Here is a 57,671-nt window from a genome sequence, read left to right as displayed (position 1 = left end):
GAGCGGCTTGGGAACAAGGGAAAAAAGTATGTATTCCCAAATGTTACCCAGTGAAAAAAGAAATGATTTTCTATGATTTTTCATCTTTTAAAGAATTAGAAAGTGTGTATTTTAACTTATATGAACCAATTCCAAACACAGACTTGAAACAAGACAAAAACGATATTGACCTCATTATTGTCCCTGGCATTTTATTTGACCTTGAAGGATACAGAATTGGACATGGTGGTGGGTATTATGATCGTTATTTAAAAGGATACCACGGTGATACGCTTTCTCTTGCTAGCACTTTTCAAGTAATAAAGGAGATACCGAGAGAACATTTTGATATTGCCGTTCAAGTTATTGTCACAGAAGAAGGATTTCTGTAACAAATCATTATATTTATTTCTTTTCGGTGCACACTAAAAGAAACTGGAGTGAAGGAAGGATGAAAATGATGAGATCTTTCTTAGTCATAAGTAGTTTAGTTGTAGGTGCCGGTGTCATTTTTCAAAAAAGGTATAAGTTGTTAAATATGCTATTGGCTGTAACTGTTATAAGAAGAACAGTTGTTGCTGTTTCAATGAATTTACCATATGTTCGAAATAAGATATTACCAAGCATTCTAGGACGTTCAGCATCATAAGCTGAACGTTTTTTTGATTAGTCTCAATAGCTGAGCCAAATGGTGATGTATTGGTAAAGGAACATGTTAAAATGACTAAAAGGGGAGGAGATGCAATGTTTATAAAAGAAGTGTATTTATTCTATCGTATCTCTTATCAATTGGTCCATGATCACAAGTGGGAGATTGTTGTTATGAATAATAACAATGAAATCTGGCTTGAAAAAAAAGTAAAAGGTAAAACACATGTAATTAGAATGATTCAACGTAGTTTTGATTGGAAAAATCATATGCAAAATGACATAAATGCTACCTTAAACAAAACGAACAAAATAAAACGCTTCTTGATGGGAAGAAACATCGAGTTACATAATGTATATATTGCTACTTATCCACCAGTAGATGATTGGGAGTTTTTAAAAAAGCCAAGAGCATTATCAGAGAACAAACTAAAAAAGTTGAGTGTATATTATTTAGACCAAACAGACTGGCAGAAAGAAATTTCACGTCTCTACTCTGCGGTAGGTATGGACTATAGTGGTATTGACTATCCTACCTCAGAAATAGAACTAGAACAAATTACACAATACCTAAAGTCGATGTTAATTGGAAAATATCAAGATCAAATCAAGGAGACCAAAAATCTTTTTCAAAATGGAAAACCGAAAATAACTTATGTTTTATTGGGGATCAATTTATTTTTATTTATGTTGTTGGAAATGAGTGGAGGGAGTACAAATATAGAAGCCCTGATTAATTTAGGGGCAAAATACAACCCAGCTATTATAGAAGGTGAATGGTGGAGAATTATATCTTCCATGTTTCTACATATTGGTGTGTTGCATTTATTTATGAACATGCTTGCCTTATTTTATGTAGGGGCGTTAGTGGAACAAATATACGGAAATGTACGTTTCACTATTATTTACTTTCTTGCCGGCATAATAGGTGGTTTATCAAGTTTTGCATTTAATTCTCAAGTAGCTGCAGGTGCGTCGGGTGCTTTGTTTGGTTTGTTTGGAGCCTTATTATTTTTCGGTTTAAATTATCGTAGAGTATTTTTTCAGACGATGGGGTGGAATGTGATATTTGTAATCTTGTTAAATATCATGTTTGGTCTTTCCATTCCCGCTATTGATAATGGGGCACACTTAGGAGGTCTATTAGGAGGGTTTGTAGCATCTTCCATTGTCTTTTTTCCGAGTAGACAAAAAAAGATAATCCAACTGTTTGCTATTATCGTATATGCAAGTCTAGCTATTGGTCTTGTGGTATTGGGGTTATCAAATGCAACTGTTTAAATAAATGCATCTTTACTTATATAAGCTCTAAGATATAAATTGCAAAACTGAAATATGGGATGCTTACGAAGGAAAGTTTCTATTAACACCTGACATGGCTGAAGTGCATTGTATCCTTTCTCTCTTGTGGTAAAGCTAAACAACAAGTAGAAAAAGGGATGAAACTTCAGCCTGACAAGCAGGAATGAAATGATTATTCAAAGGATGGGTAGGATTGAATTAGTTTCTGCATCTTATCGTTTTGATCTTGATATAATACAAGAAGGTGTTCCCCTTTTTTGTCAAATAATATCAATGGAATAAAACTATGTACTGGTTGCTTGTTATCTGTAATACTAAGAATATAATTTTTGTACAGACCTTCCCAAAGTTGTCCAATCACCTGTTGTGTTTGCTCTTGTGACAATGTCGGAATATTTTCATTCTCATATCTATACAGATCTGTTAAAGGTACAAATACATATTGATCTTTATTTATCTCAAAGTAATGGATTAACTGTTTCCAGTGGTAGCGCAATTGTTGACTTGTAGCATGATCTAATGTTTTTTTCCATTCTTTTTGTGAATTATTGGTTGGTTGTTCAAATGACTCTAATGCACTATGAGGCGAATCAATGACATATAGTTCATCATAAGACATAGCATGGATACTTTTTATTTTATCATCTGGATAATGGATTTCCCCGTGATGAAAGGTTATTGTTTCATAATGACTACTATCTTCTCCGTGAATGGGCGAGTTTAACACGATGTCTTTTTCATTCTCCTTCCACTTACTTAATATGCCTTTTAACTTTCCATCTGTGTACATTAGTGATACATCTTGTCTCAAATATATCTCATCTTCTAAAGTGGAATATGCTTTCCAATTAATGTCGTATTCATCTTGATCTGTTTCAGACTTCAACCGTAGTTCCGTTCCATAGGAAGAAAATGTGGTCGAGGCGTCTATAGGAAAAAACTTAATTACACTTATTTCATCTTTTTCAAAGATTAAAATTGCAACAAAAAGAGAGCAAATGATAATGGCAGATAATCCAAATAATTTCTTTTTCATGAGCATGACACTCCCTTCCCAAATAACAATTAGGCCTGTACCACGTATAATATATTAATATGTGGGCCAAGGAGTAATTATGAAAGTGTCAGTTGAAAAAGATTACTGTATGGCAAATAAGAGATCTCATGACCGCTTGTGTTGTATTCACTCCTTATCTTTGCGTTACATATTAATTCTATTTAATTCTTTAAGAAATTTGTCACGAAACTGTCGTGATGGTGTGATTTGTTTTGTGGTATTTTCAAGATGATTGTTCGATTAGATCAAAATACGAATATACCATTTGAATGTATGGCAGCAGAAAAACAGTACATCCTAATTAAATAGAAAGTAATATTGATTTTAGGGTGAGATGATGGAAGACAAAAAACAACCGATGTATAAGCAATATTCTGAAAATGTTTCCTATATGAGGGAAAGACTGGGTGTAGATAAGAGCTTTGATGTAATCCAATTGGACTTAGAGTATGCTAATCGGAAAATGGCTATGTTTATGATTGATGGCTTTGTCAAAGATGATATTTTACACTTGTTAATGAAATTTCTAGCAAAGCTACAACCGGAGCATCTGGAACCAGAACCATTAGAAAAGCTATTAAAAACATATATACCGTATGTGGAATTAGAAACCGTAGATGATTTAGATGTAGCAACTGACACAGTCTTAGCGGGACCAACAGCACTTGTTATTGAAGGCATTGACAAGATTATAATGATTGATGCTAGAACATACCCTGTTCGTGGTCCTCAAGAGCCAGATTTAGAGAGAGTTGTACGTGGTTCTAGAGACGGGTATGTGGAAACGATCGTTTTTAATACTGCACTAACTCGACGTAGAATTCGTGATCGGTCATTACGAATGGAATACACAAGTATTGGTAGAAGATCAAAAACAGATATTTGTATTTGTTATTTAGAGGATATAGCAGACCCGGGTAAAGTAAAGATCTTGAAGGAACACTTACAAAAAATTGATACAGATGGATTACCGATGGCTGAGAAAACAGTTGAGGAATTCCTTGGTGGAAGGCACTGGAATCCTTATCCAACAATCCGTTACACAGAAAGACCGGATACAGCCGCAGCACATTTATATGAAGGTCATATCATTTTAATTATTGATGGCTCGCCGAGTGTGATGATCCTTCCAGCTACATATTGGCACCACCTACAACATGCGGAAGAGTACAGACAAAAGCCTTTAGTTGGAGCATATCTAAGGTTTGTTCGTTTCTTAGCAGTAATAGCTTCCGTATTTGTCCTTCCTTTATATTACTTGTTTTCGGTAAATCCTAATTTATTACCCGCGGAATTAGATTTTATTGGACCAAGCGAGTTTGGTGTAATCCCACTTCTACTACAATTTTTAATAGCTGAGGTTGGGATTGATATGTTGAGGATGGCTGCCATTCATACACCTACAGCTTTAGCAACCGCTTTAGGTTTAGTAGCCGCAATATTAATTGGGCAGGTTGCAGTTGAAGTTGGCTTGTTTTCCAACGAAGTTGTTTTATATTTAGCTGTAGCAGCTATTGGTACGTTTGCAACTCCTAGTTATGAACTTAGTTTAGCGAATCGTATATTTAGGATATTACTATTAATAATAACTGCAAGCTTCGGCGTAATAGGGTACGTTGTTGGTATTACTGGCTGGATTATTTATCTTGTGCGAATGAAGTCCTTTAGAATAGGATACTTATGGCCGTTTATTCCTTTCTCAGCGTTGGCATTTAGAGATGTATTAGTACGCACGCCTGTACCGTTAAAAAGTAAGCGACCAGAATTTTTAGATCCTTTAGATCCAGATCGTTAATGATCTGGATCTTTTCGTATTGGCTAAAGAAAGTCATCCGAAATTTTCCACTATGATAATCTAATTATTGTTATTGCTTTTGGATAACTTTTGATATAATGAATGAGGTGATAAAGGATGAAAACAATTTATGATATTCAGCAACTGCTAAAAAAATTTGGGACGATTATATACATTGGTGATCGGATAGCTGACTTAGAAATGATGGAAGATGAAGTAAAAGAGTTATATCAATCTCAATGTATAGGTACACAAGATTATCAGATGGCTATATTACTATTGAGACAAGAGGCAACAAGACTAAGGGAAGCTAAGTAATGAGTTATGCAAATTTCGGCTGCAAAGTTATTACTTCCGACAACCTCCATTACTTAAGCTGCGAGAGTTGTCGGAAAGATAATATTGTAATTTAAAGAATAATTAAGTATAATCATAATACTGTGTAGAATTAGCAGCTCTTCACTTATTGATGATATGATATGTCATAAGGTAGGCAAGCTTTTTAAATAGAAGGTTGCTCATTTGTGCATTAGGATGAATTCATTTGCTTTCATATTTATATTCCCTTTAACAGGGGTTATTTTTTTGTGTAAAGGTGACATATATTAAAATTATGTTAAATTTTCTTTAAAAAATATGAAACTTATTTCATTTCTCTAACGTCTTATTATTATGGGTTTCCATGATGAGAGCATTGTACTATAGTGATTAATGCAAACTATCGATTATTAAGACTAGGATATAAATGTAAACATAGTGTTAGGAGGAACATGGATGCTAAGGAAACAAATACACGTACCACCACTTTATATCATCGCAACATTATTATTTGGTGTTAAAACATACATTGCTTACCGATTTTTGTTTAATATCAGTATTGAAAATTACATGCAAGAGTTTATTTTATTCATAAATCCGTTTGCTTCTGCATTATTGTTTTTTGCAATCAGTGTTTGGTTAAAGCAAAAAGGACAGATTCGATTCATTCGTTACGGCATACTAATTGCGACACTTATTCTATATTTCAATCTAGTTTTTTATCGCAATTTTACTGATTTTATTACTATACCGGTATTGTTTCAAGGTAGTAATGCAGCTGATTTAGGTACTAGTGCACTTGCTTTAATTCACTTGCCTGATCTTTTGTTATTTATTGATGTAATCATAATCTGGATGCTAAGCATAAAGCAAAAAGATACTGTTACGGTGAATTACTCAAAAAGAATCAAAGTGCTAGCTTTAAGCTTGTCAGTTGGCTTTTTAATATTTAATTATGTTCTTGCTGAAATTGAGAGACCACAGTTATTACAAAGAACATTTGACAGAGAATATCTTGTCAAAAACATAGGTCTATATAATTATCACATCTATGATATTGCGCTACAATCAAAGTCGCAGGCACAACGCGTATTTGCAGATGGAAATGAAATGCCAGAGATCTTAGAATACTCGGAGGAAAAGAAAACGAACCCTGAGGATTCAGAACTTTTTGGTGTTGCAGAGGGTAAAAATGTAATCTTTCTATCATTAGAGTCTGTGCAAAGCTTTGTTATCAACAATACTGTTAATGGTGAAGAAGTTACACCATTTCTAAATGATTTAATAAACGACAGTTATTATTTTGAAAACTTTTATCATCAAACGGAACAAGGGAAAACGTCAGATTCAGAGTTTCTTATAGAAAATTCTTTATATCCACTTCCAAGAGGTGCAGTTTTCTTTACACATGGTCAGAATGATTATCATGCAATGCCTGAAATTATTAAAGAGCATGGTTATTTTTCATCCGTACTACATGCTAATAATAAGAGTTTTTGGAATCGTGATGTAATGTATGACAATATAGGTTTCGATCACTTTTATGATGTAGCTGCATATGAAGTTACAGATGAAAATTCTGTTGGTTGGGGGTTAAAAGATAAAGAGTTCTTTGAACAATCAATCAAATATTTACAATCACAACCGAAGCCATTCTATAGCAAGTTTATAACCTTAACGAATCATTATCCTTTTGATCTTAGTGAAGAGGATGCATCAATCGAACCTTATAATTCTAATTCACGTACGTTAAATCAGTACTTCCCTACTGTACGATATACGGACGAAGCAGTGGAAGAGTTTTTTACTGATTTAAAGGAATCCGGTTTGTATGAAGACTCCATTATTGTTTTGATGGGTGATCATTACGGCATAAGTGATTTTCATAATAAAGCGATGAGTATGTATCTAGATAAAGATGAAATAACACCTTATGATCATGTGCAATTGCAGCGTGTTCCATTCATTATTCACATTCCAGGAATGGAAGGACGTGTCATCTCAGATATAGCTGCTCAGATAGACGTGAAACCTACATTACTACACCTGATGGGTATTGACTCAGAAAATGATATTTCGTTTGGTCAGGATCTGTTTGGACCGGATGATAAAGAGTTTGTAGCGCTAAGAGATGGAAGTTTCATTTCCAACGATTACGTGTACACAAAGGATCAATGCTTTGATCGCGAAACAGGTGAATTGTTAGGTTCAGAAGTAAGCACTGTTGAGGGTGTTCCTGGCGAAGATACCGCATGTACACCAATGAAAAGTGATGTGCAGCAAGAGTTATCGTATTCTGACCAAATTATTTATGGAGACCTTTTCCGTTTCTATAATTTCAATTTAGAGTAACAAAAAAATGATGCTGTGATAGCATCATTTTTTTTGCGTTCGTGATGTTTTGCTTAGTTGATATAAAATACGTAGTAACTATAGTAGCCGCTAATCTATGGTCGATTTTGGCGGCTATGAGATCGGTTATTTATCCGAAATCTTCGTTTATATTATTTTAGCGGCTACCAGATCCCTTAATTGCTCTGATTTCATTAATTACGTGGGCATTTTGCTAAAATAGCGTACTGTATAACCGCTTAGATTTTAAATTGGCCTAAAATAGGAAAATAAGATACCTCATAGCCGCTCGGAAATCTAAGGGAATCTTGGCGGTCATGAGATCCCTTATTTTGCAAAAATCCAAGATTTCCAAGTTTTCGCGGTCGCCAGATCCGTTATTTGCCGTATTTTCATTGATTTCGATAGCATTTTGTTAAAATAGCGTATCGTATGACCGCTCAGATTCAAAATTGGTCAAAAACAGGGAAATAAGGTCTCTCATGGCCGCTTGCATTGTAGGAACTTATTATTTTTGCTTTACGTCGCACTTTATATAAATTTTAAACTAATAATCGTTTCTTCCTTTATACAATCAAAGCTCAGTGCAAGGAGAACATATTATAGGGCAAATTAAAAAGGTCTAATGTCAAGGGTGACATTAGACCTTTTTAATTAATGCGTGCCTGTATTTTCAGTTAGCATTGCAACAATCTCTGCATACATAGTTGCAATAGCGAAAAAACCAAAAACTAGTGTGGAGATGCCTGCAAATCCAACTGCAAAGAAGTTTTGTGATTTCAATTCTCTAAAGACAGCTATGACACATAGGATAGCTATTAGTAAGAAAAGAACAGCAAGTACCATAGACCTTAACCTCCTTGTAATTCCAACCGTATTTGATCATGGTTTGTTATTATATTAATATGTAATAGAAAATTATCTCTCATACATTCTAAAGCAAAAAAATAGTTTTGTCGAGAATAATAAGGATATAAATTATATTATAAAGGAGAAAAATTATGAATGTAGAAAAATTGGAATTAGGTCCTCTAGGAACGAATTGTTATATTGTGCATAAAGAAGGTTTAGCACTGATCTTTGACCCGGGTGGTGACCGTAACAAACTCATTCAATTTATAAGTGAAAAAGAATTAAAACCTGTAGCTATTTGCTTAACGCATGCTCACTTCGACCATATCGGTGCAGTAGATGACATTAGAGATTTCTATGGGATAAATGTATATGTGCACGAATTAGAGCGAGAATGGCTATCTAATCCTGAATTGAATGGATCTGGTTTGTTTCCGGTTGGTGAAGTGAAGTGTAAAGATGCTGATCAATATGTTCATACAGGTGAATGGAACATAGAAGGATTTGCGATGGAAGTTCGCCATGTTCCAGGACATTCACCGGGAGGGGTCATCTATATTTTCCACAAAGACCATTTAATTATTGGTGGAGACTGCTTATTTCACGGAGGGATCGGCAGAACAGACTTATTTGGTGGGGATATGAATCAACTTCTAACTAGTATCCGTGAGCAATTTTTCACGCTACCTGATGACTATCTTGTTTTACCTGGACATGGTTCTAACACATCGATAGGATTTGAGCAGAATAACAATCCTTTTTTATAGAAGAAAAAGATTAAATAAAGACAAAAAAAGACCCATCCGTAAAGGAAGGGTCTTAGGGGGATGTGCTCTGCTTTGTTGGTTAGGGATAAAAGTTAAGCTACTAACTACAATTTTATATGGCAAGAAAGATCTTGTCAATAGATAGGGTTATGTTAAAAAGTAATTAGATTCTAGTGTCCGAAACCGGGAACTAGTATGAAGTTTGTATAGTAGGTAAATCCAATCATAAATACGGTACAATAAGCACCAAATAAGTACATATACATACGTTCTGATAAGTTTAGGAAACCAACGCCTAGAAAGAAAACGGTTTGAACGAGAAACAAGAAAGCCATGTTATGCATATCCCCAACAAAAAACATAACAGTGAAAATTGCTGTCCAAAAAGAAAGCACTCGAAACATTCTGTCCATACTTTCCCCTCCTTTACATGTTATGTATCACCGTTATTATATACAAGTTAAAAGAGATTGTAAATAATTCTTACTCTTTACATTCTAATATGTTTCAAAAGTTTTCAATAAAAGAGTCCTTGTTATAAAAACAAGGACTTAGGCACATGTAAAGCTGGGCTAGCTGGATTCGAACCAACGAATAACGGTACCAAAAACCGCTGCCTTACCGCTTGGCTATAGCCCAATGTTACATTTACTATTGTGTACGTTCATGATAAAACTATACATATATTTTTAGCTTTTTTGTTTAATTTTTGATCTTATTATATATTTTCCACTTTGATTTGTAGAAGCTTGATATTCTGCTACAACCTCTCCATTCACAATTGTGTACAGTACTTTGACCTGACCATAAGGGTAGTCGTAAGTGATTTGACCATGATCCTGCATCATGCTATTTTCATCCATAATAAATTGATTAAACTCTACAGACCCCATTTGTAGGAGTGTCTCAATTTTTATTCGTTCTGTTTGTAAACGAGTTAGTTGTAAATGATTTTGATATAAAGACAGGCTGGCTGTTACTACTATAAGAATGACAGCAGCAAGGAAGCAAATGTATGGAAAGATAAAGCCTTGCTCATTTGTAATTACTGATTGTTTTCTCATAAATGTCTCCTTCTACCAGCGTGATACGAATATGAAATCCATAAGGTTGTTCTGCTATATTTATCTGTCTCACATCTCGTAACATTACCTCATGACCTTTTCCACCTACTAACCTTCGAATTATTTGACTGTACTTTTCAATCGTTACTGTTTCTCCATTCATTTGTTCTAACACAAATTTATTATCTTTCGCTATAATGGAAGTGGATTGATGAATTTCATCTGCTAAAAAATGAAAGAATTGCCTCGTTGATAACTCATTGTAAAAAGAAGTCTGATCAGTAAGTGAGATAATAAATGAAAAGAATGGAAGCATAAGAAGCAAAGCTGACAATGAAAAAAGTACAGATAAAAGTGAAAAACCACGCTGACTAGTTAGGGATTCCATATAAACAAATCTTTTCTTGTGTCTGTTTCTCATTATCCCAACGAACACATCCCTTTATATATTTGGTTTCTATGGTAAACGTGAAGGTAACTAGCGTAGATGAAATAGTTTGCTTTTCTTGAAGAGGGAGGCCCTGATCACTACTTAAAACAATTTGTAACTCATCATGCAACAAAGATTGTAAGTTTCTCCTATCTTCCATCAGTTTCTCTTCCATTACTATTTGATACATAATGGGTGTAAATGTAAGCATAATGGTTAAAAAAATACTAAATGAAGCAATTATTTCACTCATCACAAAACCGTTATCGTTCTGCTTCAACGATGTAACACCTTCCTTTGCCGAATGGAAAAATTACACTATATCTAGTAGTTGGACTTCGTAAATCTATCGTACCAGGGTTTTTAATTGTTCCGTTCGGACTAAATGAAATGGGAGCGGGTAGTGTGTTTAAATTGATGGTCCAATCCTTAGGGAAACTCCTGGTTAAGATTACTTCTCCCATTCCTCCTCTTTTAATTTGATAGCTTTTATTATCGGGTGAAATATATATAAAGACATTCTCCCTGTCAATCATTGTTAATTGCTGTAGATACAACACGTCACTTTGGAATAACTTAAAAAAGTAATCTGCCTGGTTTTGCTCTAAAGCTTTTGGTTGAAAAGAAGCTCCTATAACCAGAAAGAGTGAGATCATAGATAAAACAATTAATACTTCAATAAGGGTAAACCCTTTGTTATTGGTAAAATCAACCTTAGTTAGCATCGGTACCAATATCAACAATATCAACAATATCTTCATCTTTGCTACTCAGTTGGATTTTCTTCGCACCGTTGGCACAGGTGTCATCTTTTAAATAGTCATCTTGAATTAATACTTCAATAGAACTCGGGGAAGCTCCTTTGTCGATTTTATAGGACAATATTTGGCTCTCAGCCATTTGTTTAAGCGCATTACATCCATTATCTTGCATGGTCTTATTTTTATCCGCTAAGTTTGGCACTAATAGGATTAGAAGTACGCTGATCACAGTTAGAACGATCAGCATTTCAATTAACGTAAATCCATGTTCTTTTCTCATTTCATTACCTCATTTCTATATAGTTTGAATTAATTCGAACATCGGTAACATTAAGGACAAGTATATAAATATAATCAAGCCTGCCATCACAACAAAGAAGACCGGTTGCAGCAACGAAATCCACCTTTTTGTTCTTTCTTCCATACGTTCAACTAAAAACGAGGCATAGAAAGTTAAATCTTTTATAAGATCCTCGTGATTCGCATTTTTTTGAAAAATGGATGAGAGTTCTTTTTCTACCATTGAGAAAGAAGAAAGTATGGATGACAGGTGTTTCCCTTCATGAAGTTCTTCTATTATGAGGGTGGCATAATAAGAAATGATAACTAAATCTGGGTTGTTCTTAAGCATATGAAGGCTTTCTTTTAGTGAGATTCCCGCAGTTAATAACGAACTTAAATGTAGAGCAAATAGGAAAGTAATATGAAGTTTTTGGTAAGTTCGTACAATAGGAACTTTTTCATATAAGGCAATCTTCTGTTGTGCATCCATTTTAGGACCGATTCGAATAACGTACACCAAAAGACATAAAGATGTGATAAAGACTACAATGATGGAATGGTAAACAAAATCGATGGTGTACATGGAAATGACTCCTAATTGTGAAGAAGCTTGCGTTGAAGCAAATAATTGCAGAAAAGAAGGATAAACAGAAGTTTTTACGAAATATAGAAGTATCATAAAAATAAAAAACAAAACAATCGGGTAACGAGATACTTGTTTAAATTTGCTAATAAATTCAATTTGTTGCTTTAACATCGTACAACATTGTTTTAAAGCCGCTTTTAGATCACCATGTGCCATTGCAAAATACATAAATGAGACGACTTTCTTATCAAATTTTGCATAGAGCAATGCCTCGTTTAACGGTTTACCTTGTTCCAAATAATTTGAGATGGTTGAAGCACTTTCAATCCACTGGTGATCCCATTGCAAGATCTCAAGCGCATAAGATATGGTGTACCCATGATTCAATAACCGATCAAGTCTTAATAGGAATTTATATTGTTGTTGAATGGGTAAGGTTGCCTGCTTAGGAAGGAAAAACATCTTTAGTTGTAAAGCCATACGCATATGCTTTCCTCCTTAATCTTTCAAAGGAATAAAAGGGATGATGCTCAGAGATTTCGTTCTTTTGAATGGCTTCCTGTAACATACCCGTATCTAGTAGTTCCAAAATTGCTGCGCGTGATGGTAAATGACTGTTTGTAACAATGGGAAGCAATTGTAGGGATGCTACGGCTATTAAGCTTTGTTCCAGATCCGTACGCTTTATTCCCATCTCGAGAAGGCGATGAATGGTCCCGAGGGCATTTTTGGCATGGAGTGTACTTAGAACTAAATGACCGGTGTAGCTAGCATGAAAGGCAAAATGGGCTGTTTCTCGATCGCGTATCTCACCAACCATAATAATATCAGGATCGTGTCGTAATGCTGCCTTTAGTCCAGCATCATAGCTGATTCCTGCTTTTTCATTTACTTGTACTTGCAGTATATTATTTATTTCTTTTTCAATGGGATCTTCTAACGTAATTGCCTGAAAAGATTCATGTGTGAGAAGGGATTGGAGAAGCGCGTAAAGAGTAGTGGTCTTGCCGCTTCCGGTCGGGCCTGTAAATAAAATAATTCCGGATCGATTTTTAATCCATTGTTTAATTTTATCTAGTTGGTTTGGGAATAAAAATAGCTGCTCTAATTTTAATGATTCTTGTTGAGGTAAGATTCGAATTGCTAAACTTTCTTGTGTATGAACAGGAAGTGTTGAAAGTCTTAGAGAAAACTTTTGTTGATGTGTTTGGTAGTTCGTTGTGCCGTTTTGTGGTCTTCTTGATTCTCCAATATCCATGCCGGATGTGAATTTATAGTAGGTGAGAAGGGTGTCGAATTGCTTTGATGGAATGGATTGATGGAAAATGCGTTTTCCGTGAACTCGGAAATAAATATCAGTCATCGTAGAGGAAGGGCAGAAATGAATATCTGAAGCGGTAGCTTGGATGGCTGACAGAAGGAGTTTGTTAGAAAAAACTGCTGCCAGGCTCAATAGTGGTTCACCTCACTTTTGTTTAATGATACAATATTCGACAAGAAGAAAGGAATTCCTTCAAGGATTGTAAAAAAGTTTTAAAAATATTATTGTTTGAAGATATTTGTCACTCCAATTGAGATTTATGAAGTACTTAGTTTTTATGAACCAAAGGTAATCGTTTCAGAAAACGATAATTTATAAGTAATTTTTAAATTAAAAGTAGAAAGCAGGGGAGAAGGTTGAAAAGCATTTTTTTAATTGGATTTATGGGGAGCGGAAAAACAAGTGTATCCAAAGCGTTAGCAAATATATTACATATTAACGTAATCGATACGGATGAATTGTTAGAAAAAACGTATGAGACAACCATTTCAGATATATTTGCAGAAAAAGGGGAAGATGTATTTAGAAAGTATGAAACATCGATTTTAAAACAAGCGCCAACTGCGAATACGATTGTATCTACTGGTGGAGGCATCGTGGAAAGAGAAGAAAATATCGATTGGTTAATAAATAATGGTTCTGTAGTGTACTTGGAAACAGGGTGGGAAACGATAGTAACTCGTTTAAAAGAAGATACTACTCGTCCGATTTGGAATAATGCAGGAAGAGACAAACAAAAATTATTAGAAGAAAGAGACCTGAAATATAAACGTACTGCAGACGTCATTGTTCAAACAGATGGAAAGTCTCCAGATATGATTGCATCAGAAATCTTAGGGGTATTGAACTTATAATAAATGGTAAGAGGGATAAACTAAGCATATAACGATTGATGAGGTGATATCTGTGTCAGGTAACGATTATATGAAATTTATGACCCAAGAGATTGTAAAGTATATGGATATGCCCCAAGAAGAGAGAAAAAAAAGAAGACAAGAAAACAAAAGTCAACGGAAGCAAGATACGTTATCGAATCGATGGTTTGGGTTATTACCATTTGCGTTCAAGTTATTAGTAAAAAAGAAAAAGTAGTTGTATATTAACTACTTTTTCTTTTTTATTTGTTCGCTATCGACTAAGGAATAATTTATTAGAGGTTTGTTGCGTCAAATAAAATAATCCGCCATTAATAACAGATATGTCAATTACTGGTTTATATAAACTTTCAATATCCTTCAGTTCTTGTTCAAACCGATTTTCATATTCCTCATCTTCTGTAGTATCCTGATAAAAATGTTCTAATAACTTTTTCTCTGATTGTAAATGATTCCAAGATTCCTCTGCCCAAATATGATCCTTATTTTGTAACTCTTGCTCCACGTAATTCAAGATGCGCTGATACCCACTCTTCATACGGATAATTGGTGTCATCGTATAACTGAAATCAGATATTTTTGGCTTCAGAGAGATAGTATCTAAATCTTGCATCATATTCAAATTCATTGCGCCATTTATCAATTGAAGTCCAATGGAAACTATTTCATCTTTTTTTTGTTTGCCTGAGTAGCTAATTTTTAAGTTGGTTACTAGCCAAGGGACTAGGGCTGTCCTTTGTCCAGATTGAACATGTTCATATAACTTAGTGAATTTCCCCTGTGTTTGAAGGGCGCGAAATATTTGATGTAATCTCGGGCTTCCAAAGTGGATCCATTCGCCTTCTTCTTCGCGACGATTGGGGTTTGTAATAAAGCTTATTTTCATTGGTTCACCAGGATACCCTAGCTTTTTCACATATTGCCAATAAAATGGTCGATTCATTAATAATTCATCCATTTTATCTGTTAATTGAATGTGTAGTTTTCCATTGTTGTTCTCTAAGATTTCACAATGGTTCGATGTAAAATAATCGTTCAGAAAATCATGAAGATTCACGAGTGTCATCAAGATCCTCCTCATTATAATTATGTTGTGCGTAGGAGATTACAGAAGAAAGGTTCTCTAATTTAATCTTCGCTTCACCGTCTGTTGACGATTCTTGAAAGATCGTCTGTACTTCTTTCTCTATATCTCCAATTTCTAAATCGGCTAGAATGGCATCCAAATTTCCTACTACGCGCTCAAATAATTGAATTTTTTCATACAGTAAGTTCAGTACATGTTCTTCCATCGTATTTTTAATTGCAAAGTTGTATATATTTACATCATGTTCTTGACCAAACCGGTGAATACGACCGATTCTTTGCTCTAAACGCATCGGATTCCAGGGTAGGTCATAATTAATCATATTGTTACAGAACTGTAGGTTAATCCCTTCCCCACCAGCTTCCGTTGCAATTAATACTTGTGCTTTGTTTTGAAAAAGTTGGCGCATCCAATCTTTTTTACCACGTTTAAAGCCACCTCGGAATGGAACAGATGAAATATTATGTTGTTGTAAATACCACTGCAAATAAAATTGTGTGGCACGATATTCGGTAAAGATAATAAACTTTTCATCTGTATGTTGTATTAACTCAATTACCTTATCTGCTTTAGCATGATGTGGTAATTGTTCAATTGTACTTAAGAAGTTCTCATAGTCGCTACGATTAGAAATATACTTATCTTGACTTAACATTTTCTTTAAGGAAAGGTAACACGCTTCTCGTGAAGAGCATAATTCTCTCGTATAAGTAATCGATGAAAAATTAGAAGATTCTTTTGATATTCTACTAAGCTCGTTATAAGCATTTTGTTCGTCTTCTGAAAAATCAATCCACACCGTTTCTACATTTCTTTTTGTCCAATCAATACCAGTATCTTCTCTGCGGTTTCGCACCATTACTTTCTGAATAAGTTGTTTTAGATGCGCGTCATTAAATAAGTTTTTTCGATCTCTACCAAATTGCTTCGTAAACGCTTCATAGTTTCCTAAATAACCTGGTTTTAGTATGGATACAAGGTTGAATATATCACTGAGTTTATTCTGTACAGGAGTTGCAGTTAACAACAGACAATATTTCTTTTTTAGTTGCCTTACAAATTCATAGTTTTTGGTTTTATGGTTCTTTAATTTATGCGCTTCATCGATAAGAACAAAATCGTACTCTTGATCCAAAATAATATCTTTATGCTGTGGTCTCTTTGCAGTATCCATCGATGTAACAACTACAGCGTCTTGATCCCATACAGGACGTTTTCTCTGTGAAAATGCTGGGATATAAAACTTTTGATTTAACTCATTAACCCATTGATTGACCAAGGAAGCAGGTACAAGAATGAGTGCTTTCTTTACTAATCCCCGAATCATATATTCTTTTAGGATTAATCCCGCTTCAATTGTTTTCCCTAAACCAACCTCATCGGCAAGGAGTCCTCTTCCATTCATTTCTTCGACTACCTGTTGGGCACATTCTAATTGGTGCTCTAAAAATGTCATATGAGGTAGATGATTAGGAGCGGTTAATCCCTTAAACTCTTTTGTCATTGTTGCAACAGAAGATTGATAGGACATCCGGAAAAGTTCCCAAGAACTCAAGGTTTCATCATTAGTGAGTTTCGTGTCCAAATCATCTATAAAATCATAATCGCGGTTCAACTCGATATTCATCTAGAAAACCCACCTTTCTGTCTACGTAGTTTTTTGAATATTTTGTGACACAAATGTTTGTAGCTATGATATAATTTCAACTATGAAAAGTAGTTTTAGTAATGGATATTCCTTTTTTTGCATGACTATTAGTATATCCAAATGATAATAATTTAATAAGGTGCGAATGATTGTAAGAGGAGAGACCACTTTTTGTGGCGCCGAAGGAGCAAGCAAGAACTGCGAATCTCTCAGGCAAAAAGACTCTTATGTGACGCAACTCTGGAGAGTGTTTACAGTAACGTTGGTAAACTACCCAAGAAGCAAGCCTGATCGATTCGATCGGGACGAAACTTTCTGGTTCACGGACAGAGACTTCACTTGAAATTGGTGGAGTCTCTGTTTTTTTTATTGTAAAAAATATGGTTAGGAGTGAAATGATGACGAATCTAAAGCGAACACCTTTGTTTCCCGAATACGAAAAGCATGGAGCTAAAACAATTGATTTCGGTGGATGGGCTATGCCAGTTCAATTTTCGGGGATAAAGAAAGAACATGAGGCGACAAGAACCACAGCAGGTTTATTTGATGTATCTCATATGGGAGAAATTGTGGTAGAGGGAAAAGATAGCGAAGCATTTCTGCAAAGTATGTTGACGAATGACATTGCAAAGCTACAACCAAACAAAGCACAATATAGCCTTATGTGTTATGAAAATGGTGGAACGGTTGATGATTTAATCGTATATAAAATAAAAGATAACGATTATTTATTGGTCGTCAATGCCTCAAATACAGATAAAGATTTTGATTGGCTTGTTAAACATAAACAAGGTGATGTACATATTTCCAATGTCTCATTGGACTACGTTCAAGTTGCTATACAAGGTCCAAAAGCAGAGCAAATTCTACAAACTTTAACAGATACAGTTCTGGAAGAGATTAAATTTTTTAACTTTAGATCGGATGTTTCATTTACTGGGATTCAACATAAAGCAATTGTTTCAAGAACTGGATATACAGGTGAAGATGGTTTTGAAATTTATATCGATGCTGATTCAGGTCAACAGCTCTGGAACACAATTTTACAAGCTGGGGAACCAGAAGGTCTTCATCCTATCGGGTTAGGTGCAAGAGACACGTTGCGTTTTGAAGCAACCTTACCATTATATGGTCAGGAGATTGATGAAGAGATTACACCGATCGAAGCAGGTTTAGGGTTTGCTGTGAAGGTTGACAAAACGTCTGATTTTATTGGCAAAAAGGTTCTACTACAACAGAAGCAAAAAGGACCTAAACGCAAGCTTGTAGGGATCGAAATGATTGAAAAAGGAATTCCGAGACACGGCTATCACGTGTTTTCCGAAGATAAAGAAATAGGGGTTATTACCACAGGAACACAATCACCAACACTTCAAAAAAATATCGGTCTTGCGTTAATCGATTCTAAATTTGCAGAAGAAGGACAGGAATTAATTGTGCATGTACGCAAGAAAAAACTTAGAGCAATTGTAGTTTCCACACCATTTTATAAGCGGTCCTAATAGAAGGACAAGGGGGATACAGAATATGGAGTTTCGTTACCTACCAATGACTGAATCAGACAAAAAGGAAATGATGGAGAAGGTTGGGATTACTTCTACTGAAGAACTTTTCTCAGACATTCCAAAGAAAGTAAGACTTAATAGAGATTTAGCATTGAAAAAGCCGACAAGCGAATTTCAATTAATGAAGGAGCTTACGCAGTTAGCGAGTAAAAACGTTAACACGAAAACACATACATCTTTTTTAGGTGCAGGTGTATATGATCATTATATTCCTTCTATTGTCGACCATGTGATTTCAAGATCAGAGTTTTATACTGCTTATACACCGTATCAACCTGAGATTTCACAAGGAGAGCTACAGGCAATCTTTGAATTTCAAACGATGATTTGTGAATTAACAGGTATGGATATTGCTAACTCTTCTATGTACGATGGTCCAACTGCACTAGCGGAAGCAACAAATCTCAGTGCAGCACAGACAAAACGTAAGAAAGTAATTGTGTCAAAAACAGTGCACCCTGAGTCGAGAGCGGTTATTCACTCCTATGCAAAAGGTCAAGGTATTGAGGTAATAGAGATTGATCATAAAGATGGATTAACAGACCTAGAGCAACTGCGCGAACAACTGACTGACGAAATTGCTAGCGTCGTCATTCAATATCCAAACTTTTTTGGGCAAATTGAACCTTTAGCAAAAGTACAGGAAATGTTAGCAGATCAAAAAGCAATGTTTGTTGTATCAAGCAATCCATTAGCCTTAGGTTATCTCACACCACCAGGTGAATTCGGGGTAGATATAGTGGTTGGAGACTCCCAAGTGTTTGGAATTCCAGCACAATTTGGTGGGCCACACTGTGGTTACTTTGCGACAACAAAAAAATTAATGAGGAAAGTACCAGGTAGATTAGTAGGGCAGACGGTTGATGAAGATGGTAAACGAGGATTTGTGTTAACGCTCCAAGCAAGAGAACAACACATTCGCAGAGATAAAGCTACATCTAATATTTGTTCGAACCAGGCACTAAATGCCTTAGCGTCTTCAGTGGCAATGAGTTCATTAGGAAAACAAGGATTAAAACAAATGGCCTGGCTTAACATGCAAAAAACACATTACGCGAAACAGAAGTTTGAAGAAGCGGGTGTTTCCGTTGTGTTTTCAGGTCCATCTTTCAACGAGTTTGTCGTTGATGTGAAACAGTCAGTAAGCGAACTAAATCAAGCCTTACTATCAAAAGGGTTTATTGGTGGGTATGATTTAGAATTAATGGATCCAACCATGTCTGGATATATGTTGGTTGCAGTAACAGAAATTAGATCAAAAGATGAGATCGATGCATTCGTCGAGGAAGTAGGTGTTCATGTTGGCTAATCAAGACTTTCCATTAATTTTTGAACATAGCAAATCAGGGAGAACGAGTTTTAGTTTGCCTGAATTAGATGTACCAGCATTTAACATAGAAGAATCTTTAGATGAGCAGTACATCCGTAAACAAGAGCCCGAATTACCAGAAGTAAGTGAGTTAGAGATCATCCGACATTATACAGGTTTATCGCGTCGTAATTATGGTGTTGATTCTGGCTTTTACCCATTAGGTTCCTGTACGATGAAATACAATCCAAAGATAAATGAGGATGTTATCCGATTAGATGGATTTAGTCATATCCATCCATACCAAGATACAACAACTGTACAAGGTGCATTGGAAGTGATGTATGATTTGCAACAATCACTAGCAGAGATAACAGGCATGGCTGAGGTATCACTTCAACCTGCTGCTGGTGCACATGGTGAATGGACAGGATTAATGATGATCCGTGCGTTTCATGAAGCGAATGGTGATTTTAATCGCACGAAAGTAATTGTTCCTGATTCCGCACATGGTACGAATCCTGCTTCGGCAACAGTTGCAGGTTTTGAATCGGTAACTGTTAAATCAAATGAGCGAGGGTTAGTCGATTTAGAAGATTTGAAACGTGTGGTTGGATCTGATACTGCTGCATTAATGTTAACTAATCCTAATACGTTGGGCTTATTTGAAGAAGAGATATTAGAAATGGCTAAAATCGTACATGAGGCTGGAGGACGTTTGTATTATGATGGAGCTAATTTAAATGCCATTATGGGCTACACACGCCCAGGAGATATGGGATTTGATGTTGTTCATTTAAATCTTCATAAAACATTTACTGGCCCACATGGGGGAGGCGGTCCTGGTTCTGGACCAGTTGGCGTTTCTAAAGAATTGGCGAAGTTCTTACCTAAACCAGTCTTAACTAAAAAAGAAGAGACATATGTATTCGATTATAACCGCCCAGATTCAATAGGAAGAGTAAAGCCTTATTACGGAAACTTCGGGATCAACGTACGTGCATATACGTATATTAGAACGATGGGGGCAGAAGGGCTCAAAAAAGTCAGTGAATATGCAGTGCTTAATGCAAATTACATGATGAGAAGCTTACAGGATGTCTACGTATTACCCTATAAACAACATTGTAAGCATGAATTTGTTTTGTCTGGCAAGACCCAAAAAAAATTAGGGGTACGTACGCTAGATATCGCAAAGCGATTACTAGACTTTGGTTATCATCCTCCAACCATTTACTTCCCGTTGAATGTGGAAGAGGCGATGATGGTCGAGCCGACAGAAACAGAATCCAAAGAAACTTTAGATGGATTTATTGACACGATGCTTCAAATTGCAAAAGAAGCAGAGGAGAATCCCGAGATCGTACAAGAAGCACCTTATTCAACGATAGTAAAACGGATGGACGAAACAACTGCAGCTAGAAAGCCGATTTTACGTTATCAAAAAGAAATTTAATAATAAAACCCCCTTCACATGACGAAGGGGGTTTAGTACTTTTTAGTAGCCTTTTTTAGCTTTTTTTATTTTTCCGCTCCATTTCTTAAATCCACCTTTTAGATGGTTCAAGTCTCGGTAGCCTTTTTTGTGAAGTAACATTGCAGCTCTTGATGAACGAGCGCCACTCTGACAGTACAAATAGATTGGTTGATCTTTACGTAGCTCAATTAATCGTTGGCGCATTTGCGTTAATGGTATATTTCTTGCCCCAAGAATATGACCAGCATCATACTCTTTTGGTTCTCTAACGTCGATCAGTTGTACTTTGCGGTAGCTCTCCCGGAATTCGTCCTCGGTTAATGTTTTTAAAATTCGTTGTTGTTTCATGTAACGATATACACTAACAATAACTAACGCGATCACTACGCCAATTAAAAGATATAATTCAAACATTGATGTTCCCCCGTTTATCTATAAAGTCTATTACTTATTATACGACGATTATACCATTTTTCAAAATATATTTCTTTAAGAAATATTAGGTAGTAACATGTAAATCGCCGAAACGTAATATTGTCAAGGTTTGTCTGGGTTTGTAAGAGTTTAATCCTGTGTCTAAGTTTTTTGCAAATCTAAAAAATATCTGTTTTGTAAATAAAATGATATTTTATCGTTCAATATCTATTAATTACATGTAATATCTTATGTTTTTGAAGTTGACAATCTAATGTTTAATTGTTCTTGATATCAATATATAGTATCTTTTTATTTTTCGAACACAATATATTGTTTTAAATTCCGGTTTTATGTTAAATTAGAAACTGCAAACAATAATTTGTTTAATCATCATAGATTTACATATATGTAATCTATTTAGTAGAGGAGAGATGTGGAAGATGGGAGCTGTGACAGAAGTCCGAATGGAGATAAATGTCGAAAAGTTGAACAAAGACATTCATTTGTTCCCTCAGGTCCATCCAATTACAAGCGACATGAAACTCACGCATAAAGGTGTTTCACGACTTGTAATGTTGGATCGTTACGCGTTTAAAGACACTGAAAAAATTACATTAAGTGAGGGCGACTTTGTCGTTTTGACTGTAAAATCAGATCCGAAGTTTCCAGCAAGAGGACTTGGATATGTAAAGTCAATAAACTGGCAAACAAAACAAGCTGATATTCAAGTGGACAAAGAATTTGTTTCTGTGCTAGATAACGAGAAGGAAGTAGAAACAGGTGTTGTCACACGATCATTAGACGTCATTGACAAACCGCTTGAGATTTATTATGAGCAAATTGCACGTCGAAATGCTACTGGTTTAGCCGAAGTAGAAGCTGACGAAGAAAATAGACAAACATGGTTTGAAAGGTTCTATCAAGAACTATCAAATCTAAACTTTATCCCTGCAGGACGTGTTCTTTATGGTGCAGGTGCAAACACAGAAGTAACTTATTTTAATTGTTATGTTATGCCTTATGTGAAAGACTCACGTGAAGGTATTTCTGATCACCGTAAACAAGTAATGGAAATCATGAGTCGTGGTGGTGGTGTTGGAACGAATGGTTCAACATTAAGACCTAGAAATACGTTAGCGCGCGGTGTAAATGGTAAATCATCAGGTTCTGTTTCTTGGTTAGATGATATTGCTAAATTGACACATCTTGTGGAACAAGGTGGATCCCGTTAATCACTCCAATCGGCGGGATTAAAATCTCGTGAATTGCTGGAATCCCCTTAGAGCTTTATCAACTACAACGTGACTGGCAACAGTGAGCGTGAATGTTAAAAATGATAAAGATTGGGCAATCAGCAGCGAAGCATCTTTGGAAACGAAGATGAACGTTCAACGACTATCGAAACTTCCTGAATTTGCCCAGAAATGCTATGATCAGTGTTTCTTGGATAAAAGGAAAGAGTAGACCGTACAACTAATACAAAAAGTACGGGGCGCGAGACAAAGAAGGTATTCTTCTTTGATGATATAGTCTGATCTCATGTGAAAGCATGAGAGCTGGGCAGAAATGACTCAGCCCCACTTAAAGTGGAGTAACAATAAGCGTGGAGCACAAATGATTATGTTAGCGGATTAAGTGTTAGTCCGCGTTATTCAGAAAATGAATAACAAGTAAATTGGGTGAATTGCGGGAAAATCCTTATAGTCAACTGAGCTACAACGTAACTAGAAATGGTAAACGTGAATGCTTAAAAATCAGTTGAATTGGACAATCCGCAGCCAAGCGCCTTTACTGGTGAAGGTTCAAAGACTATCGAAAGCTATCTTAAGTTAAAATAGTTAGTAGAGTAGGGATCTTATCCCGAAGCGCCCAACCCCTAACAGTAAAGCTGAGGGTGATGATATAGTCTAGTCCGTCTGCATATTGCAGAGTTAAAGTATCCTGAAAAGGACGGTAGAACGTGGCATCCAGACATTATTGAATTTATTATTTCTAAAATGCAAAATCCAAGAATTTTACGATTCTTAATTGAAAATACAGAAGATGATCACATCAAGCACTTAGCAAAAGAAAAGCTAAAGTTTACACCATTAACGGAAACAGAACGCGATATGTTCCAGGGAATTGTTAATTACAAAACAATGCCGGGACAAGGCGGTTTCCCGGATCGAGCAATTAAAGAGGCAGAAGAAAAATTAAACACTGGTGGAACCTACAGTGTTCATAATAGTGAGTTTCTAACAGGTGCTAATATCTCTATTTGTTTAACGAAGGAATTCATGGAAGCAGTAGAAAATGACGATTATTATGATCTTCGTTTCCCGAATGTAGAAGGTTATTCTGCTGAAGAGATGAAAGCTTACAATGAAACATGGCATGAATACGGTGATGTACGTAAATGGGAAGAATTAGGTTATGGCATCCGAGTTTATCGTAAAATCAAAGCAAAAGAGTTATGGAACCTAATAAATATTTGTGCAACGTACTCAGCAGAACCTGGTATTTTCTTTATTGATAATGCCAATGACATGACCAATGCTAAAGCGTATGGCCAGCAAGTAGTTGCAACAAATCCGTGTGGTAGAGCAGGTTAGTTTGCCTCACGTAAAAAACTGCGGAATAAAGCGGGAAGGCTGAAATGCTAATCCGAACCGAAGGCTATGGAAACCATAGTCAGGGGCAACGCATAGTGGGTGAAAAGATATAATCCCACCACGAGGCCGCAGCATTACAAACTCTGTAATGAAAAGATATGCTGAACTTATACGAAAAACAAGTATAAGAATCAAGGGATAAAAAGCCCTTGAGATAACAAAATTGGAACAACCACTCGCACCTTATTCTGTTTGTAATTTAGCTGCTGTTAACTTAGCTTCTGTAGCGGATAAGGTTAATAAGACAGTTGATTTTGAAAAATTAAAACAAACAGTCGAAACTGGCGTACGAATGCAAGACAACGTTATTGACGCAACGCCATATTTCCTAGAAGCCAACAAAAAACAAGCACTAGGAGAACGTCGTGTAGGACTAGGAGTTATGGGCCTACATGATCTGTTGATCTACTGTGAAACGGAGTATGGCTCCAAAGAAGGAAACGAGCTAGTCGATCAGATCTTTGAAACGATTGCTACAACGGCTTACAGAACTTCCATCGAACTAGCAAAAGAAAAAGGAAGCTTCCCATTCTTAGTTGGAGAAACAGAAGAAGAAACAAACCAACTTCGTGAAAACTTTATTAATACTGGCTATATGAAAAAAATGCCTGAAGATATTCGGGGAAATATCTTGAAATATGGGATTAGAAATTCACACTTACTAACTGTTGCTCCTACAGGTAGCACAGGGACCATGGTTGGGGTCTCTACCGGTTTAGAACCATACTTCTCCTTCTCTTATTTCAGAAGTGGAAGATTAGGTAAATTTATTGAAGTAAAAGCAGATATCGTTCAAGAATTTTTAGATGCAAACCCAGGTCAAGATCCAAACAATCTTCCAAATTGGTTTGTAACGGCTATGGAGCTTGCTCCAGAAGCACACGCGGATACACAATGTGTGATCCAAAAATGGGTAGACAGCTCTATTTCTAAAACAGTAAACGCACCAAAAGGTTATACAGTTGAACAAGTAGAAAATGTCTATCGAAGACTGTACAACGGTGGCGCTAAAGGTGGAACTGTATATGTCGACGGAAGCCGTGACTCACAAGTTCTAACTTTAAAAGCGGAAGATAATAGCTTTGATGAAAAAGAAGAAACTACTAAAGAATCAAACAAGCCACACGTTGTATTAATGGACACGATCCATGAGCTTGAAAAAACAAACGTAACGATAGGTTCTGAAGTAGGCGACACTTGTCCGGTTTGTCGAAAAGGAACAGTAGAAGATATTGGTGGCTGCAATACATGTACAAACTGTAATGCACAATTAAAATGTGGGCTATAATATTTTGAAGAAAAGGCGACGAATATGTCGTCTTTTCTATTTATCATTCTGTAATACGCTTGTCTATGATGAAAAACTAGTGTATCCTTTTTATGATGGGTAAAATTGCGGATTTAAGAAATGGAGGAGCACTATGCCAACACCGAGTATGGAAGATTATATTGAACAAATTTATATGCTAATTGAAGCAAAAGGGTATGCGCGTGTGTCCGATATTGCCGAAGCACTTCAAGTTCACCCTTCCTCCGTTACCAAGATGGTACAAAAGCTAGATAAAGATGAATACTTAAATTATGAAAAATATAGAGGCCTAATCCTTACGTCCCAAGGTAAAAAGATAGGTAAACGATTAGTTTACCGTCACGAATTATTAGAGCAATTCCTTGAGATCATCGGTGTAAATAAAGAAAATATTTACGATGATGTGGAAGGAATAGAACATCATTTAAGTTGGAACTCGATTGATCGTATTGGTGATTTAGTGCAATACTTTGAGGAAGATCCAAAAAGAGTTGAAGATTTAGAACTCATACATAAAAAATCAGAACAATAAAAAGTCTCGCATTTAGCGAGACTTTTTATTGTTTCTAGTCCTTATTTATTGGCCGTTAGTATGACTGCCTCACCTCTAAAAGACTGAACCAAGATATTGTCTGTTTTAATTTCTAGATATTCTTTTATATGTGAAGTTGCAGCACACATATAGTCATTTAGTTCTTGTTTCTCTTTCATGGATAACTGCATGCGTGAACACCATGATTCAAATTGAAAATATTTAGGGAAGCTACATAACTCTTCTATTCTAAACCCTTTGTGTTCTATCATATGGATCCATTCCGATTTTTTCCAAGCACGATGATGACTATAATCACGCTTTTTTTCTATTTCATTGTAATAAAAATCAAGCTCATCATTTTCAGGAGCAACGTTATCATCAAGGATAAGCGTACCACCCTTTTTTAATACGCGATAGGATTCTTGTAGAAATAATGATATTTTAGGAAAATGATGTGCTGCAATACGACAAGTGACCAGATCGAACTGTTCATCAGGAAACGGCATGTTTTCAGCGTCTCCACATATAAATGAGATGTTTTCATGACCGCATTCCAACGCATAAGCTTCTGCTTTTAACAACATCTGTTCTGTAAGGTCCAGGGCTACGACGTTTTTTGCAAAGGGAGCTAGAGCTAAAGCTGTATGCCCACCTCCAGTTGCTACATCAAGTACTGTTTCCGTACCTTGTAATTGCGTTAGATCAATAATCTTCTTTAAATCCTCTCCTTTCTTGTGAAGATCACTATTTACGTATGCATCCGCGTTATTTCCGAACTGTATTTGAATATCTTTTTTTATTGCCATCGTTCAAACCTCCAATTACGTTGTATAATTCAATCATAGTAGATATTCCTTTATAAGAAAATTACATAATTATTATCAATATCTATAAGGAAAAGTTATACCGATCAAACGAGGGGGAATTTTAGTGGAAAAACAGAAACTATTAGATTTATTTCACCAAGAGCTAAGAGTGGAAGCCAATGTGCAGGGATACATAAAAGAAGAAACTGATCATGTAATTCGTTATATGTCAGAATTGGGTGAGCGAAATTTTATTCTTTCATCTAATTTAAACGAACACAATGCAAAGCAAGTAATTAATCATGAAGCGCTTTACTTTAAAGAACTAAATCGAGAACTAGAATGGAAAGTCTATAGTTATGATCAGCCAGAGAATATAAAGGAACTTTTACAAGATGAAGGGTTTATCTTGGAAGTACCTGAAGCATTAATGGTTCTAGATATAAAACAGTATAATCTGACTTCATCTAATGATGTAATCGTGACAGAAATAACGGATAAACAGGGTATTGACGATATTGTTGCGCTTGAGGATAAAATCTGGAATGACTCTCACAGTGAATTAGGAGAGAGGCTATGGAGAGATAAACAAAATAACCCAAATTCGATTTTTCTCTATGGCATTTACAAGGATGAGCAACTGGTAAGTGCAGCATGGATGTACCTAGAAAGAAATGCTTCATTTGCTAGCTTGTGGGGAGGTTCTACATTACCGGAATACAGAAGAAAAGGGTATTATCAAGCGTTGATTCAAGCACGCGCAGCGAAAGCCTTGGAGTATGGTTACCCGTTTTTAACAGTGGATGCGAGCAAAATGAGTAAACCGATTTTAGAGAACAATGGTTTTATTTGTCTGACTTATTCCTATCCATGTGTGTTAACCGCGAAAAGGTCTTAGTTCTAATTACATCTCCCTATTATTATAAATAGAATAAAACAGGATCTAGGGGGATCAACGTGAACATTGATGGTGTGTTTTCCGGTGGTGGGGTCAAGGCATTTGCTTTTATTGGAGCGCTACAGAAACTAGAGGAACATAATTACTCTTTTGTCCGAGTTGCAGGAACTTCCTCGGGAGCTATCATAGCAGGCTTACTTTCTGCGGGTTATAAAGCAAACGAGATAGAGGAATTATTTAATGATTTAAACTTAAAGGAATTTTTAGATACAACGAAAATAGGGAAATATTTACCTTTTATAAAATGGTTTAGGCTCTATTTTACAATGGGTCTATATAAAGGAGCAGCCTTTGAAAAGTGGCTTTACCAAGTACTTGCCGAAAAAGGTGTGTATACATTCAATGATTTGCCGAAGGGTTCATTAAAGGTTATTGCATCGGATATAACTTTAGGCAGAATGATTGTTATACCTGATGATTTAGAGAGTTTGTATGGAATTAACGGTAGTGCATTTCCTGTATCAACGGCTATTCGGATGAGTGCAAGTCTTCCTTATTTCTTTATTCCTGTTACGTTTAAAAATAAAAAATATAAAAAAAGCGTCATCGTGGACGGTGGTCTATTAAGTAATCTTCCTATTTGGGTATTTGATCAACAAAGAGGTTCACAAAAGCGGCCCATAATTGGTATGAAGCTTAGTGAAACCATTTCTAGGTTACCATCAAAAGACGTTAGCAATGCCCTAGATATGGTTGAAGCACTAATAACAACGATGATGAAAGCGCATGATGCAAGGTATATCAGGAAAAACAAGATAAAAGATATATTATTCTTACCAGTAAAAGATGTGGATCTATCAAATTTGAAATTATCTAATGAAAAAAAGAATGAACTAATTGAACTCGGGAAAAACCATACTACTACATTCTTAAAGCATTGGCCATAAGGCAAGACTTATCAAATAAAAAAAGAAAAAATCGAGATCCTAAAAAGATGCTCGATTTTTTCTTTTTTGTTTATTCCCTTCAATAACACGAAGGTGAGTAGCTCGTTCTTTGGATTGTTTTCTTTTATTTAGCAATGGTGCTTGTTTCCTTGTTGCTTGAGACATAGATTTCTTAGCTAATTTATCTTGCTTATACTTCACTTTAGATTGCTTGACAGCTTTTTTATATTTTTTTAGGTCATTAGGCATCCGTTTTCTAAGGAAAAAATAGTAGACAGCACCATAAATTAAGGCACCAATAGCGATCATTACAACTAAATTTAGTAAAAAGGAAGCCGTGTCTGTAAACATATTAAATGCTAATCCAACAATTGCGAGACCGATAAGCACATATATGAAAACTGAAAACTTATGGCGTAACATTTTACAAATCCTCCTTTCGTGGTTAAATCGCCTACATAGAGATTTCCTTGATTACCTGTGTACCACTCATTAATTCTTATTCTACATCAATATTATGGAAAACACATAAAAATGATTGAATATTCATAATGCTTTGTGTTTCATGAACGAAACTAGATTCATATTCAATCATCCAGAGTTATTAATCTAGTCCATCATCGAAATAAGTATCGTAAGTGGATGGAGAAAATCTCAAATGTCGTAAGCGAAAAGCAAAGATGTAACAGAGAAAAAATAATAATAGTGCTCTTCCATTGCTTTATGTTTTGATACCAAAGCATAATCACCATCATTTTAATCAGGAGATTTTGTATTACATCCTAATAGTTAAATTGTTTCCTTTCTTAGGAAAAATATTCAACATTTCTATGTTTTTCTAATTATATTTTCAAGAAAATTATAAAAAAGTGTTTCGTATCTATTATATGTTTCTGTTGAAGCTTTCGTTATCGTTATATAAATATTATTTTACAGGAAAATTAAGCCAACCACTAGTGATTTTTATCATTCTACAGGGAATTACCATCGTATTTTTGCATGGAAAATAGGTAATTTGGTCATTCTATTAGCGGAGGTGTTGAATATGGAAAATGAGATGTTAGAACAAAATAAACAAGAAAAACCTGTATCACTTCTAACAAAAGCACTACTAACAGGGTTTGTTGGAGGTGTGCTATGGAGCATGCTCGGTGCATTGGCTGCCTATTTTAATTTTACTTCTGTTTCACCAGCATCTTTTATATTGAGATCATGGCTACAAACAGGATGGTCTGACTCCTGGTTAGGACAACTCATATCTATTTTTGTTATTGGAGTAATCTCCGTACTATTAGCTATTGTATATTATGGCTTATTTAGAAAAATGAAAAGTATATGGCCAAGTGCGATATTTGGAGTCGGATTATGGTTCATTGTTTATTTTTTGTTGCAACCGATCTTTCCAAACGTACCACAAATGGCTGAATTAAGTATGGATACGGTTGTTACAACTATTTGTTTATTTCTTTTATATGGAATATTCGTTGGATACTCGATTTCTTATGATTATCTTGATTCAGTAACGAAAAAAAACGTATAACATACAATCTACATCGTGAAATTAGGATGGTCTCTCATACACAAATTTTCACTAATTATGATAAACTAGATAAGTATGAAGAAATCATGGGACAAAGTGGGGAGATTAAGCGTGAAGAAGTTAATGCTGTTAAATGGTCCTAATTTAAACCGGTTAGGTAAACGTGAACCAGATATCTATGGAAGTAAAACATTATTAGATATTGAGAAGGACGTATTGGAACTAGTGAAAACGTATGACTATGATTTGAATGCTTTTCAATCGAACCATGAAGGTGAATTAATTGATATTATTCACCAAGCGGATGGTATCTATGAAGGTATTATTTTTAATCCGGGTGCCTATACACATACGAGTATTGCGTTAAGAGATGCGATTAGTTCTATATCTGTTCCTGTCATTGAAGTTCATCTATCTAATGTTCATAAGAGAGAGGATTTTCGGCATCAATCACTGTTAGCTCCAGTCTGTGTTGGGCAAGTAGTTGGATTAGGGGCCAAAGGTTATAGTTTAGCAGCATTAGCATTTATACAAGAAGAGAAATAAAGAAAGGATGAAGAACTATGGGGAAGTTAGATCAACTCCGTCAAGCATTAAAGGAGAATGAACTAGATGGATTATTAATTACTAGTTCATACAATCGTAGATATGTTACAAATTTTACAGGAACCGCAGGTGTGGTTCTTATTACTGAAAATGAAGCTATGTTAATTACAGACTTTAGGTACATAGAACAAGCAAATGACCAATTAACAGATTGCAAAGTAGTAGAGCATAAACAACCAATCAGCCTTGAAGTTGCCGATCAAGTGAAGCAATTAGGTGTTAAAAAGCTTGGTTTTGAAAAAGATGATGTAACTTTTGCTGTTTATGAACAATTTAAAAAAGAAATAGAAGCAGAACTAGTCCCTACTAGTGGAATTGTTGAAAAGTTACGCTTGATTAAGACAAAAGATGAGATTAATATATTAAAGGAAGCAGCAAAAATCGCGGACGCTGCATTCGATCACATTTTAACGTTCATCAAACCAGGTGTTCGTGAAATTGATGTTTCTAATGAGTTAGAATTTTTTATGCGCAAACAAGGTGCAGTATCATCTAGTTTTGATATAATTGTTGCATCTGGTTATCGTTCGGCATTACCACATGGTGTTGCTTCAGAAAAGATAATTGAATCTGGTGAACTAGTTACACTTGACTTTGGTGCGCTATACAAAGGATATTGTTCAGATATTACGCGTACAGTAGCTGTTGGAGAAATTAGTGAAGAGCTACATACTATTTACCATACAGTTCTTGAAGCACAACTGAAAGGTATGGAAGGTATTAAAGCGGGCATTACAGGGAAAGAAGCAGATGCTTTAACACGAGATCATATCAAAGAAAAGGGTTATGGTGAGTATTTTGGTCACTCAACTGGTCACGGGCTTGGATTAGAAGTTCACGAAGGACCGGGTTTATCTTTCCGTTCGAATCAAGTTCTAGAAGAAGGAATGGTCGTTACGGTAGAGCCTGGTATCTATGTGCCGGGAGTTGGAGGCTGTCGTATAGAAGATGATACGGTAGTAACGAAAGAAGGTAACGAAAGATTAAATTTCTCACCTAAAGAACTAATTATTTTATAAGGGATGCACTATAGGAGGAATAACGATGATTTCTGTAAACGATTTTAAAACAGGTCTTACAATAGAAGTAGACCATGATATTTACTCAGTAATTGAGTTCCAACATGTTAAACCAGGAAAAGGTGCGGCGTTTGTACGTACAAAATTAAAAAACTTACGAAACGGCAATATCCAAGAGAAAACATTCCGTGGGGGAGAAAAAGTAGGTAAGGCCCACATCGAAAATAGAAAAATGCAATATTTATATGCAGCTGGTGATGTGCATACGTTCATGGACACACATACGTATGAACAATTAGAGCTACAAGCATCACAAATTCAGTATGAATTAAAATTCTTGAAAGAAAACATGGAAGTACATATTATGACTTACCAAGGTGAGACTTTAGGTGTAGAGCTTCCAAATAACGTAGAACTTACTGTAACTGAAACAGAACCAGGTATAAAAGGTGATACGGCAAGTGGTGGTACAAAGCCTGCTACAGTTGAAACTGGGCTTGTTGTACAAGTACCATTCTTCGTTAACGAAGGTGATGTTTTAGTTATTAATACAAGCGACGGAAAATACATTTCTAGAGGATAATAATCTGGATTTGACTGTTTTTTGACAAAAATAGTACGTAAACATAAAAGAGATTTACAGCCAATATAAATGGCAGTAAATCTCTTTTTTTTGTTCATTATAACTGCGTAGTTTCCATAAACTGCGTCGTAACTATCGGACCCGCTACTCAAGTGAAATTGGCTCCCTTTCCGCGGGCACGGCCTCAGCTAACTCAGTAGCAAAGTGCGCTCCTGAGTGGATCTTCGGCTCGCGCTGTTCCCGCAGGAGTGTCGCCAATTTCACTTGTTCCGCTAGTAACTGTGTTTGGTAAATGAGTTACATGAGTTACATTTATTTGGTGATCAAAACAAAGTTCATAAAAAACATTGTTGACAAACAACCCTTATGAATAAGCTTTATCTTTTTTATGGTATAAAAATGCTAGTGGAGGAAATACGCGTAGACTCCTGTGGGATCTGCGAGACAGGCGAGACCCTGCAGGAGCAAAGCGACGAAGCGGCTCGGCGCTCGCCCCACGGAAAGCGAAGTGTATTTCCGGAACGGTAGAGCAATATTTCCATTTTTAGTTACGTCGGAGTTTATATCTACAGCGGATAAAGGGATTTATTCGTAAAGATGCGTATTGATTCCTGAATCAAATCTACTTTATAAACGATAATTAAGGGCGGTCTAGTAAGTGTCTACTAATTTAATTTTCTATAGTCATATATGGGACAGGTTAGCATACATATACAGTAAAGCAACAATTACAGGACTATAGGAAGAAGTGAATGGAATATGGATGAAATCATTAGACTGTTTCCAACAGAAATACAAAGCGAGTTGACTAGTGAAGTTGGTGATCAATGGACAAGTTTACAGGAAATTCGAGTAAGAATTGGAAGATCTGTTGAATTGATATTTGACGACCAGTCACGGATGCTAAAGGATGTTATACCATCAATGGAAGATGGTACTTTCCTAATTAATCAATTAAGTCAATTCTCTTTATATCGTATCGAGGATGAACTTAGAGAAGGCTTTATTACGATTGAAGGCGGTCACAGGGTTGGTCTATCGGGCAAAGTAAATACCATAAATGGAGCAGTGAAGGCAATTAAGCATATTTCATCCTTTAATATTAGAGTTGCGAAAGAAAAAATAGGGGTTGCGTTAAAATATATACCATATTTATATGAGGAACAGATTGCAAGTACTTTAATTATTGGTCCACCCCAAACTGGTAAGACAACCTTGTTACGTGATTTAGCTCGAATCATTTCGACTGGGTACAAGCAAATGCCTGCGCACAAAGTTGGAATTATAGATGAACGCTCAGAAATTGGAGGAAGTGTGAAGGGCGTACCCCAGCATCATTTAGGAACAAGATCAGATATCATGGATGCTTGTCCAAAGGCTGAGGGACTAATGATGATGATTCGGTCGATGTCACCAGAAGTTATTGTAGTGGACGAGATTGGGAGTAAAGAAGATGTAGATGCACTGATGGAAGCTTTACATGCCGGTGTGAAAATCATCTGCTCTGTTCATGGCGAGTCATTTTCTGATATTCAAAAAAGGCCATCTCTGCAACCGTTGCTAAACCAAGAGGTTTTTGATAGGTTTGTTTGTTTGTCTAGATCGAACAAGCCTGGCGTGGTAAACGGAATCTTAGCGAAAGATGGTAAAAATATACTGAAGAAACCGAGGTGCGCACAAAATGAAATGGATCGGGGCACTTCTATTGATAAGCGCTACTACTTGGGTGGGGTTTGAATTAGCAAAAAAATTAAATGAGAGACCAAAGCAGATTAGACAACTAAAAAGTGCCTTGCAAATACTAGAAGCTGAAATATTGTATAGCCAGTCTCCAATCGTGGAAGCTTGTCTCCATGTATCCAATCAATTACCACACCCTATATCCTGGTTTTTTAAATCTGTAAGTAAGGACTTAAAAAAATCTGCAGTTAGTTTAACGGATATTTGGAGTAAGAATTTAAATAAATTTTGGCCACTAGTATCTCTGGGGCAAAATGAAAAAGAGATATTAAGGCAGTTTGGCAGGACATTAGGACAACACGATTTCACACAACAACAAAAACATATTCAGTTAGCGTTAACACACCTGGAAAGAGAACTTCAAGAAGCTATAGATTACCAATACAGATATAGCAAAATGGTAAAGAGCTTAGGTTTCTTAACTGGACTTTTAGTAGTACTACTCTTGATTTAGAAAGGAGTAAGGTGAATGCTTGGCGATGCATCGGTATTATTTCAAATTGCTGGAATTGGAATAATTGTAGCAATGATTCACACGATTTTGAAGCAGATGGGTAAGGAAGAATATGCACAATTTGCAAGCCTTGTAGGTTTTATTATCGTGCTAATTTTCGTAATTAATGGAATTTCTGATTTGTTCCAACAAATAAAATCTGTTTTTCTTTTCCAAGGGTAGAGTCTAATGGAAATTGTAGAAATTGTTGGCCTAGGAATTGTTACAAGTTTGTTAGTACTTGTATTGAAAGAACAAAAGCCTTCATTCGCCTTCTTTCTTATCTTGCTTGCAGGGATAGCTATATTTGTAACTGTTATTCAATACATCTCAGAAATACTTAACTTAATACAGACGCTTGGAGAAAAAGCTAATGTGAATGGCATGTACATTGAAACCATCTTGCAAATCATAGGGATCGCATACATAGCGGAATTCGGTGCAAATATGGTTAGGGATGCTGGTCTATCAGCGATAGCCTCTAAGATCGAACTAGCAGGAAAAATTTTAATACTAGTGTTGGCTGTACCAATTTTAACAGCGGTTATCGAAACAATTATAGGGTTTATCCCTACCTAATTGGAAGGGAGCAGGATTAAGTGAATGAACCAGTTAATGAAAATTGTCGTTACAGGACTTATGCTAAGCCTTCTCTGTTCTATACTTCCACTTCAGACATCCGCAAGCGTAAATCAGAGTAATGAAATAGAAGAACAATCCATTAGTGTTGAAGATATTTCCTTTACAGAGGTCAAACGATACTGGAATCACGTTGTTGACGAATATGGTGGCTATTTACCAGGACTAGAAAAAACATCATTTTTGGAGTTTATCAAAAATGGAGATAGCTTATCAATCAAAGAATGGATAAGTGGATTGTTAGAATTTATGTTTTTTGAGTTAGTGATGAACGGCAAGCTGTTAGGGTCCTTAATCATGCTTACGCTATTCTGTGTGGTTCTGCAAACCTTACAGAACTCCTTTGAAAATAAGGCTGTAAGTAAAGTGGCTTACGCAATTATATATATGGTTTTAATTGTATTAGCATTAAATAGTTTTAATCTGGCGGCTTCTTATGCCAATGATACGATCTCTACGATGAGTGGATTTATGATGGCTTTATTACCATTAATGTTAGGATTGATGGCTTCATTTGGCAATCTAGTAGCCGTTTCTTTCTTTCAACCGATCATCGTTTTTTTGATACACATTAGTGTACTTTTAATATCAACTATAGTTATCCCTTTATTCTTTTTATCGGCATTGTTAAATATTGTAAGTACCTTAAGCGAAAGCTACAAAGTTACACGATTGGCTGATCTTCTAAAGAATACGGCTTTATGGCTTTTAGCAGCCTTTTTAACGATCTTCTCAGGGGTTATTTCTGTACAAGGAGCTGCAACGGCTATAACAGATGGTGTTGCAATGAAAACAGCAAAATTTGTTACAGGAAATTTTATTCCGGTTGTTGGAAAGATGTTCACAGATGCGACAGATACCGTTTTAAGCGCATCTTTGTTACTAAAAAATGCAGTGGGAATTGTAGGGGTTATCATCCTAATAGCATTGGTATTGTTTCCAGCTATTAAAGTATTCGTAATCGCAATTATATACAAGATTACATCTGCACTGTTGCAACCAATTGGTGACGGTCCAGTAATCAAGTGTATGGATATTATTAGTAAACATATTATTTATATCTTTGCTGCATTATTGGTAGTTTGTTTTATGTTTTTTCTAGCTATTGTTATTTTAGTCGCATCTAGTAATCTCACGTTGATGCTTAGATAAAAAGGGGGAGTTAGCGATTGATGTATTAATTGATTGGGTAACACAAATTATTCTCTTTCTTTTATTGGCTATGATTATCGAACTTTTATTACCTAACTCTTCCATGAAAAAATACATTAATATGGTTGTCGGCCTTTTATTAATATTAATTTTTCTACAACCTTTATTTCATTTGTTTCAAGTTGATGTAGAAAGCTTAGTAGACAACACTTCACCCTTCTTTAATACCGCAATAGAAGATGAAGAAATGAAAAATTCAATAGAATTAAAGAAAAGTGAAATACAACAGGTACAAGCTGCATATGTTGTAGAAGAGATGGCTGTCCAAATGAAAAAACAAGTGGAAGAGGGGTTGAGTGAACAATATGGTGTAGCGATCAAAGAAATTTCATTTGAACTAGATAAAGAGGAGCAAGCAGCTATTACTCTTGAAAGCTTAAAAACAATTTATGTAACACTTATGAAAGTGGATGAACAAAAAATGGGTGCAGTTCAAGAGGTAGTCATTTCTGTTGATGATCCAGATACTAGCGAAGAATTACCACCCGAAATAGAAGACATAACGTCTTTTTTATATGAATCATGGCAGCTAGAAGAAGAAGATCAAGATATTTCGATTCTATGGGAGGGAGGGGTATAGTGGAAAATCCATTTCGAAAATTATTCTCACAATTAAAATTGAAAACCGAAGATGGAAAAAAACCAACAAAGATGGGATATATCCTTGTAATAGCCTTAATTGGTTTTCTTGTCTTAATCGTTAGTAATATGTTCCAAGGTTCCACTGACGAGAACAATTCAATATCGATCCCAGATAATAATGCAACATCGAGTGAGGAAGAAGTTTTTCTTTCAAACAAAGAAGATGAAAAGACAGATCAAGTCTCAGAAATAGAGGCGCAATATGAAGAAGACCTCACAAACTTATTAGAGAAAATCGCTGGGATATCCGAAGTGGAAGTAATGGTTAATTTAGATTCTACGAAACAAAAGGTATTTGAAAAGAATCTAATAGTAGGAAAACAAACCACAGAAGAAAATGATCAAAATGGTGGGGAAAGACTTGTGGAAGATAATACGGAAGAGCAACAAGTGGTAATTGTGAGGCAAGGGGATCAAGAAGTACCACTTATCGTTCATACAAAGAAACCAAGTGTAAGAGGTGTATTGGTAGTTGCAAAAGGCGTTGATCACATCGAATTACAGCAATGGGTAGTAGAAGCTGTATCGAGGGTGCTCGATGTCCCATCTCATAGAATCTCAGTTATGCCTAAAAAATAAGGGGAGGAATACAAATGTTAAAAAAACAAACGGTATGGTTACTAACCATGTTAAGTCTTATGATTGTGCTTAGTGTTTACTACATGAGTTCACCAAGTGGAGAGGATCTTGCATATTTGAATAGCAATGGTCTTGAAGATGAAACTGCTACTACAGGTGCAGGGGAAGAAAGTACAGATCTGGACGCTTCAGGCGAAGAAGTAGATCAAACAATGGTTGGTGAAACAGAAGAACAAGCTATGGAAGAAGGAGAAGTTACTTCTTCAACATCTTCTGATGAATTATTTGCAACAATTAGAATGCAATTAACTAATGAAAGAAGCATGGAAATGGAAAGATGGGAAGATGTAGTTGCTTCAAGTTCTGCTACTACAGATGAGAAGGAAGAAGCCTACGAAAGACTTCAAGAGATCAAGTCTGTTTCAACAAAGGAAATGATTCTTGAAGAGACGTTAAAATCAGAAAAAGGTTATACAGACGTCCTCGTTCGGTCCACGGATCAAGACATCGTGGTTACTGTAAAAGCAGATGAGCTTTCGAAAACGGAAGCAAATAATATCATGCAAATGGCAAGAGATGAATTTGGAATGATGGAAGTACAAGTGAAATATCAACCATCTAGCTCTTAATTGGAAAAAATTCTATATATGTTATAACTGGCGCACAAACGTAAAATAGTTTGGGCGTCAGTTTTTTAAAAGGCCATTCACTTGCTTAGTTTTGGTTAAAAAATGTACATATGATATGATAAGGGACAAGAATATGCATGTATTAAATGACCAACGAAATTAGAATAAATAGGATTAGTCTACAAGGAATAGTTGCAGTTTTACGCTTGTTCTCGTAAAATGTTAAGAGGAGTTATTAGTACCTGTTATTAAATGTTAAGATAGAGGGGTGCATAAAATGCTAAAAATTGAAGAAATACATGAATTGATTAAACGAATCGATGAGTCTTCCATTGATGAATTAACATTTGAAACGAATGAAACAAAATTATCGTTGAAGAAACACAAGGGAGAGGTGGTTACTTCACACGCAGTTCCTACACAAGTTACTGCACCGGCACCAGCAACGGCTGTTGTAGATCAAAGTAATCAAACCTCATCAGGTGAACAGGCAGGAACAGAACAACCTACTGTTGCTAATTATGACCATGAAATTGTTTCGCCTATGGTAGGTACTTTTTATAGCTCACCATCTCCTGATAAAGATCCTTTCGTACAATCTGGAGATAAAGTAAAAGCAGATACAGTGGTTTGTATTGTGGAAGCGATGAAACTTTTTAATGAAATTGAAGCAGAGGTAAATGGCGAGATTGTAGAAATATTAGTTGAAAATGGTGAGCTTGTAGAATACGGCCAACCACTATTTAGAGTAAAGAACGTATAAGGGGTTGACATTGTGATTAAGAAACTCTTAATTGCTAATCGAGGGGAAATAGCGGTGCGAATTATCCGAGCTTGTAAGGAAATGGGAATTGAAACTGTTGCTGTCTATTCGGAAGCAGATAGTGAATCTTTGCATGTACAACTTGCAGATGAATCGTATTGTATTGGACCCAAGAGCAGTAAGGATAGTTACTTGAACTTTACAAATATCATGAGTGTAGCAACACTAACAGAAGTAGATGCGATCCATCCTGGTTATGGATTCTTGTCTGAGAATGCAGACTTTGCAGAGATATGTAAGGCTTGTAACATTACATTTGTTGGGCCTAGTGCGTATGCTATTCAAAAAATGGGAACGAAAGATGTTGCAAGAGAAACGATGAAACAGGCAGGTGTGCCAATTGTCCCGGGATCAGACGGTATAATTGAAAATGAGCAACAAGGAATAGAAGTTGCCGAAAAAATTGGATATCCAGTTATTATTAAAGCTACTGCCGGTGGTGGTGGAAAAGGGATCCGAGTAGCAAGAACAGAAGAAGAACTTATTAAAGGAATACGGGTTACACAAAATGAAGCGGAAAAAGCATTTGGTAATCCTGGCGTTTATATAGAAAAATTTATAGAAGATTTCCGTCATGTTGAAATACAAGTACTTGCAGATAACTTTGGTAACGTTGTTCATTTAGGTGAACGTGATTGTACAATTCAAAGACGTTTGCAAAAATTAATTGAAGAAACGCCTTCGCCTGCGATCGATGAAACAATGCGTGAGAAAATGGGAACTGCAGCAGTAAAAGCTGCAGCAGCGGTGGAATACTCTGGTGCGGGTACTATAGAATTTATCTTTGACCAAAAAGAGCAGACATTTTATTTCATGGAAATGAATACAAGAATTCAGGTAGAGCATCCTGTTACCGAGATGGTTACCGGGATAGACTTAATAAAAGAGCAAATTAACATTGCTAATAATGAACAATTGTCATTTAAACAAGAGGATATTGAATTTAGAGGACATGCGATAGAATGTAGAATAAATGCAGAAAATCCATTCAAAAATTTCATGCCTTCTCCAGGTGAAATCACTATGTATTTAGCACCTGGTGGATTAGGGGTTAGAATTGATTCGGCAGCATATCCAGGTTACAAAATCCCGCCGTATTATGACTCCATGATCGCTAAGTTGATTACATATGGTGCAACGAGGAAAGAAGCAATTGACCGAATGAAAAGAGCCCTCGATGAGTTTGTTATTGATGGTGTTTCTACAACAGTTCCTTTCCATAGTCGTATGATGAGTCATGATGTGTTTATAGACGGAGATTTTAATACGAAATTTTTAGAGAATTATACTATAATGGATAATGAATAGGTAATAAGATTAAACATGATAGATAAGCTTTACTTATAGTATATTTATAAGGAGTGAACGTAGATGGGTGATAACTCTATGTTGAATGTGAGTGAAGATTCTAATCTAGGTAGAGTAGAAATTGCTCCTGAGGTTATTGAAGTTATTGCTGGTATAGCAACAACTGAAGTTGCAGGTGTGTCGTACACAAGAGGGAATTTTGCTACTGGTGTTGTAGAACGTTTAGGCAAGAAACAGTCGCATGGTAAAGGTATAAAGGTTGAATTGACCAATAATGGTGTAATCATAGATGTATTTGTTGTGATTGACTATGGTTTTACTATTCCAGATGTTGCACAAAAGATTCAGACTAATATTCGCCAAGCGTTAAAAAACATGACAGCTCTAGAAATTGATGAAATAAATGTTCATGTGGTTGGCGTGAATATGGAATTGAAAGAACCTGCTGTTGAAGAATAAAGAAATGATTATTCATTTTGCAAAATAGCTATATGTTGATGGTAATAGGGGCCCGAGGGGATTAAATATCTCTTTCAGAGGCCCCTATTTTTCATGACATACGTTTAGTTTGCGGGTGATTTTAATTTTCGACATACATGAATATAGCTTTGCATTCTGTAAAATGTTATCATTTGAAGCAGATATAATTGAATAAGGAGAATCAGAATAATGAAACGAAGAACAGCAAGAGAAAAAGCATTTCAAGTGCTCTTTCAAATCGATATAAACGATATAGAACCAAATGAAGCGATGGAGCTCGCTTTAGAGCAGGACGTTGAAGATGCTTATCTAACTAGTATCGTACATGGCGTTGTGCAACATAGACAAGCAATCGATCAAAAAATTACAGACAACTTAGAGAATTGGAAGTTATCTCGATTAGCATATGCGGAGAAAGCTTTATTACGGATTGCTACTTATGAACTATTCTTTAGTGACGAACAAATACCACAAGGTGTTGCTATTAATGAAGCTGTAGAGATTGCACACTTGTATGGGGATGATAAGTCTGGAAAGTTTATTAACGGTGTTTTATCTAAGATGATTAAATAAATAAGTATTTAGGGGGAGAAAGAAATGACGGCAGAAGTAATTTATGGTAGCGAGCTTGCGGTAACATTACGAAATGAAATGAAGGAAGAAGTGGAAGGATTAAGAAAACAAGGCATTACACCTAAACTTACGGTTATTTTAATTGGTGACGACCCTGCATCTCAATCCTATGTAAAAGGGAAGCAAAAGGCTTCTGATTATGTAGGGGTAGATTCAGAATTATTCAAATTGCCGAGCAGTACCTCTGAAGAAGAGCTTTTAACACGTATAGATCAATTGAACAAAGATAATAGTGTACATGGTATTTTGGTTCAACTACCTTTACCAAATCATATTGATGAACAGGCGATTATCGAAGCAATTAGTCCTGAAAAAGATGTTGATGGCTTTCACCCAATTAACATTGGTCGTATGATGACTGGCAAGGATACGTTCTACCCATGTACACCATTTGGTATTATAACTATGCTAAAATCGAAGAATATTAAAATCGATGGCAAAAAAGCGGTGGTTGTTGGGCGAAGCAACATCGTTGGAAAACCAGTTGGACAATTATTGCTAAATGAAAACGCGACAGTAATTTATTGTCATTCTCGAACAGAGAACATGCGTGCTTATACAAAAGACGCTGATATCTTAGTTGTGGCAGTTGGTAAAGCGCACTTCTTATCTGGTGATGATATTAAAGAAGGCGCAGTTGTCATTGATGTTGGTGTCAACAGATTAGAAAACGGTACTTTAACTGGCGATGTGGAGTTTGAGTCAGCAAAGGAAAAAGCATCCTTTATTACACCAGTCCCTAAGGGAGTAGGTCCGATGACCATTACAATGTTATTACATAATACAATTAAGTCTGCGAAAAATTTTCATCAAATTAGATAATTTTCCTATCTTATAAAGGGCAATACTTCTAATATAAATAGATGGGGTGTTTCTAAAATGAATGATAAGTATCTTACTGTTACTGCGCTGACAAGGTATATGAAGCGGAAGTTTGAAATGGATAGTCATCTAAAAGAGGTTTGGTTAAAGGGAGAAATCTCTAACTTTAAGCATCATAGCCGTGGTCACATGTATTTTACAATTAAAGATGATTATTCTAGAATACAAGCAGTTATGTTCGCAGGTAATAATCGCAATCTTAAATTCAGACCTGAAAATGGTATGAACGTCCTCCTTAAAGGCGAAATAAATATCTACGAACCTCAAGGACAATATCAACTATATATTCAACAAATGGAGCCAGATGGAATTGGAGCGCTTTATCTTGCATATGAGCAGCTAAAAGAGAAGTTGGCAGCGGAGGGTTTATTTGATCCTTTACGTAAAAAAAGTATCCCTGTGTATCCCAAACATATCGGTGTCATCACCTCACCAACTGGTGCTGCTGTCCGTGATATTATAACGACTATTCGAAGGCGCTTTCCAATTGTACAAGTTACCATCATACCTGCGTTGGTTCAAGGAGATCAAGCACCGAAATCCATAGTCAAGGCAATTCAATTTGCTAATCAGTCACCCAATTTTGACGTGCTAATTGTTGGGCGTGGTGGAGGATCCATAGAAGAACTGTGGAGCTTCAATGAGGAAATAGTTGCAAGATCTATTGCTCAGTCTCATATTCCAATCATATCAGCTGTGGGTCATGAAACAGATTTTACGATTAGTGATCTAGTAGCTGACATAAGAGCTGCTACGCCAACAGGTGCAGCGGAAATCGCCGTTCCATCACAACAAGAGCTAATAGAAAAGGTGCATCATCTAGAACGATCGCTTAAACGCGTAATCAATGACCAAATAGTAAGAAATAAAGAGCGACTAAATAAAATGAAGAAATCATATGCATTTCGATACCCTGAACAGCTTATTAAACAAAAGGAACAACAGTTAGATAAAAATGTAGATCGTTTGGGAAGAGGTATAGCGCAGCTCCAAGATCAAAGGCGATCTTCTTACACATATTTGCAAAAAAGATTAATACAACAACATCCTGACAAGCAAGTGAAGCAATTGAACAATCATTTACAACAACTGTTAACTAGACATCATCGTTCCTTTCAATCGATTTTTAGGGATCATGACAAGCGATTTGGTACAATGATCGATAAATTATCCTTATTAAATCCATTAAATACGATGAAAAGAGGGTATTCCATTTCATACACAGATGAGGGGAAAGTAATTTCATCCATTACCTCCGTGCAACCGGGAGACAAGATGACTGTAAAGGTAGTAGATGGAAGCTTAGATTGCCAAGTTTGGGGAATTGAGGAGGAGACTAATAATGACAAATAAACAAGAAGTTACGTTTGAAGAAGCAATGGAAAAGTTAGAAGAGATTATTGAAAAATTAGAAGAAGGGGAAGTCCCTTTAGAAAAAGCAATAAAATATTATGAGCAAGGCATGGAGTTATCGAAGGTTTGTAGTGAAAAATTAACAAGGGTAGAAAAACAAATGGAGCAAATCGTAAACGAGCAAGGCGAAATGGAACCATTTATCATTCAGGAGGAAGAATAGCGTGACCGTGCTGTTATCGAGTTATATAACTGAACGACAACATATCGTTAACAAGTCTTTAACTTCATTTGTTGAACAAACCAACATACCCACAACATTAAAAGAATCGATGCTATATTCCCTTGAGGCTGGAGGAAAACGAATTCGGCCAGTATTAATGATGGCTAGTTGTGAGTCATTTGGTGGGGACTATAATTCTGTAATGACTGTAGCTTTAGCTTTAGAAATGATTCATACATATTCATTAATTCATGACGATCTACCCGCAATGGATGATGATAACTTTAGAAGAGGAAAGCCAACTAATCATCGTAAATTTGATGAAGCAACTGCCATATTGGCAGGAGATGGACTGCTTACATTGAGTTTTAAAGCAATTGCAAGTGATCCACAATTAAGCGCCGAACAAAAATCATTTTTAGTCCGAGAGCTAGCTCAAGCAAGTGGTCCTGAAGGAATGGTTGGTGGTCAAATTTTAGACTTGCAAGCGGAACATATGGAAACAGCCTTGCATGAATTAGAGCAAATCCATCGGTTAAAAACCGGACAATTAATTAAGTTTGCTATCATTAGTGGAGCATATATTGGTGGTGCTAATAAGGAGCAGTTACAAGCTCTGGAGTCCTTTGCTGATTATACAGGTTTAATATTTCAGGTTCAGGACGACATCTTAGATGTGTCTGGTGATGAGCAGTTACTTGGTAAACCAATTGGAAGTGACGAAACGAATTTTAAGAGTACATTTCCGAAATTACTTGGCCTTTCAGGTGCAATAGAGCAAAAGCAGATGTATGTGCAAAAGGCTAAAGCAGCTTTACATAGTGCTGGATTGGAAAACTCTTTATTAGATGAATTAACTGATTATTTGAGCAATCGCGATTATTAGCAGATGGATTGAGTAAATACTTATTCTATGTTATATTATTTATACATTGGGAATGGTGCAGTATTCTAGTCAGTCCTCCGTTCCTGAAGGCGGGCCTAAAAATCCGCCAAAGGGCACATCGATGAAGTTCCTTGTGCTGGCTTGAGGCGCCCAGCCTTGGGTCAGTGCTGGGAGTTAAGGTTGCAGGGCGATCCACAAAGGCATGTGGGCGAAGACCCTGTTTCCGCGGAGGCCCATCTCTGTGGTGAATACTAAGCCTAGTATTTGCGATGGAATGGGGTATGAACCTGCGTAGGTAGGGATTAATCTCTCTATCCGCAGCGTAGCCTGCCTTGAGTGGTCCAGAGGGGATTATGGTCACGAGTGTAAATAGACAGATGGCCACTGTTTGTTACACTTTTCATCCATATGAAATCTGTACTGCAAAAGAGGCTAGGGAACGGTAAAGGGCTGTTGAGGAAATCTCCTAGACTGTTCCAAAAGGACATTTAAAAGGGATTATAGTGCGGACTAAGTGGCAATCCAGTCTAGCTGTTGGCAACAACGCTAAGATGGGTTTAAAGGGGAACCGCCAGAATGGCAACATTCGGTACCTGTCTGGGAAAACCTACTGGACCTAAGCCGCAGTTTTTACCTTTTAAATGACCATTCCTACTTACATAATAAATAAATCTTTTACTTAGAGGTAATCATAAATGTCTAAATCGCAATTACAAAAGTCGATAAAATTTAGTATAAGTATCGCCGTTATCACGTTTGTGTTAGCGGCTATTTTTTCAGTTATTTCCTCCTCGATATTAAGTGAGGTAGTGTGGATTATTGGGTTATTAATTGTATTAACAATTGTGTTTATTGGCGTTTTTTTCGATATGTTAGGAATTGCGGCTACAGCTGCTGATGAAGTGCCATTTCACGCAATGGCAGCTGAGAAGGTAAGCGGTTCCAAACAGGCTATTGTCATAGTCCGAAATGCAGATCGATTCGCTAGTTTTTGTAACGATGTTATTGGAGATATATCAGGAATTGTCAGTGGTACAGCTTCAGCAATAGTTGTATTGCAGGTGGCAAATGTTATGGGTTATGGTGAAGGAACAACATTGCAAATTGTGATCTCTGTCTTTTTAACTAGCTTAGTTGCAGCATTGACAGTAGGTGGTAAAGCAGTAGGAAAGTTCTTTGCAATCCATGCATCTACTGATATTATATTCTTTGTAGGTAAAATGATTGCGTTTATAGAAGATAAACTTAAAATAAAGGTAATTAAATAAACTTAAAAGGGAGGAATCCCATTATGGATCTTACTAGCATTAAAGATCCTTCGTTCCTAAAAGAATTAACTAACGAAGAATTAGAAGTTTTAGCTTATACAATAAGACAGTTTCTGATCGAGAAATTGTCAGTTACTGGGGGGCATCTAGGAGCGAATCTTGGTGTGGTAGAGTTAACCTTAGCTTTGCATAAAAACTTTACAAGCCCAAAGGATAAGTTTCTTTTTGACGTTGGACACCAAGCATATATTCATAAGATGTTAACAGGGAGAACGGCTCAATTTGAAACACTAAGGCAATACAAAGGTTTATGTGGATTTCCTAAGATGAGCGAAAGTGAGCATGACGTTTGGGAAGCAGGACATAGCTCTACTTCTCTGTCTGCGGCTATGGGTATGACCATTGCACGTGATATGAAAGGCGAAGATAATCATATCGTTCCTATAATCGGTGACGGAGCTCTGACGGGTGGTATGGCTTTAGAGGCTTTAAATCACATTGGTCATGAGAAGAAAAATATGATTGTTATTCTTAACGACAACGAAATGTCTATTGCAAATAATGTAGGTGCGCTTCATAATGCCTTAGGTAGAATGAGAAGTGCAGGGAAATACAACCGAGTTAAAGATGAATTAGAGTGGTTATTAAAGAAAATACCTGCTGTAGGTGGGAAATTAGCCCATACAGCAGAACGTGTAAAGGACAGTATGAAGTATTTTATGGTCCCAGGTATGTTGTTTGAAGAATTTGGATTCACCTACTATGGTCCTGTGGACGGGCATGATTTCACAGCCCTTCAAGAAAATCTGCAGTATGCAAAGAAAACAGAAGGTCCAGTTCTTGTACATGTAATTACCCAAAAAGGAAAGGGTTACTTTCCTGCAGAATCAGATAAAAAGGATAAATGGCATGGTGTGGGTCCTTATAAGATTGATTCAGGTGAAAAAATAGCACCTTTACATGCGCCGCCTGCTTGGAGTTCTGTAGTAAGTGGAACATTGCAAAAAATTGCAAGACAAGAAGAAAGGTTAACCGTCATTACGCCTGCCATGATTCTTGGTTCAAAACTAGATAAATTCCAACAAGAATTTCCAGATCGTCTTTTTGATGTCGGGATCGCAGAACAACACGCAACAACAATGGCTGCCGGATTAGCAACACAAGGCATGAAACCGTTTTTGGCCATCTATTCTACCTTTTTACAACGAGCATATGATCAAGTGCTACATGATGTATGTAGACAAAATTTAAACGTTGCTTTTGGTATTGACCGTTCAGGCTTAGTTGGTGCTGATGGAGAAACACACCAAGGTGTATTTGATATTTCATTCTTAAGGCACATGCCTAATATGGTAATTATGATGCCTAAAGACGAGAATGAATGTCAACATATGGTTCAAACCGCTATTGATTATGATAATGGTCCAATTGCATTAAGGTTCCCTAGAGGGAATGCACTAGGGATACCGATGGATGAATCACTATCAACCATTCCTATTGGTTCTTGGGAAATTCTTGAAGAAGGTTCAGATGGCGTCATACTTACATTTGGAACGACGATTGATATGGCGCTTGATGCTCGTGAAGAATTAAAAGAACAAGGTTACTCTGTCCGTGTTGTCAATGCACGTTTTATTAAACCATTAGATGAGGATATGCTCCATCAAATCATGGCTAGCAATATACCAATTCTTACGATTGAAGAGGCTGCGTTACAAGGTGGGTTTGGTAGTGCGGTATTAGAGTTTGCGGAGGAACACCATTATGATAATGTAAAAGTAAAACGAATGGGTATTCCAGACCGTTTTATAGAGCATGGTAAAGTAGAAGAGTTGCTTTCAGAAATTGGTTTAACAAAAGAAACAGCTATTCATACACTTTTGCAAATGTTACCAAGTAAACAAAAGAAGGCTTGAATGATATGAGTAAAAAAACACGACTTGACATCTTGTTAGTGGAGAGAGATTTAATTGAAACAAGAGAAAAAGCTAAAAGAACAATCATGGCTGGCTTAGTTTATTCTGACACTGTTCGTTTAGACAAGCCAGGGATGAAGGTAGACGAAGATATCCCTTTGAAGGTAAAAGGGAAACTCATCCCATATGTGGGACGAGGTGGGCTTAAATTAGAGAAGGCATTAAAAGCTTTTCAATTAGATCTTTCTAATAAAACAATGATTGACGTAGGTTCATCAACCGGTGGATTTACAGATTGTGCCCTGCAACATGGTGCAACATTAAGTTATGCTGTAGATGTCGGCTATAACCAATTGGATTGGAAACTAAGGAACGATGATCGTGTGGTCGTAATGGAAAAAACAAACTTCCGTTATGTAACCCCAGACATGTTAAAAAGGGGTCAACCAAATTTTGCTTCTATTGATGTATCTTTTATATCACTAAGACTAATACTTCCAGTTTTAGCCCAATTGTTAACAGACGGTAGTGATATCGTTGCGTTAATTAAACCACAATTTGAAGCTGGAAAAGATCAAGTTGGTAAAAAAGGTATCGTTCGTGATCCGAGTATACATGAGCAAGTTATTTTGAATATATTAACATTTGCTATAAATGAAGGTTATGCAATCAGAGATCTTACTTATTCGCCTATAACTGGTGGGGATGGAAATATTGAATTTTTGGCCCACTTACAATGGAATCAATCAGAAAAAGAAGGAAAAAGAGAGATCAATGTCGAAATTGACAAAGTAGTCAATGAAGCGCACCAAATACTGCAACAAAAAAAATTGTAATTTCATTGGGCTGCACTCTGTAGCCCAATTTTTACATGCCATTATTTAATTGTAAGTATGAGGAGGACCAACTGTGAATAAGGCACAACGTCATATTAAAATTCGTGAATTAATTACGGATAAGGACATTGAGACACAAGATGATCTAGTTGATCAATTAAGAAGACTTGGATATAACGTTACACAAGCCACCGTATCGCGGGATATAAAAGAGCTACACTTAGTAAAAGTACCAATGATCGATGGTCGCTATAAGTACAGTCTACCTGCCGATCAACGATTTAATCCCTTAGAGAAGTTGAGAAGATTAATAATGGACGCGTTTGTAAGAATAGACACAGCTGGTCATTTTATCGTGCTTAAAACTTTACCTGGAAACGCAAATGCTGTAGGAGCGCTCATAGATAATTTAGATTGGACTGAAATATTAGGAACCATTTGCGGGGATGATACGATCTTAATAATTTGTCGTACTGAAGATGAGTCGATAAAAATAAAGGACCAATTACTAGAGATGTTATAATTTGCTAAATTCGACCACAGATTGAGGTGGAATATATGTTAACAGAACTATCAATAAAAGACTTTGCGATTATTGATGAAATAACCATTACATTTAGGGACGGTTTAACGGTACTAACCGGTGAAACAGGAGCGGGTAAATCGATTATAATTGATGCTGTAGAACTTCTTTCAGGAGGAAGAGGATCAGTGGAATTTGTGCGATACGGTGCAAAGAAAGCTAATCTAGAGGGACTATTTATTATTGATGACCGGTCACATCCGATTTTTAAAAAAGCAAAGCATTATGGAATCGACATTGATGAGGACGGGATGATTGTATTAAACCGCACAATCACCGCGAATGGAAAAAGTATATGTCGAGTAAATGGTAACTTAGTTACGCTTGCTATTCTAAAAGAAATAGGAAAAACGATGATTGATATTCACAGTCAACATGAGACCCAATCCCTTATGGATGTAGAGCGTCATATTGAGCTATTAGATCTATATAAAAAAGAAACGATGGATCAAGCTAAAGAAGAATATTTGGTTTTTTATCATCAATTAAACAGTTTACGCAAACGTTATAAAGAATTAACGGAAAACGAACAAGAGATGGCACAACGTTTGGACTTATTGCAATTTCAATTAAATGAATTACGGAATGCTGAATTAAGTCCGGATGAAGATCATTTATTGTCAGAAGAACGTCAGAAGCTTATCAATTATGAACGTATCTATAAAGGAATTCAAGATGCATATAATGCATTATATGGAGAGCAGAAAGGCTTAGATTGGTTATCTTTAGCTTTAAATGGACTAGAACAAGCAAGTGAGTACGATGATCACTTAAAAGAAAAGCAGGAATCATTGTCAAACAACTTTTTTTTAATAGAAGAATTAACTTACGATTTGAGAAATTATTTAGATGGACTTGAGTTTGATCCTGAAAGATTAAATTACTTAGAAGGCCGATTAAATGAAATAAACCGTTTGAAAAAAAAGTACGGCCAATCTGTGTCGGAAATGCTTGCATATGCATCCAAAATTGAAGATGAAGTAGACGAAATTCAAAACAGAGACTCTCATTTACTAAAACTAGAAAATGAAGTGTTTGAAGTAGGTAATGATACTTTATTAGAAGCTAAACAACTTCACGACCTTCGTAAGGAAGCCGCAACATCATTGATTAAAGACATACATAAAGAGTTGAAGGATTTATATCTAGAAAAAGCGGCATTTGATGTGGATATTAGTATTAAAAAAGGGACGTCAAACGATTTAGAATATGATGGTTTTCCAGTTCATTTAACTCCAAATGGAATGGATAGTATTAAATTTCTTATCACAACAAATCCCGGAGAGCCCTTAAAAGAATTAAATAAAGTTGCATCAGGTGGGGAATTATCTAGGATTATGTTAGCATTAAAACGAATTTTCGCTAAACACCAAGGTGTTACAAGTGTTATATTTGATGAAGTAGATACTGGTGTTAGCGGAAGAGTTGCCCAGGCAATTGCTGAAAAAATATATGGCGTTGCAGTAGGATCCCAAGTGCTATGTATTACACATCTTCCTCAAGTAGCATCCATGGCAGACACCCATTTACTTATCGAAAAACATGTTTCAAATGATCGCACGAGTACGGTTGTAAAAGAACTCGAACAAGATGATCGAATTGAGGAAATTGGGCGAATGACCACTGGAGCTGAACTGACCGAAACATCCATGAGTCATGCAAAAGAACTAATTACGTTAGCGGAAAAACATAAAACTACAGTTAAAAATACTATTCACTAACCTTGCCATTATAAATGGTAAGGTTTTTATTTTTTTATAAAAAAATTACGGGTATAAAGTATAAGAAATTCGTTTATGAGGAGCGAAATGAATTTTTCTAACCTCTTCAAGCCAATTCTTACTAATTTGGATATCTTCGTTTTATTATTGTCTAACGTGAGAGAATAATGAGTAAGCGTTTAGAAAACTCTTTGAACCAATATTATTACAGGAAAAGTTAACCCAAATTTCTCATCTTTGCTTGGTTTAAAAATAACAACGTAAGGTCAAATTAGAAATACAGAAATAAAATATGGGTTAGGAACGAGGAGAGTGAAAATATGAATAATAATTGGATTCGAAAAGGAATAGGAATATTGCTCCTTGTTACTTTCCTTTGCATTCCATTTTTAACACCGATACAGACATATCTTTCTATACCAAGTCAAATAACCACATTTAACAATACAGAACAATCAATTTCACTTCCCGTTATGGGAAACGCGGTTTCAGTCCATTCAAACGAATCAAATCAAGTTATTGAAGCGATTAATTCATCTGAATTTCAAACATTAGAAGCAGGAAGCAGTGACATTGTATATGAAATGGCAGGTATTCCTGTAAAAAGAGTTAATGTAGAGGTCTTAGATGATTTTAGAATCATTCCTGGTGGACAATCAATTGGTGTCAACTTACAAACGCTAGGTGTTTTAGTCGTAGGACACCATCTTGTTGATACAAATGAAGGAGAAGTATCACCTGGTGAAGAGGCAGGAATACAAGTCGGTGATACACTTTTAAGTATTAATGGTCAAAAAATTAACAATATGAAGGAAGTAACTCCTTTTGTTAACGAAGCAGGTGAAAAAGAGGAGCCACTTCATGTAGAAGTAAAAAGAGAAGACAAGACGTTTAAGACTGAATTAAAACCTTATTTAGATTCAAAAGACAATAGCTACCGAATTGGTCTATATATTAGAGATTCGGCAGCGGGCATTGGAACAATGACATTTTATGATCCAAAGTCAAAGAAATACGGAGCGCTAGGCCATGTAATTTCTGACATGGACACGCGTAAACCCATTGAAATAAATAATGGAACAATAGTAAAATCCAATATAAAGTCAATTGACAAAGGTCAAAATGGAAACCCTGGTGAGAAACAGGCTGAATTTTCTGCAGGTGAAAGGCAGATAGGTAATATTACTAAGAACAGTCCATTTGGGGTGTTTGGCAAATTAGACAGAAACCTTTCGGAAGGTTACATGAATGAGCCAATGCCAATTACGTTACCACATGAAGTGAAAGAAGGTCCTGCAAAGATACTAACTGTGGTTGAAGGAGAAGAAGTAAAGGAATTTGATGTAGAAGTAGTGAATAGTGTGAATCAAAAATATCCAGCCACTAAAGGTATGATCATTAAGATAACGGATAAAGAATTATTGGATAAAACTGGTGGAATTGTACAAGGGATGAGTGGGAGCCCAATTATTCAAGATGGAAAAGTAATTGGAGCAGTAACACATGTTTTCGTTAATGATCCAACGTCTGGTTATGGTGTTCACATCGAATGGATGTTGCATGAAGCAGGGATCGATATTTATAAAGGTGAACAAGAAAAGGCAAGTTAAAAGTGAATAGTTATGGCAAATCTCTTATCAGTGCTTGCTGATAAGAGATTTTTTAATTTGGGATACCATGATCATGCATTTGTGTTACAATAAAATAAAGATTTTTCGACAAAAATGAGCTATTTTGTGAATATTTTTGTCATAATACATCGAAATATTGAGTAAATCTAAGATAAACTAAGAAAAACTAAAAAAACTTAAACTTTTTTACGGAAAAGAAGGATTTTTAGAACTTGTGTCGAAATTGTAACGTGGAGCTAGAGAGAGCATTACGTTAAGGAGGAAATGAATGTGGAAAAAATTAAGGTGTGTTTAGTCGATGACAATCGTGAACTAATTCAAATGATGGAGGACTATTTTGCTGAACAATCAGATATAGAGGTTATCGGCACAGCGTATAATGGCAAAGAATGCCTGGAATTATTAGAAGAAATCGAACCAGATGTGTTGGTTCTTGATATTATAATGCCGCATATTGACGGATTAGCGGTATTAGGCAAAGTGAAACAACAAGAGCGAGCAAAGAATATAAATGTTATTATGTTAACTGCATATGGACAGGAAGAAGTAACAAAGAAAGCAGTAGATCTAGGTGCTTCTTACTTTATTTTAAAACCATTTGATCTTGAGAATTTAGGTGATCAAGTAAGACAGGTACACGGTGTAAAATCAGCAGTTGATAGTAAAATGTTTAAACAAAAATTTAACAGAGATAACAATAAAAAAGATCTAGAAGCAAACATCACGCATATTATTCATGAAATTGGTGTCCCTGCACATATTAAAGGTTATATGTACTTAAGAGAGGCAATTACAATGGTCTATAAAGATATAGAACTACTTGGATCGATAACAAAGGTCTTATATCCAGACATAGCAAAAAAATATAATACGACTGCTTCAAGGGTAGAACGTGCGATCCGTCATGCGATCGAGGTAGCTTGGAGTCGAGGTAATATGGATTCTATTTCGTCTTTATTCGGTTATACAGTTAGTATCTCTAAAGCTAAGCCAACAAATTCTGAATTCATAGCAATGGTTGCCGATCGTTTAAGATTAGATCACCGTGCTAGCTAATTAAAGAAAAAAACTGCACTTCATTTGTTAGAGTCTATCTAATGAATGGCGTGTAGTTTTTTTAATTTCTATCCTATTTTTTCATAAAAATATCCTTCTTAAATACGAATAATTCCTTTTTTTAGAGGGATTTTAACAGAGAAGGAGGATGATAGGAAATGAAGAAAATTTTGATGTTCGTTTTATTTCTTTTTGCGCTTACACCTTTAACTGTATCTGCAGCAGAGACATACACGGTACAACCCGGTGATAGCATGTGGAAAATTGCGGTTAGGTATCAGATTGGAGTTACAGAAATCATAGAGGCGAACCCTCAAGTCGAGAATCCCAATCTTATCTACCCAAAACAAAAATTAAATATCCCTAATATTGATACAATTAAGCACACAGAGCATCAGGTTATTCAATTAACAAATCAAGAACGCGCAAAACATGGTCTACCTGCTTTAAAGCCAGATTGGGAATTATCACGTGTAGCTAGATATAAGTCACAGGATATGCATGATAAGCGTTACTTTTCTCACACGAGCCCAACATATGGTTCACCTTTTACAATGATGCAAAATTTTGGAATTAACTATACAAAAGCTGCTGAAAACATTGCAAGAGGACAACGTACCCCAAATGAAGTAGTTCAAGCATGGATGGATAGCCCTGGACACCGTAAAAATATACTTACTGGTGAATACACGCATATTGGAGTTGGATATGTGAAAGATGGAAACTACTGGACACAAATGTTCATAACAAAATAGAATAAAAAATGACCTTGATCTATGATCAAGGCTTTTTTTATTCTATTTGTCCGCATAAAATGATAAAATAAATCAAATCGAGAGTAAAATAGTTAGAAAACGTAAAAATACTTCCAGACTATTTACTTTAGGCTTAGCTTTAACAATAACAATATGTGTTAAATTGTGTTACTATTTAGAAATGTACAGAAAATAGAAAACTTAAAAATGGAGAGGTTAAATATGAAAGTAGCAAAATTCGGTGGGAGCTCAGTTGCAAGCGCTGAGCAGTTAAGAAAAGTTGCTAATATTATCATGGAGGATCCAGAAAGAAGAGCAATAGTAGTATCGGCACCAGGAAAGAGAAATAAAGAGGACATCAAGGTTACGGACTTGTTAATCGAAATTGGAGAAGCTTATTGCTCAGGTGAATCTTATGATGAACCGTTGGCACAAGTCCTTGCACGTTTTAGAGACATTACTAGTGAACTTGGGTTAACTGATCAAGTATTGGCTGAGATTAAACAGGATGTAGAAAAGACTATTGCTTCTGACTACAGTGATGCATTTAAAATAGACGCAATTAAAGCTATTGGAGAAGACTCTTCTGCTAAGGTATTGAGTGAATACTTGAAAACCTTAGGTGTAGAAGCTACATATCTAAATCCAAAAGATGCAGGTATTATTGTTAGTGATCAACCAGGAAATGCACAACTATTAGAAGAAAGTTTTGAACATTTGCTAAAAATAAGAGACCGAAATGAGATTGTCGTCATACCTGGGTTTTTTGGTTATAGTAAAGAAGGAAAATTGGTTACATTTTCTCGAGGTGGGTCTGATATTACAGGCTCTATCGTTGCTGCGGGTGTACAGGCAGATTTATATGAAAACTTCACGGATGTAGATTCTGTTTATTGTGTGAATCCTAATATAGTCGAAAATCCTAAAGAAATTACATCGCTAACTTACAAAGAAATGCGAGAACTATCTTATGCTGGATTCTCTGTTTTTCATGATGAAGCATTAATTCCAGCTTTTAAAGCGAGTATCCCGGTATGTATTAAAAATACGAATAATCCAAATGGTTTGGGCACAATCATTGTTTCTCAAAAAGAAACCGGCGAGAATCCTGTGGTTGGGATTGCGAGTGATACAGGCTTTTTAAGTTTATATGTAAGTAAGTATCTTATGAACAGAGAACTTGGCTTCGGGCGTAAGTTATTGCATATTTTAGAGGATGAGGGTATTTCGTTTGAACATACACCTTCTGGAATTGATGATATGTCTGTAATCATCCGGGAAAGTCAATTGCCTAAAGATAAAGAAGCACGGGTAATTGAAAGAATTAAGAATGAATTAGACCCTGATACGGTTTACACGGAAAGAGGTCTAGCTCTAATCATGATCGTTGGTGAGGGCATGAACAGTACGGTCGGCATTGCTGAAAAAGCAACATCAGCTTTTTCAAAAGCAAATGTTAATTTAGAAATGATGAATCAAGGTTCATCAGAGGTATCGATGATGTTCGGTATTAAAGCAGCGGGTGTAGATGCGGCAGTAAAAGCGTTGTATCACGTGTTCTTTGAATAAACATATAACAAGAGGCACGTACCATCATGGTACGTGCCTCTTGTTTGTTGATTAGCTTTCTTCTTCTTTACTGAATCGACCTTTAGTTAGATTTCTCTTTCGGTCTCTATGTAAAATAAAACCAGCTATAAATGCCAATCCAGCGATAAAAAATAATAGACCTACAATAAATTGAACAGTTGAATGAAAAAAGATAGGGAAGAATACTCCAAATAGAGCATCGCGCATTAGTTTAATGCCAAACGTGGCAATTACCCCAGGTATAACTAACAATAATAGTGCAATTAATCTCAAGTTAATCATCTTCCTTTCACCTTAGTAGTATAACAAAGCTTGTTCAAATTTAATATGATTTTATTAAGGCTTTCTTTTTAACGTGTTAATTCCATATTCTTTCCCTGACACGTTCAAATGCATCTCATTCTAACGCGTTAATACAAGGTACGCTCCCTGAGGCGTTCGAATGTGCCTCTTTCTAACGCGTTAATTCAGGGTACGCTCCTTGATGCGTTCGAATGTGCCTCTTTCTAACGCGTTAATTCAGGGTACGTTCCTTGACGCGTTCGAATGCACCTCTTTCTAACGCGTTAACTCAAGGTACGCTCCCTGACGCGTTCGAATGCATCTCATTCTAACGCGTTAACTCAAGGTTTGCTCTCTTACGAAATAATTTCATCCTCTTTTAACGCGTAAACATTACAAGCGTTTTTCGAAAACAACTACAGATTTCATATTAAATACGAATATTAATAGGATCAAATTTTTGCGATGTTTGATACTACTGCAAACATTCGTATGATCTTGCCAAATAATGCAGATAAGTATAAGATGGAATTATGCAAAAAAATGCAGGGCGTGAATAATATGAAACGTATTTTAATAATTGGAGCTGGAGAGCTCTGTCAACGAGTGATAAAACAACTCGATACCATGAGTCATATAGCTGTTGCGGCTGTTATCGATCTAAATCCAAATGCTAATGGGTTGAAGTTAGCTAAGGACTTTGGATTTGAAACAGGTACTGA

At 36.0% G+C, this 57,671-nt stretch carries 61 protein-coding genes, 1 tRNA gene, 3 pseudogenes and 1 riboswitch (2 of these 66 running past the window's edge); of the genes and pseudogenes, 48 read left to right on the top strand and 17 right to left on the bottom strand.

Going from position 1 to position 57,671, the window contains the following annotated elements; all coding sequences use genetic code 11:
• From NYQ66_RS17620 to NYQ66_RS17610, 3 genes are all read left to right on the top strand, one after another.
• On the top strand, positions 1–371 hold the 3' portion of the coding sequence (locus NYQ66_RS17620) for a 5-formyltetrahydrofolate cyclo-ligase (RefSeq protein ID WP_259871381.1). The gene continues 187 nt to the left of window position 1, outside the view; the window shows 371 of its 558 coding nt (coding positions 188–558); its start codon lies beyond the left edge, outside the window; it ends in the stop codon at positions 369–371.
• Positions 372–430: 59 nt separating this feature from the next.
• Entirely contained in the window at positions 431–628 is a 198-nt protein-coding gene (locus NYQ66_RS17615; RefSeq protein ID WP_259871380.1) for a hypothetical protein, read from the top strand.
• 95 nt (positions 629–723) lie between these two features.
• The gene (locus NYQ66_RS17610) at positions 724–1,908 is read left to right on the top strand and encodes a rhomboid family intramembrane serine protease (protein WP_259871379.1); all 1,185 of its coding nucleotides are present in this window, start codon (positions 724–726) and stop codon (positions 1,906–1,908) included.
• 193 nt (positions 1,909–2,101) lie between these two features.
• On the opposite strand, the gene NYQ66_RS17605 is transcribed toward NYQ66_RS17610, so the two are convergent.
• A complete protein-coding gene (locus tag NYQ66_RS17605; protein ID WP_259871376.1) occupies positions 2,102–2,965 on the bottom strand; it encodes a hypothetical protein in 864 nt (287 codons plus the stop codon).
• Positions 2,966–3,323: 358 nt separating this feature from the next.
• Here NYQ66_RS17605 and NYQ66_RS17600 point away from each other — a divergent pair, with 358 nt between their 5' ends.
• The 3 genes from NYQ66_RS17600 (at position 3,324) to NYQ66_RS17590 (ending at position 7,451) form a co-directional block, all read left to right on the top strand.
• On the top strand, positions 3,324–4,781 hold the full coding sequence (locus NYQ66_RS17600; protein ID WP_259871374.1) for a spore germination protein: 1,458 nt from the start codon (positions 3,324–3,326) through the stop codon (positions 4,779–4,781).
• A gap of 117 nt (positions 4,782–4,898) precedes the next feature.
• Positions 4,899–5,099, top strand: coding sequence for a YqgQ family protein (locus tag NYQ66_RS17595; protein ID WP_259871371.1), 201 nt, complete (start codon positions 4,899–4,901; stop codon positions 5,097–5,099).
• Between the two features lie 456 nt (positions 5,100–5,555).
• Positions 5,556–7,451 (top strand): LTA synthase family protein, encoded by a 1,896-nt coding sequence (locus tag NYQ66_RS17590; protein ID WP_259871369.1) that lies wholly within the window; start codon positions 5,556–5,558, stop codon positions 7,449–7,451.
• A gap of 654 nt (positions 7,452–8,105) precedes the next feature.
• Here the strand turns inward: NYQ66_RS17590 and NYQ66_RS17585 are convergent.
• Positions 8,106–8,297, bottom strand: a complete 192-nt coding sequence (locus NYQ66_RS17585; RefSeq protein WP_259871367.1) for a DUF2759 domain-containing protein — start codon at positions 8,295–8,297, stop codon at positions 8,106–8,108.
• 155 nt (positions 8,298–8,452) lie between these two features.
• Here NYQ66_RS17585 and NYQ66_RS17580 point away from each other — a divergent pair, with 155 nt between their 5' ends.
• Positions 8,453–9,070 (top strand): MBL fold metallo-hydrolase, encoded by a 618-nt coding sequence (locus NYQ66_RS17580; RefSeq protein WP_259871365.1) that lies wholly within the window; start codon positions 8,453–8,455, stop codon positions 9,068–9,070.
• 170 nt (positions 9,071–9,240) lie between these two features.
• Here NYQ66_RS17580 and NYQ66_RS17575 read toward each other — a convergent pair whose 3' ends face one another.
• The 9 genes from NYQ66_RS17575 to comGA form a co-directional block, all read right to left on the bottom strand.
• Entirely contained in the window at positions 9,241–9,483 is a 243-nt protein-coding gene (locus tag NYQ66_RS17575; RefSeq protein WP_259871364.1) for a DUF2626 domain-containing protein, read from the bottom strand.
• A 154-nt stretch (positions 9,484–9,637) separates the two neighbouring features.
• Positions 9,638–9,709, bottom strand: a tRNA-Gln gene (locus tag NYQ66_RS17570).
• Positions 9,710–9,759: 50 nt separating this feature from the next.
• Positions 9,760–10,134, bottom strand: a complete 375-nt coding sequence (locus NYQ66_RS17565; protein WP_259871363.1) for a hypothetical protein — start codon at positions 10,132–10,134, stop codon at positions 9,760–9,762.
• Entirely contained in the window at positions 10,106–10,522 is a 417-nt protein-coding gene (comGF, locus tag NYQ66_RS17560; RefSeq protein WP_259871361.1) for a competence type IV pilus minor pilin ComGF, read from the bottom strand. The genes NYQ66_RS17565 and comGF overlap by 29 nt, the downstream gene beginning before the upstream one ends.
• Entirely contained in the window at positions 10,506–10,844 is a 339-nt protein-coding gene (locus NYQ66_RS17555; RefSeq protein WP_259871360.1) for a hypothetical protein, read from the bottom strand. The genes comGF and NYQ66_RS17555 overlap by 17 nt, the downstream gene beginning before the upstream one ends.
• A complete protein-coding gene (gene comGD, locus NYQ66_RS17550; RefSeq protein WP_259871358.1) occupies positions 10,828–11,316 on the bottom strand; it encodes a competence type IV pilus minor pilin ComGD in 489 nt (162 codons plus the stop codon). The genes NYQ66_RS17555 and comGD overlap by 17 nt, the downstream gene beginning before the upstream one ends.
• Entirely contained in the window at positions 11,279–11,605 is a 327-nt protein-coding gene (comGC, locus tag NYQ66_RS17545) for a competence type IV pilus major pilin ComGC (RefSeq protein ID WP_259871355.1), read from the bottom strand. Before comGC ends, comGD begins: the two co-directional genes overlap by 38 nt.
• 15 nt (positions 11,606–11,620) lie before the next feature.
• Entirely contained in the window at positions 11,621–12,679 is a 1,059-nt protein-coding gene (gene comGB / locus NYQ66_RS17540; RefSeq protein WP_259871352.1) for a competence type IV pilus assembly protein ComGB, read from the bottom strand.
• Entirely contained in the window at positions 12,639–13,646 is a 1,008-nt protein-coding gene (comGA, locus tag NYQ66_RS17535; RefSeq protein ID WP_259871350.1) for a competence type IV pilus ATPase ComGA, read from the bottom strand. Before comGA ends, comGB begins: the two co-directional genes overlap by 41 nt.
• Positions 13,647–13,870: 224 nt before the next feature.
• Here comGA and NYQ66_RS17530 point away from each other — a divergent pair, with 224 nt between their 5' ends.
• Together NYQ66_RS17530 and NYQ66_RS17525 are read left to right on the top strand one after the other, a co-directional pair.
• On the top strand, positions 13,871–14,368 hold the full coding sequence (locus NYQ66_RS17530) for a shikimate kinase (RefSeq protein WP_259871349.1): 498 nt from the start codon (positions 13,871–13,873) through the stop codon (positions 14,366–14,368).
• A 52-nt stretch (positions 14,369–14,420) separates the two neighbouring features.
• Positions 14,421–14,606: a YqzE family protein gene (locus NYQ66_RS17525; protein ID WP_259871348.1), complete on the top strand. Its 186-nt coding sequence runs from the start codon at positions 14,421–14,423 to the stop codon at positions 14,604–14,606.
• Between the two features lie 36 nt (positions 14,607–14,642).
• On the opposite strand, the gene NYQ66_RS17520 is transcribed toward NYQ66_RS17525, so the two are convergent.
• Both NYQ66_RS17520 and NYQ66_RS17515 read right to left on the bottom strand, forming a co-directional pair.
• Positions 14,643–15,455 carry a YqhG family protein gene (locus tag NYQ66_RS17520; protein ID WP_259871345.1) on the bottom strand — a complete coding sequence of 271 codons (813 nt, stop codon included), beginning with the start codon at positions 15,453–15,455 and terminating at the stop codon, positions 14,643–14,645.
• A complete protein-coding gene (locus tag NYQ66_RS17515) occupies positions 15,433–17,103 on the bottom strand; it encodes a DEAD/DEAH box helicase (RefSeq protein ID WP_259871343.1) in 1,671 nt (556 codons plus the stop codon). The genes NYQ66_RS17520 and NYQ66_RS17515 overlap by 23 nt, the downstream gene beginning before the upstream one ends.
• A 166-nt stretch (positions 17,104–17,269) precedes the next feature.
• Positions 17,270–17,359, top strand: a riboswitch (glycine riboswitch).
• Positions 17,360–17,522: 163 nt separating this feature from the next.
• Here NYQ66_RS17515 and gcvT point away from each other — a divergent pair.
• From gcvT to gcvPB, 3 genes are read left to right on the top strand one after another with little or no spacing between them, the layout of a single operon-like run.
• Positions 17,523–18,626 carry a glycine cleavage system aminomethyltransferase GcvT gene (gene gcvT, locus NYQ66_RS17510; protein ID WP_259871341.1) on the top strand — a complete coding sequence of 368 codons (1,104 nt, stop codon included), beginning with the start codon at positions 17,523–17,525 and terminating at the stop codon, positions 18,624–18,626.
• A 25-nt stretch (positions 18,627–18,651) separates the two neighbouring features.
• Positions 18,652–19,998, top strand: a complete 1,347-nt coding sequence (gcvPA, locus tag NYQ66_RS17505; RefSeq protein ID WP_259871340.1) for an aminomethyl-transferring glycine dehydrogenase subunit GcvPA — start codon at positions 18,652–18,654, stop codon at positions 19,996–19,998.
• Positions 19,991–21,454, top strand: a complete 1,464-nt coding sequence (gene gcvPB / locus NYQ66_RS17500) for an aminomethyl-transferring glycine dehydrogenase subunit GcvPB (protein ID WP_259871520.1) — start codon at positions 19,991–19,993, stop codon at positions 21,452–21,454. The genes gcvPA and gcvPB overlap by 8 nt, the downstream gene beginning before the upstream one ends.
• A gap of 42 nt (positions 21,455–21,496) precedes the next feature.
• Here the strand turns inward: gcvPB and NYQ66_RS17495 are convergent, their stop codons facing one another.
• The gene (locus NYQ66_RS17495) at positions 21,497–21,889 is read right to left on the bottom strand and encodes a rhodanese-like domain-containing protein (protein WP_259871338.1); all 393 of its coding nucleotides are present in this window, start codon (positions 21,887–21,889) and stop codon (positions 21,497–21,499) included.
• A 443-nt stretch (positions 21,890–22,332) separates the two neighbouring features.
• Here NYQ66_RS17495 and NYQ66_RS17490 point away from each other — a divergent pair.
• The 4 genes and pseudogenes from NYQ66_RS17490 to mntR all read left to right on the top strand — a co-directional run.
• Positions 22,333–23,121, top strand: a pseudogene (locus NYQ66_RS17490) (ribonucleotide reductase N-terminal alpha domain-containing protein); the annotation flags it as partial.
• 732 nt (positions 23,122–23,853) lie between these two features.
• A pseudogene (locus NYQ66_RS17485) lies at positions 23,854–24,474 on the top strand (vitamin B12-dependent ribonucleotide reductase); the annotation flags it as partial.
• Between the two features lie 238 nt (positions 24,475–24,712).
• Positions 24,713–25,834, top strand: a pseudogene (locus NYQ66_RS17480) (vitamin B12-dependent ribonucleotide reductase); the annotation flags it as partial.
• A 133-nt stretch (positions 25,835–25,967) separates the two neighbouring features.
• Entirely contained in the window at positions 25,968–26,387 is a 420-nt protein-coding gene (mntR, locus tag NYQ66_RS17475) for a transcriptional regulator MntR (RefSeq protein ID WP_259871337.1), read from the top strand.
• A 41-nt stretch (positions 26,388–26,428) separates the two neighbouring features.
• Here the strand turns inward: mntR and NYQ66_RS17470 are convergent, their stop codons facing one another.
• Positions 26,429–27,196, bottom strand: a complete 768-nt coding sequence (locus tag NYQ66_RS17470; RefSeq protein ID WP_259871336.1) for a class I SAM-dependent methyltransferase — start codon at positions 27,194–27,196, stop codon at positions 26,429–26,431.
• Positions 27,197–27,320: 124 nt separating this feature from the next.
• Here NYQ66_RS17470 and NYQ66_RS17465 point away from each other — a divergent pair, with 124 nt between their 5' ends.
• Both NYQ66_RS17465 and NYQ66_RS17460 read left to right on the top strand, forming a co-directional pair.
• A complete protein-coding gene (locus tag NYQ66_RS17465) occupies positions 27,321–28,094 on the top strand; it encodes a GNAT family N-acetyltransferase (RefSeq protein WP_259871333.1) in 774 nt (257 codons plus the stop codon).
• Positions 28,095–28,153: 59 nt separating this feature from the next.
• Positions 28,154–29,041, top strand: coding sequence for a patatin-like phospholipase family protein (locus NYQ66_RS17460; protein ID WP_259871331.1), 888 nt, complete (start codon positions 28,154–28,156; stop codon positions 29,039–29,041).
• Between the two features lie 39 nt (positions 29,042–29,080).
• Here NYQ66_RS17460 and NYQ66_RS17455 read toward each other — a convergent pair whose 3' ends face one another.
• On the bottom strand, positions 29,081–29,464 hold the full coding sequence (locus NYQ66_RS17455) for an SA1362 family protein (RefSeq protein WP_259871330.1): 384 nt from the start codon (positions 29,462–29,464) through the stop codon (positions 29,081–29,083).
• A 622-nt stretch (positions 29,465–30,086) separates the two neighbouring features.
• Here NYQ66_RS17455 and NYQ66_RS17450 point away from each other — a divergent pair.
• The 29 genes from NYQ66_RS17450 to NYQ66_RS17310 all read left to right on the top strand — a co-directional run bounded on the left by NYQ66_RS17450 (position 30,087) and on the right by NYQ66_RS17310 (position 56,646).
• The gene (locus tag NYQ66_RS17450) at positions 30,087–30,581 is read left to right on the top strand and encodes a YqhR family membrane protein (protein ID WP_259871329.1); all 495 of its coding nucleotides are present in this window, start codon (positions 30,087–30,089) and stop codon (positions 30,579–30,581) included.
• A gap of 111 nt (positions 30,582–30,692) precedes the next feature.
• Positions 30,693–31,127, top strand: coding sequence for a type II 3-dehydroquinate dehydratase (gene aroQ, locus NYQ66_RS17445; RefSeq protein WP_259871327.1), 435 nt, complete (start codon positions 30,693–30,695; stop codon positions 31,125–31,127).
• A 17-nt stretch (positions 31,128–31,144) separates the two neighbouring features.
• On the top strand, positions 31,145–32,206 hold the full coding sequence (locus NYQ66_RS17440; RefSeq protein WP_259871325.1) for a M24 family metallopeptidase: 1,062 nt from the start codon (positions 31,145–31,147) through the stop codon (positions 32,204–32,206).
• 25 nt (positions 32,207–32,231) lie between these two features.
• On the top strand, positions 32,232–32,789 hold the full coding sequence (efp, locus tag NYQ66_RS17435; RefSeq protein WP_259871323.1) for an elongation factor P: 558 nt from the start codon (positions 32,232–32,234) through the stop codon (positions 32,787–32,789).
• A 759-nt stretch (positions 32,790–33,548) separates the two neighbouring features.
• Entirely contained in the window at positions 33,549–34,526 is a 978-nt protein-coding gene (spoIIIAA, locus tag NYQ66_RS17430) for a stage III sporulation protein AA (protein ID WP_259871321.1), read from the top strand.
• The gene (gene spoIIIAB / locus NYQ66_RS17425) at positions 34,471–34,983 is read left to right on the top strand and encodes a stage III sporulation protein SpoIIIAB (protein ID WP_259871319.1); all 513 of its coding nucleotides are present in this window, start codon (positions 34,471–34,473) and stop codon (positions 34,981–34,983) included. Before spoIIIAA ends, spoIIIAB begins: the two co-directional genes overlap by 56 nt.
• 15 nt (positions 34,984–34,998) lie before the next feature.
• Positions 34,999–35,205 (top strand): stage III sporulation protein AC, encoded by a 207-nt coding sequence (spoIIIAC, locus tag NYQ66_RS17420; RefSeq protein ID WP_226035050.1) that lies wholly within the window; start codon positions 34,999–35,001, stop codon positions 35,203–35,205.
• Positions 35,206–35,211: 6 nt separating this feature from the next.
• Complete coding sequence (gene spoIIIAD, locus NYQ66_RS17415; protein ID WP_259871314.1) at positions 35,212–35,601, top strand: stage III sporulation protein AD; 390 nt, start codon at positions 35,212–35,214, stop codon at positions 35,599–35,601.
• A gap of 24 nt (positions 35,602–35,625) precedes the next feature.
• The gene (gene spoIIIAE, locus NYQ66_RS17410; RefSeq protein ID WP_259871312.1) at positions 35,626–36,813 is read left to right on the top strand and encodes a stage III sporulation protein AE; all 1,188 of its coding nucleotides are present in this window, start codon (positions 35,626–35,628) and stop codon (positions 36,811–36,813) included.
• Between the two features lie 16 nt (positions 36,814–36,829).
• Positions 36,830–37,453 carry a stage III sporulation protein AF gene (gene spoIIIAF, locus NYQ66_RS17405; protein ID WP_311202031.1) on the top strand — a complete coding sequence of 208 codons (624 nt, stop codon included), beginning with the start codon at positions 36,830–36,832 and terminating at the stop codon, positions 37,451–37,453.
• Complete coding sequence (gene spoIIIAG / locus NYQ66_RS17400; RefSeq protein ID WP_259871311.1) at positions 37,453–38,094, top strand: stage III sporulation protein AG; 642 nt, start codon at positions 37,453–37,455, stop codon at positions 38,092–38,094. Before spoIIIAF ends, spoIIIAG begins: the two co-directional genes overlap by 1 nt.
• 14 nt (positions 38,095–38,108) lie before the next feature.
• Positions 38,109–38,723 carry a SpoIIIAH-like family protein gene (locus NYQ66_RS17395; RefSeq protein WP_259871310.1) on the top strand — a complete coding sequence of 205 codons (615 nt, stop codon included), beginning with the start codon at positions 38,109–38,111 and terminating at the stop codon, positions 38,721–38,723.
• A 277-nt stretch (positions 38,724–39,000) separates the two neighbouring features.
• Positions 39,001–39,486, top strand: coding sequence for an acetyl-CoA carboxylase biotin carboxyl carrier protein (gene accB / locus NYQ66_RS17390; protein ID WP_259871309.1), 486 nt, complete (start codon positions 39,001–39,003; stop codon positions 39,484–39,486).
• A 12-nt stretch (positions 39,487–39,498) separates the two neighbouring features.
• Positions 39,499–40,854, top strand: coding sequence for an acetyl-CoA carboxylase biotin carboxylase subunit (accC, locus tag NYQ66_RS17385; RefSeq protein WP_259871308.1), 1,356 nt, complete (start codon positions 39,499–39,501; stop codon positions 40,852–40,854).
• 63 nt (positions 40,855–40,917) lie between these two features.
• Complete coding sequence (locus NYQ66_RS17380) at positions 40,918–41,313, top strand: Asp23/Gls24 family envelope stress response protein (RefSeq protein WP_259871307.1); 396 nt, start codon at positions 40,918–40,920, stop codon at positions 41,311–41,313.
• 210 nt (positions 41,314–41,523) lie between these two features.
• Positions 41,524–41,907 (top strand): transcription antitermination factor NusB, encoded by a 384-nt coding sequence (gene nusB / locus NYQ66_RS17375; RefSeq protein WP_259871306.1) that lies wholly within the window; start codon positions 41,524–41,526, stop codon positions 41,905–41,907.
• Positions 41,908–41,931: 24 nt separating this feature from the next.
• A complete protein-coding gene (gene folD / locus NYQ66_RS17370) occupies positions 41,932–42,789 on the top strand; it encodes a bifunctional methylenetetrahydrofolate dehydrogenase/methenyltetrahydrofolate cyclohydrolase FolD (RefSeq protein ID WP_259871301.1) in 858 nt (285 codons plus the stop codon).
• Between the two features lie 57 nt (positions 42,790–42,846).
• Positions 42,847–44,202, top strand: coding sequence for an exodeoxyribonuclease VII large subunit (gene xseA, locus NYQ66_RS17365; protein WP_259871299.1), 1,356 nt, complete (start codon positions 42,847–42,849; stop codon positions 44,200–44,202).
• Complete coding sequence (locus tag NYQ66_RS17360) at positions 44,192–44,425, top strand: exodeoxyribonuclease VII small subunit (RefSeq protein ID WP_259871297.1); 234 nt, start codon at positions 44,192–44,194, stop codon at positions 44,423–44,425. Before xseA ends, NYQ66_RS17360 begins: the two co-directional genes overlap by 11 nt.
• A gap of 1 nt (position 44,426) precedes the next feature.
• Complete coding sequence (locus tag NYQ66_RS17355; RefSeq protein WP_259871295.1) at positions 44,427–45,311, top strand: polyprenyl synthetase family protein; 885 nt, start codon at positions 44,427–44,429, stop codon at positions 45,309–45,311.
• Positions 45,312–46,006: 695 nt separating this feature from the next.
• Positions 46,007–46,579, top strand: a complete 573-nt coding sequence (locus NYQ66_RS17350; RefSeq protein ID WP_259871293.1) for a hypothetical protein — start codon at positions 46,007–46,009, stop codon at positions 46,577–46,579.
• Between the two features lie 23 nt (positions 46,580–46,602).
• Positions 46,603–48,495, top strand: a complete 1,893-nt coding sequence (dxs, locus tag NYQ66_RS17345; protein WP_259871291.1) for a 1-deoxy-D-xylulose-5-phosphate synthase — start codon at positions 46,603–46,605, stop codon at positions 48,493–48,495.
• Positions 48,496–48,500: 5 nt separating this feature from the next.
• Positions 48,501–49,331 (top strand): TlyA family RNA methyltransferase, encoded by an 831-nt coding sequence (locus NYQ66_RS17340; RefSeq protein WP_259871289.1) that lies wholly within the window; start codon positions 48,501–48,503, stop codon positions 49,329–49,331.
• A 73-nt stretch (positions 49,332–49,404) separates the two neighbouring features.
• Complete coding sequence (gene ahrC / locus NYQ66_RS17335; protein WP_259871287.1) at positions 49,405–49,854, top strand: transcriptional regulator AhrC/ArgR; 450 nt, start codon at positions 49,405–49,407, stop codon at positions 49,852–49,854.
• A 35-nt stretch (positions 49,855–49,889) separates the two neighbouring features.
• On the top strand, positions 49,890–51,635 hold the full coding sequence (gene recN, locus NYQ66_RS17330; RefSeq protein WP_259871286.1) for a DNA repair protein RecN: 1,746 nt from the start codon (positions 49,890–49,892) through the stop codon (positions 51,633–51,635).
• Positions 51,636–51,955: 320 nt separating this feature from the next.
• Positions 51,956–53,245 carry a SpoIVB peptidase gene (gene spoIVB / locus NYQ66_RS17325; protein ID WP_259871284.1) on the top strand — a complete coding sequence of 430 codons (1,290 nt, stop codon included), beginning with the start codon at positions 51,956–51,958 and terminating at the stop codon, positions 53,243–53,245.
• Positions 53,246–53,587: 342 nt separating this feature from the next.
• Complete coding sequence (spo0A, locus tag NYQ66_RS17320; protein ID WP_407652113.1) at positions 53,588–54,322, top strand: sporulation transcription factor Spo0A; 735 nt, start codon at positions 53,588–53,590, stop codon at positions 54,320–54,322.
• Positions 54,323–54,480: 158 nt separating this feature from the next.
• Positions 54,481–55,077: a SafA/ExsA family spore coat assembly protein gene (safA, locus tag NYQ66_RS17315; protein ID WP_259871282.1), complete on the top strand. Its 597-nt coding sequence runs from the start codon at positions 54,481–54,483 to the stop codon at positions 55,075–55,077.
• A gap of 222 nt (positions 55,078–55,299) precedes the next feature.
• Positions 55,300–56,646, top strand: a complete 1,347-nt coding sequence (locus NYQ66_RS17310) for an aspartate kinase (protein WP_259871281.1) — start codon at positions 55,300–55,302, stop codon at positions 56,644–56,646.
• Between the two features lie 51 nt (positions 56,647–56,697).
• Here the strand turns inward: NYQ66_RS17310 and NYQ66_RS17305 are convergent, their stop codons facing one another.
• A complete protein-coding gene (locus NYQ66_RS17305; protein WP_259871280.1) occupies positions 56,698–56,949 on the bottom strand; it encodes a DUF2627 domain-containing protein in 252 nt (83 codons plus the stop codon).
• A gap of 561 nt (positions 56,950–57,510) precedes the next feature.
• Between NYQ66_RS17305 and NYQ66_RS17300 the strand changes: the two genes are divergently transcribed.
• On the top strand, positions 57,511–57,671 hold the beginning of the coding sequence (locus NYQ66_RS17300; RefSeq protein WP_259871279.1) for a sigma 54-interacting transcriptional regulator. 1,891 nt of this gene lie beyond the right edge of the window; 161 of the gene's 2,052 nt are visible here — the first part of the coding sequence; its start codon is at positions 57,511–57,513; the stop codon falls past the right edge of the window.

Origin of the sequence: Aquibacillus koreensis (genome assembly GCF_025154055.1) — a bacterium.
Classification (GTDB): domain Bacteria; phylum Bacillota; class Bacilli; order Bacillales; family Amphibacillaceae; genus Aquibacillus_C; species Aquibacillus_C koreensis.
Note: the sequence above shows the minus strand (reverse complement) of the source record. Positions and strands in the feature narration are given on the sequence as shown.

Bases quoted from the DNA above. Each gene is read 5' to 3' on its own strand.
- NYQ66_RS17615 (WP_259871380.1), top strand. From the start codon at position 431: ATGAAAATGATGAGATCTTTCTTAGTCATAAGTAGTTTAGTTGTAGGT.
- NYQ66_RS17610 (WP_259871379.1), top strand. From the start codon at position 724: ATGTTTATAAAAGAAGTGTATTTATTCTATCGTATCTCTTATCAATTG.
- NYQ66_RS17605 (WP_259871376.1), bottom strand. From the start codon at position 2,965: ATGAAAAAGAAATTATTTGGATTATCTGCCATTATCATTTGCTCTCTT.
- NYQ66_RS17600 (WP_259871374.1), top strand. From the start codon at position 3,324: ATGGAAGACAAAAAACAACCGATGTATAAGCAATATTCTGAAAATGTT.
- NYQ66_RS17595 (WP_259871371.1), top strand. From the start codon at position 4,899: ATGAAAACAATTTATGATATTCAGCAACTGCTAAAAAAATTTGGGACG.
- NYQ66_RS17590 (WP_259871369.1), top strand. From the start codon at position 5,556: ATGCTAAGGAAACAAATACACGTACCACCACTTTATATCATCGCAACA.
- NYQ66_RS17585 (WP_259871367.1), bottom strand. From the start codon at position 8,297: ATGGTACTTGCTGTTCTTTTCTTACTAATAGCTATCCTATGTGTCATA.
- NYQ66_RS17580 (WP_259871365.1), top strand. From the start codon at position 8,453: ATGAATGTAGAAAAATTGGAATTAGGTCCTCTAGGAACGAATTGTTAT.
- NYQ66_RS17575 (WP_259871364.1), bottom strand. From the start codon at position 9,483: ATGGACAGAATGTTTCGAGTGCTTTCTTTTTGGACAGCAATTTTCACT.
- NYQ66_RS17565 (WP_259871363.1), bottom strand. From the start codon at position 10,134: ATGAGAAAACAATCAGTAATTACAAATGAGCAAGGCTTTATCTTTCCA.
- comGF (WP_259871361.1), bottom strand. From the start codon at position 10,522: ATGGAATCCCTAACTAGTCAGCGTGGTTTTTCACTTTTATCTGTACTT.
- comGC (WP_259871355.1), bottom strand. From the start codon at position 11,605: ATGAGAAAAGAACATGGATTTACGTTAATTGAAATGCTGATCGTTCTA.
- comGB (WP_259871352.1), bottom strand. From the start codon at position 12,679: ATGCGTATGGCTTTACAACTAAAGATGTTTTTCCTTCCTAAGCAGGCA.
- NYQ66_RS17520 (WP_259871345.1), bottom strand. From the start codon at position 15,455: ATGACACTCGTGAATCTTCATGATTTTCTGAACGATTATTTTACATCG.
- NYQ66_RS17515 (WP_259871343.1), bottom strand. From the start codon at position 17,103: ATGAATATCGAGTTGAACCGCGATTATGATTTTATAGATGATTTGGAC.
- gcvT (WP_259871341.1), top strand. From the start codon at position 17,523: ATGACGAATCTAAAGCGAACACCTTTGTTTCCCGAATACGAAAAGCAT.
- gcvPA (WP_259871340.1), top strand. From the start codon at position 18,652: ATGGAGTTTCGTTACCTACCAATGACTGAATCAGACAAAAAGGAAATG.
- NYQ66_RS17495 (WP_259871338.1), bottom strand. From the start codon at position 21,889: ATGTTTGAATTATATCTTTTAATTGGCGTAGTGATCGCGTTAGTTATT.
- mntR (WP_259871337.1), top strand. From the start codon at position 25,968: ATGCCAACACCGAGTATGGAAGATTATATTGAACAAATTTATATGCTA.
- NYQ66_RS17470 (WP_259871336.1), bottom strand. From the start codon at position 27,196: ATGGCAATAAAAAAAGATATTCAAATACAGTTCGGAAATAACGCGGAT.
- NYQ66_RS17455 (WP_259871330.1), bottom strand. From the start codon at position 29,464: ATGTTACGCCATAAGTTTTCAGTTTTCATATATGTGCTTATCGGTCTC.
- NYQ66_RS17450 (WP_259871329.1), top strand. From the start codon at position 30,087: ATGGAAAATGAGATGTTAGAACAAAATAAACAAGAAAAACCTGTATCA.
- NYQ66_RS17440 (WP_259871325.1), top strand. From the start codon at position 31,145: ATGGGGAAGTTAGATCAACTCCGTCAAGCATTAAAGGAGAATGAACTA.
- efp (WP_259871323.1), top strand. From the start codon at position 32,232: ATGATTTCTGTAAACGATTTTAAAACAGGTCTTACAATAGAAGTAGAC.
- spoIIIAA (WP_259871321.1), top strand. From the start codon at position 33,549: ATGGATGAAATCATTAGACTGTTTCCAACAGAAATACAAAGCGAGTTG.
- spoIIIAB (WP_259871319.1), top strand. From the start codon at position 34,471: ATGAAATGGATCGGGGCACTTCTATTGATAAGCGCTACTACTTGGGTG.
- spoIIIAC (WP_226035050.1), top strand. From the start codon at position 34,999: ATGCTTGGCGATGCATCGGTATTATTTCAAATTGCTGGAATTGGAATA.
- spoIIIAD (WP_259871314.1), top strand. From the start codon at position 35,212: ATGGAAATTGTAGAAATTGTTGGCCTAGGAATTGTTACAAGTTTGTTA.
- spoIIIAE (WP_259871312.1), top strand. From the start codon at position 35,626: ATGAACCAGTTAATGAAAATTGTCGTTACAGGACTTATGCTAAGCCTT.
- NYQ66_RS17395 (WP_259871310.1), top strand. From the start codon at position 38,109: ATGTTAAAAAAACAAACGGTATGGTTACTAACCATGTTAAGTCTTATG.
- accB (WP_259871309.1), top strand. From the start codon at position 39,001: ATGCTAAAAATTGAAGAAATACATGAATTGATTAAACGAATCGATGAG.
- NYQ66_RS17380 (WP_259871307.1), top strand. From the start codon at position 40,918: ATGGGTGATAACTCTATGTTGAATGTGAGTGAAGATTCTAATCTAGGT.
- nusB (WP_259871306.1), top strand. From the start codon at position 41,524: ATGAAACGAAGAACAGCAAGAGAAAAAGCATTTCAAGTGCTCTTTCAA.
- folD (WP_259871301.1), top strand. From the start codon at position 41,932: ATGACGGCAGAAGTAATTTATGGTAGCGAGCTTGCGGTAACATTACGA.
- xseA (WP_259871299.1), top strand. From the start codon at position 42,847: ATGAATGATAAGTATCTTACTGTTACTGCGCTGACAAGGTATATGAAG.
- NYQ66_RS17360 (WP_259871297.1), top strand. From the start codon at position 44,192: ATGACAAATAAACAAGAAGTTACGTTTGAAGAAGCAATGGAAAAGTTA.
- NYQ66_RS17350 (WP_259871293.1), top strand. From the start codon at position 46,007: ATGTCTAAATCGCAATTACAAAAGTCGATAAAATTTAGTATAAGTATC.
- dxs (WP_259871291.1), top strand. From the start codon at position 46,603: ATGGATCTTACTAGCATTAAAGATCCTTCGTTCCTAAAAGAATTAACT.
- NYQ66_RS17340 (WP_259871289.1), top strand. From the start codon at position 48,501: ATGAGTAAAAAAACACGACTTGACATCTTGTTAGTGGAGAGAGATTTA.
- recN (WP_259871286.1), top strand. From the start codon at position 49,890: ATGTTAACAGAACTATCAATAAAAGACTTTGCGATTATTGATGAAATA.
- spoIVB (WP_259871284.1), top strand. From the start codon at position 51,956: ATGAATAATAATTGGATTCGAAAAGGAATAGGAATATTGCTCCTTGTT.
- spo0A (WP_407652113.1), top strand. From the start codon at position 53,588: ATGATGGAGGACTATTTTGCTGAACAATCAGATATAGAGGTTATCGGC.
- safA (WP_259871282.1), top strand. From the start codon at position 54,481: ATGAAGAAAATTTTGATGTTCGTTTTATTTCTTTTTGCGCTTACACCT.
- NYQ66_RS17310 (WP_259871281.1), top strand. From the start codon at position 55,300: ATGAAAGTAGCAAAATTCGGTGGGAGCTCAGTTGCAAGCGCTGAGCAG.
- NYQ66_RS17305 (WP_259871280.1), bottom strand. From the start codon at position 56,949: ATGATTAACTTGAGATTAATTGCACTATTATTGTTAGTTATACCTGGG.